The organism is Kitasatospora sp. NPDC001119 (assembly GCF_053598475.1).
Genome location: NZ_JBSFKI010000033.1, coordinates 57530 through 108486, shown reverse-complemented (window position 1 = coordinate 108486; position 50957 = coordinate 57530). Strand labels below are relative to the sequence as shown.

Here is a 50957-nt window from a genome sequence, read left to right as displayed (position 1 = left end):
CCCCTCAAACGCGTCCAACACCGCAACTGGCCACCACCAGTCCCCGCAGTCATCGCGATCACCAGAGCAGCCACAACCTAAGTCACTGGCATTGGTCCTAGCCGGGGAAGAGCCGCCCGAGGTGGTAGCGCAGGACGGTGGTGGCGGCCTCCGCCGTTCGCTGGCCGAGGAGGACGCTGAGGCCGAGGCCGGCGGAGACGGCGAGGAGGACGACGGCCTCCTGGCGGGGGTCCAGCTGCGGGTCGGCGGTTCCGGTCTGTTGGGCGGCGGTCAGCTGGGCGGTGAGGAAGGCCTCCATCTCGTTGGGCGCGGCGAGGAACCGGGGCCCGCCGAGGGCCGGATCGGTGACGGAGAGCACCGCGTACTCGGTGTGGATGAGGTGGAAGGCCCGGCTCTCCTCGTCGGTGGGGACGGCTTCGAGCAGGACGGCTTCGATGATGCCGCGCGAGTCGGTGGCCCCGCTCGCGCGGACGCGCCGCTGGACGCGTTCGCCCATGCGGGCCGTCAGCCGGGTCATGGCGGCGAGCAGCAACCGCTCCTTGGTGTCGAAGTAGTACTGCACGAGGCGGACCGAGACGCCGGCCTCGATGGCCACCGACCGCATGGTGACGGAGTGCAGGCCGCTGTTCGCCGCCGAGCGGAGCAGGGCGTCGATGATGTGGGCCCGCCGCTCCTCGTGATCCACCAGCTTCGGCATCGGGTTCCTTCCGGATCTTTTTGTGGTACAACCATACCATCAAACAGGGAGGGATCATGACCAGGACCAGCGTCGGACACTTCGTCAGCGAGCCGGCTCGGGCGAAGTTCCTTGAGGCGTACGACCGGGCGATGGAACTCTGGCCGGGCCCGCGCCGGGAACTCGACGTCGAGACCGCGTACGGAAGCGTCCACGTCCACCGCTACGGCGCGACGACCGGCGAGCCGATCGTGCTGCTGCACGGCCACGCCGGGCACCCGTCCAACTGGTACCCGCAGATCGCGGCGCTCGGCGAGCGGCACCCCGTCTACGCGATCGACACCCTGGACGACCCGGGCCGCAGCGTGCAACGCGCCGTCGCGGCCGGGTCGGAGGAGAACGCGGCCTGGCTCGGGGAGGTGCTGGCCGGCCTCGGGCTGGAGCGGGTCCACCTGGTGGGGGTGTCGTACGGCGGCTGGCTGGCGCTCAACCAGGCGATCCACGCGCCCGAGCGGCTGGCCTCGGTCACGCCGCTCGACCCGGGCGGGATCGAGAAGGTCCCCGCGCGGTTCTACGCCCACATGGTCGGCGGCCTGTTCGGCATGCTCGCCCCGCGCCCGCTCCGCCCGGCCGTCGGCCGGCTGCTGGCCAACCCGGCACTGAGCGCGCCGCGCGAGATGATCGCACCGCTGATGCTCGCCATGCGGAGCTACAAACCGGGCGGCCGCCCACCGGCCCGGCCGTTCACGGACGAGGAGTTGGCGTCGATCGAGCTGCCGGTGCTCGTCCTGGTGGGCAGGCGCAGTGCGCTGCTGCGGCCGCGCCAGGTGGTGGAGCGGGTCACCCGCCTGATCCCCGGCGTGCGGGCGGAGATCGTCGAGAAGGCCGGACATGGACTCAACCTGGAGCGGCCCGAGTTGGTCAACGAGCGCCTGCTGGCCTTTGTCGAGCGGGAGTAGGGGGAGGTTCAGGCCGCAGCGGCATGGCTCACGGTGGCGGCCTCCGGCGGGGAGAGCCAGATCAGTCGGGCGGTGATGCCCGGCCGTCCGGAGAAGTGGCGCACGGCCCGCTCGGGCGAGGGGAGGGTCATCCGCGTCCGCCCATCGATACTGATCACGTGGCTCCGGCCGTCCGAGTCGGCGAGCCCCCAGGCCGCGACCCACCCGTCAGCGTCGTTGCCGCACACCTGGACGACGGCGAACAGCCGGGGTGCGGTGTTGAGCACGAGCCCGCACAGCTCCTGCTCGAAGGTCGGTTCGACCGGCGGGCGGAGCGTGGCCGGGCGGGAGTTTGGCGAGGGCGTAGCGCTCATGGAAGTCTCCTACATGTAGGGGAGTTGGACGCCGCGCTGCTGTCACCGCCGGCAGCGGGCATCCATGACGCAGAGTCAAAAGTAGCCAGTCGGTAGTATGTAGTCCACCGCCTTTGAGGAATCTGTATCACTACCGCTCCCATGGGTGACGGGCGCCGACGATGGCGGTCGAGAGCGAGGAGACAGCGGATGCCGCCCAGCAAGACTCCGCCGAGCATCCGGCAGCGGCGACTCGGCGCGGAGCTGCGCCGGTTGCGCGAGCAGGCGGGACTCTCGGTCACACGAGCCGGGGAACTGCACGGCACCCCGCAGTCCCGCATCAGCAACATCGAATCCGGCGGGTACCCGGTGAGCGCGGATCGCGTACGGACCCTGGCGCGTCTCTACGGCTGCGCGGACGACGCCCTGATCGAGGCGCTGACGCACATGACCGGCGGCCGCACGCGCGGTTGGTGGGAGGAGTACCGCGAGATCCTCCCGGCCGGAGCGCTCGACCTGGCGGAACTCGAACATCACGCGCAAGCGATGCGGATCGCCTCCGCGATTCACATCCCCGGACTCCTCCAGACCCCGGAACACGCTCGCGCGCTCTTTCGGGACGTCGTTCCACCCCTCTCGCCACCGGAAGTGGAACACCTCGTCTCCCACCGAATCAAACGGCAGGCAGTGCTCCATGGCGAGCAGCCGGTCCCGCTGTCTGCGATCGTCCACGAGGCAGCTCTGCGCATAGGCTTCGGCGGTCCGAAGGTCGCTCGTCAGCAACTGGAGTATCTGCTGACCGTAAGCGAGCAACCTCACATCGACCTGCGGGTGATTCCGTTCGATACCGGAAGCTACCCCGGCTCTGGCGCCGGGATTGTGTACTTCGAGGCCGAGGTCGCACGATTGGACAGTGTCCAGGTTGATGGAGATCGATCCGAGTTCATCGACACTGAGCCGCAGTTGATCAAGTATCGGGCTGTGATGGACCGCTTGGAGACGATCGCGCTCCAGCCCGATCCATCCCGCGACCTCATCCGCCGTGTCGCGCAGCGTATCTGAGACAGGACTGAGTATGGCCTTCCACAACTGGCAGAAGTCCTCGTTCAGTGGCGACGCCGCCAACTGCATCTACGTCGCAGCGGTCGCCGACGGAGCTGTTCAGATCCGCGAGAGCGATGACCCCGGCATCGTCCTCTCCACTTCGCCCGGCGCGCTCGGCGCACTCCTGTGCGGCGTCAAGGCGGGGGAGTTCGACCACCTGACGACGTGACCTGTGCGGAGTGCACCCTTCCGGCCCGTGCCCCAGGCGTCCTGGGGCACGGGCCGACGTCATTCCCCCTGCGTGCGTGAGAAGTCGGCCAGGTCGACTTCTCACGCACACCATCGGGCGGGGCCGGCCGCCCGGGCCTCGTCGTAGCGCCGCAGTACGAGGCGGGCGAGGGTCGGGTGGGGGCGGTTGGGACCGGCTGGGGGAGGGCTGCGGACGGGGCGCTGGGCTGTTGGTATGACGTTCGGACGGTTGGGCGCGCGGGTGGATCTCCGGCCGATTAACGTCGGCCGCAATGCGTTCGTACGCCCATACGTCCTCAGACCGGAGGTTTCAGTGCAGCGGTGGATCATCCTGACGGTACTCACCTCGGCCCTCACCGGCCTCACCGGCGCCGCCGGGGCCGCCGTACCGGCCCGGGCCGACGAGCCGGTCCCCACCACCGTCACCCTCGGCGACGCCGTTATCGACGCCAAGCGCCCCGGCCGGGTCCGGGTACAGGTCGAGTACCTCTGCTCGATCGCGGACGAGGCCCGCTCGCTCACCGTCTCGGTCGAGCAGAGGGACCCGGAGGACAACACCGCCATCGCCTTCGGCTCCAGCCGGACCGCGGAGACGGACGTGATCTGCGACGGCACGCCGCAGACCCGGCAGGTCCTCGTCCAGTCCAAGACCACCAACTGGATCCCGGACGTCGACGCCGTCCTGACCACCACCGTCTCCAACATCGGCGCCACCCCCTCGGCCGCCGCCGACTCCAAGCGGGTCAAGCTGCTCGCCACCCCCGCCTGATGCGGACCCTCCTCCGGGCCTCGGCGCTCCTGCTCGCCGCGGGCCCCGTACTGACCGGCTGCGTCAGCTCGTTCATGGTGCCGGGCCCGGAGGAGACCAGCAGTACCGTCGCGCCGCCGTCGCCGTCCACGGCCCCGCCGTCGCCCAGCCCCTTCACGGGGACGGTGACGATCCGCGACTTCTCCTTCGAGCCGGCCGACTTCACCCTCAGCCCGGGCACAGCGGTCACCGTGACCAACACCGGCACCACCGCCCACACCCTCACCGCCCAGGACGGCACCTTCGACACCGGCCCGATCGCCCCGGGCGGCAGCGCGACGCTCACCGCTCCCACGCAGCCCGGTGCGTACTCGTACCTCTGTACGTTCCACCACTTCATGCGCGGGATTCTGACCGTGGCGTGAGGGGCTATTGCCCTACGCTCGTCCCCTGCACATGGGGACGGGGAGGGTACGAGGGATGGTCGACAGCACGTCGAACTCGGCGGACAGGGTGCACGGGACGGTCGTGCAGACCGGAAGCATCGGCGTTCTGAACATGGGCGGGAGTCAGCCCCCGGCCGTACCGGAAGGGGCCGACGAGTGGGTGCGGGCCGCTGCCGAGTCACGGGCCTGGAAGCACGTCCGGGAGGACCGGGACGCCGAGCCGTACCGGTGCGTCGCCCTGAAGGCGGTCGGTGAACTGGCCCGGCTGCGGGACGAGACGGTGCTCGCCGAAGACCCGTGGCAGGACCCCGGGATCGCGGTGCGTTTCGCTTCACGGGTCGACTGGCTGCTCGGTGACGATCGGCTCGACCTCTACCCGGCCGAGGCCGCACTGCTGGCCGTCCTGCCGTTCCTCTACCGGGTCCGCTCGCTGCGCCTGGCGACGGCGCGCGCCTCCGTGCGTCCGACCGAACTCTCCTCCTCACTCGACCCCGACGCTGACCGCGCGGCGTACGAGCAGTTCATCGAGTCCTACGACCTGCTCGTGGGCCGCACCCGGACCCGCCCCGCCTCTGCCGCCACGCTCGGCTGGTGGCTCTTCCACCGCTGGCTCGACCAGCACGAGGACCTCGCCGGCCCCGAGGGCGTCCAGGAGATCATCGACCAGTTGCCGATGCTCGCCGACCTCGGCGAGACCTTCGCTCTCAAGCGCGTCTGCGCCCTGCTGCACGGTCTCCGCCGGGGCCCCGACGTCGGCAACCGCGACTACCTGGCAGGCCTCAGCGCCGACGACCACCTGCGGGCCCCCGGCGAACAACACGTCCGGGAGCCCAGGTTGGCCCTGCTGCTCGCGCTGGCGTACGGGACTGCCATCGAGATGACGGCGCTACCCGAGATCGTGGCCGAACACCTCGGCATCCCGCACGAGGTCGACCTCGTCGGCCTGCGCCGAACGCTGGACGAGGCCGCGTGGGGCGGCTCCTACGACCTGCCGGTACTGCGCGCCGAGTGCCACCACGAGGCGGTAGTCGAAGGACTGCGCGAGTACACCGCCCGGGCCGACGAACTCCTCCACGCCGTCCGCCGTGTCCTCACCGACCATCCACTCCCCACTCGCCTCACCTCCGACGAAGCCGCCCCCGCCGCCGGCGCTTTCACCGGCTGGGCGCGCTTCCGCATGGACGAACGCCGGGTCCGCAGCCTGCTGATGGGCGTAGAGCTCTACCGTGACCGGGACCTGGCGGTTCGCGAGCTCTACCAGAACGCGCTCGACGCCTGCCGGTACGCGCGGGCCCGGGTGCAGTACCGGAAACAGTCCCGGACCTTCTTCATGGGCGAGTATTCCTACGAAGGCCTGATCGACTTTCGGCAGGGCGTGGACGAGGAGGGCCGCGCCTACCTGGAGTGCGTGGACAACGGCGTCGGCATGGGGGAGGAGGAGCTGAGGGGAGTCTTCTCCAAGGCCGGCGCCCGCTTCGCCGAGCAACTGGACTTCAAGCTAGAGCGTGCCGAGTGGCGGAAGGCCGACCCGCCCGTCGAGTTGCATCCCAATAGCCGTTTCGGCATCGGTGTGCTGAGCTACTTCATGCTCGCGGACGAGATCAGGGTCAGCACGTGCCGCATGAACGCTCGTTGCGAGTTGGGCCCGCAGCTGGAGGTCTCCATCTACGGTCCGAGCCATCTCTTCCGCATCGTCAGGCGATCGGATCAGGGCGAGAAGCCCGGTACCACGGTCCGTCTCTACCTGAGGGAGGACATCGACCTCGGGCAGTCCTGGTCGGCCGTCGACGTCCTCGAACGCCTCCTGGGGATCGCGGAGTTCCGGACGAAGGCGGTTCATGGCGAGCGAGATGTCGAGTGGGTGCCGAAGAAGCTGCGGACCAGGAAGGCGAGTCCGATGGAGGAGACCGGTCTCAACGCCTTTGGCACGATCGTCCCATGGGAGAACGCCCCCGATGGCGCACAGGTGATTTGGTGCGAGTACGGCGGGGCGCTGCTGGTGGACGGCCTTTTTGTTCAGCCCTCGACAGAAGGTGAAATCCTCGGGGCTGGAAGGAAGTTGAGCGGAGTGGTCGTGAACCTCTCCGGCACGTGGTCGCCGGGCAAGTTGTCCGTCGATCGCAGGCTCGTCATCGACGAGGTGTCCGACCGCGTTCGCCACCTGCTGGAGGGGGCGGCATCCGAACTGGCGGAAACCGACTCGACGTTGCTCAGTATGGAATGGCTGGACGGCGTGATGGAGAGCCATGTCGGCGTCGCCGACATCGTGGCCGCCCAGTGCATTCGGCGAGGTCGGACATTCGAATACTGCGGCTTCGAGTTCGACACTCGAAGCACAGGATGTCTTCCCCTGGATGTCGATCTCTTTCGGAGGTTGGGAATTCCGGCACCCGCAAGACGCCGTGGGCTGGTATCAGTGACCGGTACACCGGCCGACTCGGCGGTTCTCTGGAGACTGCTGGCGCACGACCGGCAGGATCAGCTGGGGCCACTTGCGGAGTTCTGGCCCGCGCTCGCGACTGCCGCTCGCGGACGGGTCGCCATGCCCTCGGATGAGCTTGCGATAGTGAACCACGAACGGAATAGGAGGGCTTGGAAGCACAATCACCACCGAGTGCCGGCTACGGTCACCGACTTGTTGGAGGAGGCGAGCCGGTCGGACCGCCCGGTGGTCGAGGTGGCCGCGAACTGGTCGGCAGAGGGAGCGGGCGTTCCCCAAGCGGTGCTTGACCTCGCGCTCGTCATCGAGTCCGATCCGGTGTTCCTCTGGGGCACCGAGGAAGGGCGAAGGCTTCGTGAGTGGCCGGAGCCAGGCGAGGCCATCGAACCCGGCTACTTGGCGAAGGCCAGTGCCGTACTGAGGGTGTCCGTCGCCGAGGTCGCCGCGGCGATGGCAGCGCACGGACTCGACGCCGACTGCACGGGACTCCCAGACCGGCCATCGGATGACCTGGCGGTCATACTCAGCCGCTACCTTGACGGCACCTCTCCCTGGCTGAGCCGGTCGTGCACTGTTGCTGTGGCGCACGTGTTGCGCGTGGCGAGAGAGACGGAGACCGGCATCGACGAGGTGCTCGGGTCCTTCGCGAGGTTGGGCTTCCGTACTCCCCGGATGCCGGGAGACGCCTCGGTGGAGGATCTGGCCGTCTTCTGCGAGGGGCCCGGTTGGGGAGAGCCGACGGAGGTTCTCTTCCAGGACATGTTCGGTCCTCTGAGATCCGGTGGACACACCCTGGAGGAGGTGATCGGCCGGTACCGGGCGTACGGATCGCCGTTGTTCCTTCCAGGCCCGGCCGATCGCCTTGATTGGGAGTTGTTCCAGAGCAACGATGCGATGAGGTGGGGAGAGCTGACCGTGGGTGATGCGGTCCCGTACTCCCGTTTGATCATGGCGGCAGAACGCCTGTACAGGAGTCCGGAGGAGCTGGCGCACCACCTGAGGTCTCGGGGAGTGGTTGTGTCCGGCAACGGCCTGCCTCCTGGCCTGACGCACCGGCAGGCCTTGGACCTGGTCGAAGCCATTGGCGATGATGTGGGTCTGGTAGCTACGGGCCGCTGGTTGGCGCCCCTCCTTCAAGTCTCGAACCGCACCGGCAGGCCGATCGCGCAACTCGTCGACTGGTACCGAGAGTGGGGCATCCCCGTACCCGACCTCGCCGAGCTGATCCGCGACGCTCTCGCCCGGGTGCCCATGGCCGACCCCTCCTGAGCACCGAATCCACCCGTGAACAGGGCTGCTGCAACGTGCCTCCTTGTTCTACAGTTCTGTAGAACATTACGCACGGCGATCGGGGACGAGCATGGACAGGCCGCTTCGGCTGCCGCAGCAGGATCGGGCGGACTTCGAGACGGAGCTCGGGCGGGCGCTCTCGGCGCCGGAGGTGCGGGCGGCGTTGAGGGCGAGTGGGGAGGAGGCCCGGGGGGTGGAGCGGTTGCGGCGGACGGCGCGGGAGAACGCGGAGTTCGTGCTGGCCGCGGCGGCGCCGGAGTACGAGCGGTACGCGGCGTTGCGGGCGGACGCCGATGCGGTGGCGCGGCTGCCGGTGGATGTGCCGGCCAGGGAGCGGGCGTCGGGGTGGTGGGGGGTGCTGGGGGTGGTGGTGCCGATCATCGCCGTGGGGGCGGCGGTGGTGTTCCTGCTGCTGGGTTCCGTGCTGGGGCTGGTCGAGGACATGGAGGTGCTGGCGCACGCGCTGGTGGACGCCGGGTGGGTGTCGGCCGGGGCGGGTGCGGTGAGTCTGCTGGTGGGCGGGCTGGGGTTGCTGGGGGCGGCCCGGGTGCGGGGGCCGGAGGCCGGGGAGGCGGCGGACGGGCCGGGGGAGCTGGTGCTGGCGCGGGATGCCTGGCGGTCGGCGCTGGCGGAGCGCGGGCTGGTGCCGTACCTGGTGGCGCAGGCGAGTGCGGCGCCTGGTCAGCGGCGCTGATCGAGTCTCGCCGTGCGGGCGGCGTCGACGAGGAGCTGGGCGGCGTCCGGCGGGATGGCCAGGCGGCGGGCGATCCAGGGGGCGGGGCGGCCGGCCCGGGCGAGCATCCAGGCGGAGTACAGGTGGCCGAGCTGGGGGGCGTTCTCGGCGAGCAGTATGGGGCGGACGGCCTCCATCGGGAAGCCTTCGAGGGCGCGGGCGCTGTACTCGCGGCCGTTGGGGCCGGGTGGGGGTAGCGGGAGTGGACGGCGGAGGTCGATCCAGCGGCTGAGCAGGACCGCGCCGACCACCAGGAGGCCGGTGCCGGAGGCGCCGATCAGGATGCCGCCGATGACGGGGCGGTCCTCCTCCTCGGCCATGCCGAGGGCGATCTCCTCCAGGACGAGCAGGCCGAGCACGGTGAGCAGCACCGCGGCTTCGGCGGGGCGCGGGTGGGTCCGGGACGTCGTCATGCGGAACCTCTTCCTCGGCGGGGCGGCCGGGGGTTTCGGGCGGGCGCGGCGATTCACCTTCCGTACAACGGGCGGTGGGCGGCCCGGGGCACGCGTCACGGTTCAGGCGGTGAAATCGCGGATGAGAATTGACGGACCGTCAAGAAGGCGATGTGGACGGCTTGTTGGCCGATCGGGAAGGGCCGGCCGGGTGGGCCGTCTGGCGGAGGCTGCGACCGCACCTCCTTCCGGTCGGGCGCACCTGGGCGGTGCGTGCGTCGACGGGGCGAGGGGCCCGACCAGGGGTGGGCTTCGGGTCAGCATAGCCTGGGCATGCCAACTTCGACAGGCTTGTCGAAGTTGCGGAACCCGGGCTCGCGGTGGCGTGCCCGGAGGTGTCCGACCGGCTACTTTGAGTACGGAGCTCCGCTTCCACGGCCGGCCTTCGCGGCAGGGTTCCACAGCGCCGGGTGCCACAGCCGGGTTCCGCGGCCGGGTTCCGTGGCCGGGATTCACGGCGGTAGGGGAGGTCGGGGCCGATGGGGCTCACCAACCACAAGCTGCTGGCGCTGATGGCGCTGCTCGCGGTGTTCACGGTGCTCGGCACGCTGTGGGTCTGGCCCCGGCTGGCCGTCCGGAGCTGGCCCGCGATGTTCCTGCGGCTCGGCACCATCGCCGTCACCCAGCTGGCCCTGCTGGTCACGCTGGGGCTCGCCGTCAACGACTACTTCGTGTTCTACAGCAGCTGGTCCGACCTGCTGGGACGCGAGCACGGCGCGGGGGTGATCCGGGGGACGGGCGGCGGTACGGGGACGGGCGGCGGTACGGCGGCGGGCGGCGGCACCGGTGCGGGCGCGGCCGGCGTGCAGGTGCTCGGTCCGGCGGAGATCACCGGCGCGGGGGCGGTCGGCAGCGATCCGGCCCGGATCGGGCGGCTCGACCGGGTGCGGCTGCCCGGGGCGACCACCGGGCTGAGCTCCGACGGCTACGTCTACCTGCCGCCGCAGTACTTCCAACCCGGCGGCGAGGCGCGGCACTTCCCGGCCGTGCTGGTGCTGACCGGCTTCCCCGGCGACGCCGCCAACCTGGTCACCAAGCTGCGCTACCCGGCGGCCGAACTCGACCTGCTGCGCAAGGGGTCGATGCAGCCGACCGTCCTGGTGCTGATGCGGCCCTCGCCGACCATGCCCCGGGACAGCGAGTGCGAGGACATCCCGAACGGGCCGCAGGCGCAGCGCTACTTCACCACCGACGTGCCCGCCGACCTGCGGGCCTCCTACCGGGTGCTGGACGGCACCGGCAGCCTGGGGATCGTCGGCGACTCGACCGGCGGCTACTGCGCGGTCAAGCTGGGCATGGAGCACCCGCGGACCTTCCCGGCGGCCGTCTCGCTCTCCGGCTACTTCAGGGCGGCGGAGGACGTCACGACGGGCGACCTCTTCGCGGGCGACCCGCAGCGCCGCGCCGAGGCCGACCTCGACTGGCGCCTGGCCCACCTGCCGATGCCGCCCCTGGCGGTGCTGCTCGCGGACAGCAAGGAGGACGGCAGCACCTACGCCGACTCCAGCGCCTTCGCGGCGGCGGCCCGTCCACCGCTGGTGGTCGACCAGGAGACGGTCGACACCGGCGGCCACAACTTCACCACCTGGGGCCGGCTCATCCCGCCCGCCCTCGGCTGGCTGAGCGCCCACCTGCGCGTCCCGGAGTAGCGCAAGTGGGCGTCAGCAGAAGGCCGGTGACGATCTGTCAGCGGGCCAGCAGGGGGAGTGGCGCGCCGGTGCGGGCCGGGAGTTCGAGGCGGGTGAGGAGGGCCGAGGGCGAGACCTCGACCACCCGGCAGCCGGCCCGGTGGCGGCAGTGGCGGGCGACCGATCCGTGCCGCAGGCGGTCCAGGCGGCGGCGGGTGGCGGCGCCGAGGACGAGCAGGTCCGCCGGGCCGGTGACGGCGCCGACCAGGGCGGGGCCGGGCTCGGCGTTGACCACCAGCGGGTGGATGACCAGGTCGGAGGGGTAGCCGCCGTAGGCCTGGTCGAAGGCGACGTCGAGGCGTCGCCGGGCGGCGTGCTCCAGTTCGGAGAGCGGCCGTAGGCCGTCCCGTTCGTTGGCGGCCCAGGCGGCCACGGGCACCAGCACCGCCTGGTGCCGGGCCGCCTCGCCGACGGCGTGGTAGAGGGCGGCCAGACTGCTCAGTGATCCGCTCAGGCCGACGATCACTCGGGTGGTCCCGGTCATGGCCGTTCGCCTCCGTCTCTCCGGCGGCTCTCTCCATCGGGCTCCGCCGGTTCGGAACTCCTTGCTTCGGATGTCTCCAGTGAACCCCGGAACGGAGCCGTCCGTACCGCCGCTGACACCACCATGACGCGGGTCGCCCACATTTTGACAGCGCTCTGACGGGCCGGTCGGGATCCCCCGGCCGATCGCTCAGCCCAGCCCCGGGACGAACTGGACGATCAGGTCGATCGCCTTGATGCCGAGGAACGGCAGCACCAGCCCGCCCAGTCCGTACACCCGCAGGTTGCGCCGGAGCAGGTCGGTCGCGGAGGCCGGCTGGTAGCGCACGCCGCGCAGGGCGAGCGGGATCAGGGCGACGATGATCAGCGCGTTGAAGATGATCGCGGAGGCGATCGCCGAGGTGGGGCTGTGCAGCTCCATGATGTTGAGGTGGTGCAGCCCGGGGTAGGCGTTCGCGAACATCGCGGGGATGATCGCGAAGAACTTGGCCACGTCGTTGGTGATCGAGAAGGTGGTCAACGCACCCCGGGTGATGAGGAGTTGCTTGCCCACCCGGACGATCTCGATCAGCTTCGCCGGATTGGAGTCGAGGTCGACCATGTTGCCGGCCTCCTTGGCGGCCGGGGTGCCGGAGTTCATCGCGACGCCGACGTCCGCCTGGGCGAGGGCGGGGGCGTCGTTGGTGCCGTCGCCGGTCATCGCGACCATGTTCCCGGCGGCCTGTTCGCGCCGCAGGTGGGCGAGCTTGTCCTCCGGGGTGGCCTCGGCGAGGAAGTCGTCCACCCCGGCCTCGGCGGCGATGGCGCGCGCGGTCAGCGGGTTGTCCCCGGTGACCATGACGGTACGGATGCCCATCCGCCGCAGCTCGGCGAAGCGTTCGGCGATGCCCTCCTTCACCACGTCCTTGAGCTCGACCACGCCCAACGCCCGTGCGCCGTGCCGGTCGTGGACGGCGACCAGCAGCGGGGTGCCGCCGGCCCCGGCGATCCGGTCCACCAGCGGTTCGGCCTCCGCCGGCAGTCGCCCGCCGGAGTCCGCGACCCAGCGGGCGACGGCGTTCGCCGCGCCCTTGCGGACCAGGCAGGTGGTGCCGTCCGGCCAGGTGAGGTCGACGCCGCTCATCCGGCTGTGGGCGGTGAACGGTACGGGCTGCTGCTCGCCGAGTTCGCCGGGGGAGCGCGGCGGCACCCAGTACTGACGGTTCGTCAGTTCGACCAGTGACCGCCCCTCCGGTGTCCCGTCCGCGACGGAGGCCAACTGGGCGGCCTCGGCGAGCTGTTCGGTGGTCGCCCCGGGCAGCGGGTGCAGGGCGACGGCCCGCCGGTTGCCGTGGGTGATGGTGCCGGTCTTGTCGAGCAGCAGCACGTCCACGTCCCCGGCGGCCTCCACCGCCCGGCCGGAGAGGGCGACCACGTTGCGCTGCACCAGCCGGTCCATCCCGGCGATGCCGATCGCGGAGAGCAGCGCGCCGATCGTGGTCGGGATCAGCGCGACCATCAACGCGACCAGCACGATGGTGGTTTGGGGCGCGTGCGCGTAGACGGCCATCGGCTGGAGCGAGACCACCGAGAGTAGGAAGACGATGGTCAGGGAGGCCAGCAGGATGTTGAGCGCGATCTCGTTCGGCGTCTTCTGCCGGTCGGCGCCCTCGACCAGGGCGATCATCCGGTCCACGAAGCTCTGCCCGGGGCGGGAGGTGACCCGGACGACCAGGTGGTCGGAGAGCACCCTGGTGCCGCCGGTGACGCCGGTGCGGTCGCCGCCGGACTCGCGGATGACGGGTGCCGACTCCCCGGTGATCGCCGACTCGTCGACCGTGGCGACGCCCTCGACCACCTCGCCGTCCCGCGGGACCACCTCGCCGGCCGGGACGAGCACGATGTCGTGCACCATCAACTGCTCGGCGGGGATGACCTCGTGGCGGTGGTCGCGGGTGCCGACCCGCCAGTGCAGCAGCCGCCGGGCGGTGGTGGCGGACTGGGCGCGGCGCAGCGACTCGGCCTGCGCCTTGCCGCGGCTCTCCGCGACGGCCTCGGCGAGGTTGGCGAACAGCACGGTCAGCCAGAGCCAGAAGGAGATCACCCAGGCGAAGACGCCCGGGTGGAGGACGGCGCTGATCGTGGTGAGCGCGGAGCCCGTCTCCACCACCAGCATCACCGGGTTGCGCATCATGGTGCGCGGGTGGAGCTTGCGGACGGCGGCGGGCAGCGCCTCGGCCAGCTGGCGGCGGGTGATCAGCCGGCGGCGGCCGCCCGGCGAGGTGGGCCGGTGGCTCGGCGGCGGCTCGGGCGCGGGGGCCGCGGTGCGCTCCGGGCGGCGGAACCAGTTCTGCTGGTCGGGGGTGTTGTCCGGGGTGGTGAGGGCCGAACGGCGCATCGTCTCGGGGGACCTTCCGGGCCGCCCCGGTTCGTCGGGGCGGCGGGTTCGGGTGGGGCTGCGGGGACGGCGGACAGCCCACCACCGGAGAACCGGGGGACATGCCGCTCTTGACACAGGATTGGCGGCGAAACCCCCGTCCTTGACGGAGCTCTGACACCGCCGCCGGCCGGCCGCCGGACGGCTGTCAGGAAGGCGTCAAGGACGGGCCCCGGGCCGTACGCCCTGCGTCAAGGGCGGGTGCGGTCGGTGTGCGGAGGGTCTCCACTGGAGGGGTGCGGCCGCCCGGGCCGTCGTCTGGAGGGACCCCGCCATGACCACTGTCACCGCCGTCATCGACGTCGACGAGCCGCTGGAGCGGACGGTCCGCCTCGTGCCCGCCGCCTGGCGCCGGGACCGCCCCGAGCCGCCGGAACCGTCCCCGGCCGCCGACCGGGACCGCACCCGCCCGGCGAACTGCCGCTTCGCGATGCACTACGAGGACTGACACCCGTCAGGGCGTCCGCCGCCCACGCGCCCACCCAGAGGAGCAGCCGCCATGACCCAGCTCATCGCCCCGCCCGTCCCCACCACCCCCGGGACCGCCCCTGGAGCCGTCTCCGCCGACGTGCTCGGCGGCCCCTGGCCGGCCACGGCGCGGCCCGGCCGGGGAGCCGATCTGCTGATCGGCGGGGTCGGGCTGGCCGAGGCCGCCGAGCGGTTCGGCACCCCGCTGTACGTGCTGGACGAGGCCGAGGTCCGGGGGCGGGCCCGGGCGTACCGGCGGGCGCTGCCGCACGCCGAGGTGCTGTACGCGGCCAAGGCCTTCCTCTGCAGCGCGATGGCCGACTGGGTGGAACAGGAGGGGCTGGGCCTGGACGTCTGCTCGTCGGGCGAGCTGTGGCTGGCGGTCTCGGCCGGCTTCCCGGCGCAGCGGATCCTGCTGCACGGCAACGCCAAGTCCCCGGAGGAACTGCGGCTGGCGCGGCGGCTGCGGGTCGGGCGGATCGTCATCGACGGCCCGGCTGAGATCGCGCGGCTGGCCGCCCTGGTGGCCGCCGACACGCCGCAGAAGGTGCTGGTCCGGATCGTCCCGGGGATCGCCGCCGGACACCACGCGGCGGTGCGGACCGGGGTCGGCGGGCAGAAGTTCGGCTTCCCCGTCGAGGGCGGCGACGCGGCCGACGCGATCGCCCGGGTGCTCGACCAGCCGGGGCTCGAACTGGCGGGCCTGCACTGCCACCTGGGCTCGCAGATCACCTCGGTCGAGCCGTACCTGGAGGCGGTGGACGCGGTGGTGCGGCTGCTCGCCGAGACCTGGGACCGGCACGGCGTCGAACTGCCCGAACTGGACCTCGGCGGCGGCCACGGCATCAGGTACCTGCCCGGGGACGAGGAGTTGGACCTCGCCGAGTTCGCCGTCCGGGTCACCGACCGGCTGGCGGTGCGCTGCGCCGAGGCCGACCTGGACGTGCCCCGGCTGATCGTCGAACCCGGCCGCGCGATCGCCGGACCGGCCGCCGTGGCGGTCTACCGGGTGCTGTCCGTCAAGCACACGGCGGACGGCCGCTGCTTCGTCGCGATGGACGGCGGCATGAGCGACAACCCGCGCCCGGCCCTGTACGGATCGCCGTACACGGTGCGGCTGGTCGGCCGCCGCTCGGAGGCGGGGGAGACACGGGTCGACGTGGTCGGCCGCCACTGCGAGGCCGGGGACGTGCTCGTCCGCGACGCCGCACTGCCCGCCGACCTGCGCCCCGGCGACCTGCTGGCGATGCCGGCGGCCGGCGCCTACCAGCTGTCCATGGCGTCCGGCTACAACCTGGTCGGCCGCCCGGCCGTGGTCGCGGTGAAGGACGGCCGGGCCCGCCTGCTGATCCGGCGCGAGACGGTCGAGGACTTCCGCCTGCGCGAGGTCGGCCGCTGACGGCGGACGGCGGCCGCGCGGGAAGTCGGCCCGGCCGACTTCCCACGCGGGACCGGGCGGGGGTTCGCCGTCAGTCGCTCGCGGAGGGCCCCGGGCCGGCGCCGCGCGGGACGCAGGGGGCGACGACGGTCAGGTGCAGGGTGTCCGGCGCCGTGCCGGAATCGCCCATCACGACCGAGGCGGTGAACCTGTTCGCGTCGTTGGACAGGTCCAGCCGCTTGTCGTCCCTGTGCTCGACGGACTCGATTTTATCGGAGTGATGATCCTTTTCGGGCGGGTGTGGATCGGATCCAACCGGTCGGGGCCTTGCCGGCGAGGGCGAAAATGCAGGTGGAAGGGCTCGGCGGCCGCCGGTAGGGTCCGCGCGTGACGAACTGGCGTGAGATCTACGAGAACGACTGCGCGCTTCCCCCGGGGCGTGGGCTGGACGAACTGACCGCGGAGTTGGCGGTGGCTCTGGGGGATCCGGACCCGGAGGTCAGGGACGGTTACCCGTACGCGGTGCTGGACGCCTGGATACGGGGCGGGGTGATCGACGGTGAGGGGTGTCTGGCGCTCGGGGACCTGATGGCGGAGCGCTTCAGCGATCCGCGGATCGAGGCCAGGACGTTCGCCCCGCTCGTCCTGAAGATGATCGTGGGTCAGGGGGTGCTCAGGCCGTCGTGGCTCGACGCGTTCGCCGGCTGGTACCGCGCGGAGGCCGACCTGCGGGGCCGTGACGACGCGCTCGGGTGGCTGCACGCGGTGGCGCACGGGGCGGACCTGCTGGGGGCCTTCGGGCTGCGGCCCGAGGTCGACCCCGAACCGCTGCTCGCGCTCGCCGCCGAGCGTCTGCTGGCCCCGACGGAGTACCTGTTCGCGGAGCGTGAGGACGACCGGCTCGCCAAGGCCGTGGCCCTCGTCCTCACCCGCCCCGACCTGACACCGGAGCGGTCGACCGCCTGGCTGTCGCCGATCGCCGAGGCCCTCGCCCCGTACGAGCGCGGGCCGATGCCGGTCTGGGCCTCCAACACGGTGCGCACCCTGCGCGCCCTGTACGTGCTGGCGGACCTCGGTGTTTCGGTTGAGCGCGGGGGCCGGCCCGTCCCGCTCGTCCACGGTGAGGTGGTCAAGGCCCGGGTGGCCGAGGTCCTGCGCCCGGTGCTCCCGTAGCGCCGCGCGGCCGGGAGCGCGAGAAGTCGGCCCGGCCGACTCCTCGCGTGGGCCCCGTTCGCGCCCGGCCCCGAGCGTCCCGGGGAGGCTAGTCCGCCTCCTGGTCCCGGGACGGCATGTCGGTGGCCGCGGGCAGTCCGAGGTGCTCGCGCAGTTCACGTCTGCCCAGATCCGTGACGGCGAGGGCGCGGGTGGTTCCGATCCGGGTCAGCCACCCCGTGGCCAGGGCGTGCCCGCAGACGGCGGCGCCGACGGCCCCGCCCAGGTGCGGGCGCCGTTCGGTCCAGTCCAGGCAGGCGCGTACCAGCGGCCTGCGGGAGGCGTCGGGCAGTGCGATGCCCAGGTCTCCGAGCCAGGCCGCCCCCTTGACGGTGAGCGACGGATCGGCGCCCCAGTCCAGCAGGCCGCGATCGGCCATCGAGTCGGTGACGGCCAGGCCCAGTTCCCCGGCCAGGTGGTCGTAGCACATCCGGGCCCGGGCCAGAGCCCGCTGCCGGCCCGAGCCCGACAGCGAACGCGGTCCGGGGGCGCGGTGCGGCGCGAGCGCGGCGAGGCTCTCGATCAGGGCCATCACGCGCGGATCGGCCATTCGCAGGTAGCGGTGGCGCCCGTGCCGTTCCTCGACGAGGAGTCCGCCGCGTACGAGCACGTTCAGATGCTCGGTCGCGGACGAGGCCGCGACACCGGCGTGGCGGGCCAGTTCCTTGGCCGTCCAGGCCCGGCCGTCCAGCAGGGCCAGACAGAAGTCCGCCCTGGTGCCGTCGGCCAGCAGCCTGGCCACGACGGCCAGGTCCACGCCGACGTCCCGGCTCTCGCGCTGATCGTCCATGCCTTCGATTGTCGTCGGTCTCGATTCGGGTCGGGCCGAAGCGTCCGCGCCCTATCGTCCCGTACGGGCCGAGGCCACCGCGTCCTCCGCCCGTACCTCTTCCGCCAACCGCCCTGGGAACCTCATGCCCGCCACCGACATCACCCCACCGAACCCCTGGCCCGGCATCGGCCTCACGGTCACCGATGCCCCGGAGCCCACCGACGTATCGCTCGTCTCCGATGCCCTGGACCGGTTCAACACCGACACGACCGCCATCGACGACCGCCGCCCGCTGGCCGTCCTGGTACGCGACTCCCGGACCGGCCGGGTGATCGGCGGTCTGACCGGTCGCACCTCACTCGGGCTGTTCTTCCTCGACCTGTTCTTCCTGCCGCGCGAGCTGCGCGGTGGCGGCCTGGGCAGCGAGATCCTGCGCCGGGCCGAGAACGAGGCCCGCGCACGCGGCTGCCGCACGGCGGTGCTGTACACGATCAGCTTCCAGGCGCCCGGGTTCTACGCGAAGCACGGCTGGCGACGCCTGGGCGACGGCCCGTGCGACCCGCCGGGCACCAGCAGGGTCTTCATGACGAAGGACCTCGCCCCGCCGGCGGCCCCCTGAATCGGCCGGGCCGCACCGGGGCGGGTCATGCCGGAGCAGGACCCGCCGGCTGTTGCTCTGGTCAGTCGTGCGGCGGGCGGCGTCCTGGCTGATCGGTTGCGCGAGAAGTCGGTTGGGTCGACTTCTCGCGCAGGTGTGCTCACGTGTTGGGAAGTTCGCCGGCCTTGATGGCGGTGAGGAAGGCGGACCACGCGTCGGCGGGGAAGACGAGCGCCGGGCCGTTGGGGTCCTTGGAGTCCCGGACGGGAACGGTGCCGGTAAAGCCGTCGGCGACCTCGATGCAGTTGCCCTGGTTGGCGCTGTACCTGCTCTTTCGCCAGGTGGCGCCAGCCAGGTTCACTTCGCTCCGATCGGTGATCATCACTCAAGTTCCTTTGCGATCTGCGCGATAAGTCGCCGTGACGGCGCGACGTCGAGGGCAGCTGCCCGAAGCCGGTCAAAGGCCTGGTCGTAGGCTGCGACGTCGTCATCTCGTTCGAGATAGAGACTACTGGTCAAGGCCTCGGTGTACACCACGTCGAGATCTCCTCGAACAGGGAAACTCAGAATTGCGAACGACCCATGCACGCCCGCGTGGGCGCCGGCTGAGAAGGGCACCACCTGTACGGTGACGTGCGGTTCTCTGGAGACGGCGACGAGCTGCTGCAACTGCCTCGCCATGATGTTCTGGTTGCCGATCAGGCGGCGAAGCGCTGCCTCATCCACGATCGCCCATAGCTTCAGAGGTTCCTCTCTCCGGAGCGTCGCGTTCTGGCGCGCCAAGCGAACGTCGACCAGTGCGTTGATCTCGTCGGGTGTGGCCTCGGGCTCAAGCTGTCGGATCAGTGCACGCGCGTAGTCGGCAGTTTGGAACAGCCCCGGCACGAGCGATGATTCGAAGTTCCGGATCGATACAGCCTCCGCCTCGAAGCTGATGAACGAGGCGTAGTGCTTCGAGATCACATCCGAGTACGGCTGCCACCACACCCGACGTTTGCCCTCGCGCGCCAGCGTCTCAAGTGCCTCCCGCATCTCCGGGTCGGTGACTTCGTAGACGTCGAGCAGTATCCCGACCTCGTTCGCGCGCACTCCGTGGCGGCCGTTCTCCAACCGGCTGACCTTGGATTGATGCCAGCCGAGCCGGACTGCTACGTCATCAACCTTGAGGTTGAGTCCCTCGCGGATCTTTCGGAGTTCCCCGCCCAGCATCCGTCGGCGGACCGTCGGTGTTGCGGCCACGCTCCGACCTCCCCTCGTCGCACTCTGTCGTCGGCCCACAGTCTGACGTGATGGCAGTGGGTTCGTCACATCGAATCTCAAAAGACATATGCACATTCTTGAGTTCCGTTGCACTGACTGGCCAACACAGGGCATGCTACGTCCCGTAGCTCGATGCACCACACAGCGTGATCTCGGTGCCGATGGACCGGGCATTCCCATGCCTCTTACCGGCCCTCGATTGCGATCGTCCCTCCCCAAGCCGGAAGAGGCCCTGTCATGCCCGGAACATTGGAGAAGTACTCCTGTCGGCTGCCCCGTAACCGCAAGCCCCTCGCCATCGCCAGAAAGCTGCCCCGCGACTTCCCCTCCGACCCGGTGGCGGGAATCGGGTCGGCCGGGTGCGGGCTCCCCCTCGTCTCCCGCCTCGCCGTCGGGTGGGGCTGCTGTCCGCGCGAGGGTGGCATCGGCGAGGTCCAGAACGGAGGTTCGCGATGAGTGACGGGTTCCCCTTCTCCGTGATTGTCGAGATCGTGGGCCTCACCAAGCCCACCGTCTTCGACAGCCTCTTCGACGCCCTCGACGTCCTCCGGGCCGGACTCGCCCTGCTCGCGTTGGACGCCGACCAGGCCGCCGACCTCAACAGCCGGTTCGGCCCTCGGTCCGCCGGGGGGATCGGCCACCGGTTGTACCACTTCGGCGCGGTGGGGGCCGTCGCGTTCGTCGGGCCCGACCCGTTCCCGGTCTACGTGCGTCGAGTGGCCTTCGATTGACCGGATATGAATGATTCTGTCGGCGTATCGGTCATATCGCATGAGGCAGTTGGTGCGAACGTGACCATTTGTGGTGAGCCGCTGTTAGGCTGCGCGCCTGAATACGAACTCTCCACGATGTAAAAGGACTTGGAAGAGCGCGTGAAGCTCTCTTCCTCGCCGTCGCCGCCGACACCCGAGGAGCCACGTGAGACCCGAAGACGTCCCCCTGCTGTTCCAGGAGTTGGCCCGTGAGTTCGCCGACGTCACCGGCATGTCGGTGGCGGCGACGGGTTCACTCGCCCGCGGCGACCACCGCACCGGGCCGGACGGAGACGTCGTCTCCAACCTCGACCTGATCCACCTCGTGGCCGAGGACGCGCCCGTGCCGGAGGTCCGGGCCGTGGTGGGGCGGCGGATGCGGCGGATCTCCGACGCCTTCGGGATCGAGACGACGTCCGTCATCGCCCGGCTTCCGGCGTTCCGGCTGGCCGGCCACGCCCACTACCGGATCAGCATGCGGCCCGAGTGGTTCTGCGACGGCCTCGGGCTCGGGCCGGAGGCCTTCGACCTGCCCGGCCACGAGGACGACCCGCGCGCGGCGCTGGCCTGGATGATGCAGCCCGTCCCCTACTACCTGGCGAAGGCGACCGTCCAGGATCCGCCGACCAACCTGGCCAAGGCCCGCAGGGCCGCGACGCGGCTGGCCGACCGGTTCGACCTGGCCGGGATACGCGACGACCTCGACAACCTCCCGCGGGCCCTGCGCACCCTGATCGCCGAACGGGGCCTGACCCCGCTCGAATCCACCGCCCGCTACCTCGACGCCCCCACCCACCCCGCCGTCGCGCAGCGCGTCCGCGACGCTGTCTTCGTCGAGAGCATGGGCCTGCCGTCCGCCGACTCGATGGTCGTCCTGCTGCCGTCCGCCTCGAACTGACCCCCACCGGAGAGCACCCCATGTCCACTCGGCAGCACGTGGAGATCCTGCCCCCGCACCCGTTGCGGGCCGGCTACGACCGGGCCCTGGAGCGCGGGTCCATAGCCGACGACTTCCAACGGCGCCTGGAGCCGGCCCACTTCAACCCCGGCTACCTCGGCGCCCTGACCTCGCGGGTCGAACAGGCCCTGCTCCGGGACCCGGCCGACGAGGCCATGCGGTGGCGCCTGGCGTTCCTGCTGCTCCAGAACAACGCCACCGCGGCCGCCGTCGAACGGGCCGAGGAGCTGCTCGCGGACGCCACCCTCCCGCAGGCCCGGCGCCTGGCCCAGCTGGTGGCCGGGATCCGCGGCCGGGCCGACCGGCCGCGTACGGGCCGGCGCGTGCGGCGGGTCAACTGGTCGATCAACAACCGCTGTCCGATGTCCTGCCAGGGCTGCTACAACCCGTTCGCCGCCGAGCAGATCGACCTCGCCCAGGCGGACCGGATCATCGGGAAGCTGGCCGCGCACGGGACGACCGACCTGGTCCTGGCCGGCGGTGACCCGCTGCTGTGGCCGCCGATCTTCGACGTCGTCGACCATGCCATCGCCGCCGGGCTCAAGGTCGGCCTCGACACCACCGGCTACACGCTCACCGCCGAGAAGCTCGCCCGGCTCCGGGGGCTGTCCTCGCTGCGGCTGCCGCTGGACGCCGTCACCGCGGACGTGCAGCGGGCGTTCCGTCGCAGTCCGGACAGCAAGCTGCTGGACGCGCTGCTGGAATCCCTCGCGCTGTGCGACGCCGAGGGCTTCGACCGGGTGCGGGTGCACACCGTGGCGAGTGCCGAGAACCTCCACCAACTGCCGGAGCTCGCGGCCGAGATCATGTCGCACCCCTCGGTCGCCCAGTGGGTGATCTTCCAGTGGTGGGGCCGACGGGCGTCGCCGGACACGGTCCGCCGGCTCGGAGTGGCGGTCGAGGACGTCCGCGAGGTCGTGGACGGCATCCGGCGCGACCACCCCGGCCGGGAGATCCACCTCGCGGAGAGCAGCGAGCGGGAGCTGCTCAACTGGATGATCCAGTCGAGCGGACAGGTCGTCACCTTCGGGTCGGGGGCCGAGGAGGAGTTCATCCTGGGCAATCTCCTGACCGACGAGGTCGAGGAGATCCTGACCCACCCGATCCTGGACTTCGAAGCCATGTCGCGCGGGATCCCGGTCACCCCGGGGACGCGGTTCCCCGGCGCCGACGGGGAGCCGCGGTCGGCGGAAGGCTGAGTCCGGGTGAGCGGCTGACGGGCGGCTGGGACGCGGGACGGTCGGACTCCCCGGCGGGCACCGGGCGTTCGGCGCTGCGCGGTGCCCGCCGGGGACGGTCGGATCAGGCGGCGAGCAGGTACCAGCCCCCGAGGCCGCTGCACATGCTCGCGTTGTAGGTGCCGGCGCGGAAGCCGGCCGGAACGGGCTGGTAGGGGCACATGTACTCGCCGACGCGGGCCAGTTGCTGGTACCACGAGCCGATGTTGCCGCAGCCGGAGTTCATGTGGCCGGTGAGCACGTACCCGGGCGGGATCGGTGAGCCCGCGCAGGTGTACTGGCCGTCGCGGGGCACTTCCAGGTACCAGTAGTCGATGCCGCTGCAGCCGGTGGCGTTGTGGAGGGTGATCACGTAGCCGGGGGGAATCGGCGAGGTGGCGCAGGTCCAGATGCCGTTCTGCACGGGCTGGATGTACCAGGCGCCGGCCTTGTTGCACCCGCTCGGCTGGCGCTGGGTGATCACGTAGCCGTCCGGTATGGGTGTGCCGGGACAGACCCAGCCGGGGGAGGCCTGGGCGGCGGCGACCGGTGCCGCCGCCGGTGCCGCGGTGGCCGTGCCGGCGGCCGTGCCGGTGAGGACGGCCACCAGCAGGGTGACCACCCCCACCGCGGCGGCGAGCCGGCCCCGGACCGTCGCCGTCCATGAACGACCGGGCACGTGGCGATGCTTGATGTTCACTACTCACCAGTCCAATCGACGGGTCCGCGGAGCGCCGCGCGATGGCCGTACGGCGCCGTGCCGCGAAGCTGGAGCGACCCTAGTCGGAGGGGTGGCGGGGCCGGTCGAAAGTGGATGGATGCATGACAAATCTGGCCGGAAACCGATCCGGGGCCAGCCCGCCGGGTCGGGCCACCGGCTGATAACGGAACGGTTGCGGAGCCCGTCGTTCCCCTCTCCAGGTCTTGACGGCACGGGGAGGGCGGGCGTTTGCTGTGTCCGCTCGTTGGAACCTGTTTGGTTCTGGTTTGTTTTGTGTGTTTGAACGTTCAAAACAGCAGAGCAACCCCCGCCTGCGCCCAGCACCCCCTCGCACCACCCTTCGCGCCACCCCCTTCGCACCACAGCCTTCCGGCGCCACCCCACCGAGAGGAATGCAATGTCACACCTTTCCCGACGCGACCTTCTCCGCGCCTCCGGAGCCGGCCTGCTGGCCGTCGCGGCCGGCGGCTCCCTCGCGGCCTGCGGCGGCGGCTCCGGCTCGGGAGGCGCCGCCGGCGGGGACGCCGACACCGGCACGATCACCGTCTGGTCCTGGGCCACCGCCGCCGACGCCCTGCGCGGCATCGTCCCGGCCTTCGAGAAGGACAACCCGGGGATCAAGGTCGACGTCCAGGACATCGGCGAGCCCGCCATCTGGGACAAGATCACCGTCGGCCTGGCGGCCGGCGGCCAGGGCCTCGGCGACGTCCTGCACATCGGCTGTGACTACCTGCCCGGCTACCAGGAGAAGTTCCCCGGCGGCCTGGCCGACCTCTCCGCGCTCGGCGCCGACGCGTACAAGGACAGGTTCGCCAAGGGCCTGTGGCCGGTCGTCACCGGCAAGGACGGCCACGCCTACGCGCTGCCCTGGGAGGTCAACGCGCTCGGCTTCTTCTACCGCAAGGACTACTTCGACAAGGCGGGCATCGACCCCGAGACCTTCGCCACCTGGGACGACCTGCTCGCCGTCGCCGACCGCTTCAAGGCCGCCAACCCCGGCATCGCCCTGATCGGTGTCAACCGGGCCGCCAACCCCACCCCCGACCTGGACTTCCTCCAGGGCCTGATGCAGCTCCAGGGCGCCTTCTACTTCGACCTCCAGGGCAAGATCACCGTCGCCTCGGAGCCGGCCGTGCGCGCCCTGACGATCATCAAGCGGCTGGACGAGGCCGGGCTGATCGGCGACACCCCCGGTGTCCAGAGCTGGCCGCCGGTGATGAAGACCGGCAAGCTCGGGGCGGCCGCGATGCCCACCTGGGTCGCGCACTACCTGGAGAAGAAGTTCCCCGACCAGAGCGGCAACTGGCGCCTCACCAAGCCCCCGGCGGTCACCCCCGGCGGCAAGCGCACCGCCCTGGTCAACTCCACCCACCTGGCCGTCGCCGCCTCCAGCCCGCGCCGCCGCGCCGCCTGGAAGTTCGTCGAGTACGCGCTCACCCGCGCCGCCTCGGTCAACACGATGTTCAACGCGGGCGGCGTCTTCCCGGCCCTCACCGAGGCCTACACCGACCCGATGTACGCCGCCCCCAGTGCCTTCTACGGCGGCCAGCCGGTGCTCAAGACCTTCACCGACCTCGCCGTCGAGGGCGGGGACCCGACCAACTACTCCGGCGACTACGCCCGCGCCCTCAAGCTCGTCAGCGACGCCCAGACCAAGGTCTTCCTCAAGGGCGCCGACCCGGCCGCCGTCCTCCAGGACGCCGCCAAGCAGCTCGCCCAGCAGACGGGACGCGGTATCGCATGAGTGCCGCCAGCCCGCCCGCCGCCCTCACCAAGGGGTCCGAGGGATCGAAGGGGTCCAAGGGAACCGCGGGGCCCGGCCGCTCCGGCCGGCTCCGCCGCGCCCGCTGGCGCCGCGGCGCCGTGCCGTACCTGCTGCTCGCCCCCGCCCTGCTCACCTTCGGCGTGTTCAAGGCCTACCCGGTCATCGACTCGCTGCTGCTCTCCTTCACCACCGGCTCCGGCGCCGCCACCCGCGACGCCGGACTCGCCAACTACCAGCGCCTGCTGGACGATCCGCTGTTCTGGACGGCCCTGCGCAACACCGGCGAGATCCTCGTCGTCCAGGTCCCGCTGATGCTCGGCCTGGCCCTGCTGATGGCCGTCGGCATCAACTCCGCGCTGGTGCGCTGGCGTACGGTGTGGCGGCTCGGCGTCTTCATGCCCTCGGTCACCGGCCTGGTCGCCACCGGCGTGATGTTCGCCTACCTGCTCAAGGCCGACGACGGCGCCGTCAACTGGCTGCTGAACGCCGTCGGCCTGCCCTCCGTCGACTGGCTGGGCCAGCCCGTCTGGGCCCGGATGGCCGTCGTCGTGGTGCTCACCTGGCACTACACCGGCTACAACGCCGTCATCTACCTCGCCGGACTCCAGTCCATACCAAGGGAGTTGTACGAGGCCGCGATGGTCGACGGGGCCGGCCCGATCCGCCGCTTCACCTCGATCACCGTCCCCGCGCTGCGCCCGGTGCTGCTGTTCACCGTCGTGCTCTCGACCATCGGCACGCTCCAGCTCTTCGACGAGCCGTACGTGCTGACCGGCGGCGGGCCGGACAACGCCACCCTGACCGTCTCCATGTACCTGTACCAGAACGGCTTCCGGTACTTCGACTTCGGCTACGCCTCCGCCATCGCCTACGCGCTCACCCTGCTCGTGTCGGTGCTCGGTGCCGTCCAGATGCGCCTGATGGGGGAGAAGGACAAGTGAACCTCAAGAAACTGCGCGGCTGGCCGCTGACCTTCTTCCTGGCCGGCGTCACCGGGCTGTCGATCGCCCCCTTCTACTGGCTGGTGGTCTCCGCCACCCGCAAGGACACCGAGGTCTTCGACTGGCCGCCGAAGCTGCTGCCCGGCGGGAGCCTCGGCGAGAACCTGAGCCACCTGGAACAGAAGATCGGCCTGCTCCGGGTGGTCGGCAACTCCCTGCTGGTGGCGGGGGTCCAGACCCTGGGCGCCCTAGTCGTGGCGCTGCTCGCGGGCTACGCCTTCGCCAAGTTCCGCTTCCGCGGCCGCACCCTGCTCTTCGCGCTGCTGCTCTCCACCCTCGTGGTGCCCGAACAGGTCGTGCTGGTACCGCTGTTCAAGATGATGACGGACTTCGGTCTGCTGGACACCTACCAGGCGCTGATCCTGCCGGGCCTGTGCGTGCCGTTCGCCATCTTCCTGATGCGGCAGTCGCTGAGCAGCCTGCCGGACGAGCTCCTGGACGCCGCCCGGGTCGACGGCGCGGGCGAACTCCGGGTGCTGTTCAGCGTGGTGGTGCCGGTCATGCGGCCGGTGCTGGCGGCCCTGTCGATCTTCCTCTTCCTGGGCTCCTGGAACCAGTTCGTCTGGCCGCTGATCGCCCTGCGCAGCCCCGAGATGCACACCCTGCCGGTCGCCCTGGCGACGCTGCACGGCAACAAGTCCAACACCGACTACGGCGCGATCCTCTCCGGCACCGCGCTGTCCACCCTGCCGATGATGGTCCTCTTCCTGGTCCTGCAGCGGCAGTTCATATCCGGCCTGCTGGCCGGCGCCACGAAGGGCTGACCATGACCGAGACGAACGACACCGGCACGACCGTGAGCACGGCCGGCGCCACGGCCGGTACGAGCGGGACGACGGCCGGCGCGGCCGCAGCCGACGTCTGGGAGCCGCACGCCCCCACCGCCGCCGGCGGCCTGCGTCCGCTGTACGCCGACGGGCTGGACCTGCGGGTGAGCGGCACGGGCACGGCCCGGGGCGTCGCCGACGGCGTGGTGGAGGTGACGGCCGAGGGCCCGGGCGAGGTCCGGATCGAGTGGCGGGTGCCCTGCGTCGACGCCACCGCCCTCTGGACCCCCGAGCCGCGCGGCACCGGCTGGCTGCCCGCCGCCTGGAGCGCCCCGCGCCGCACCTCGCTGGCCAACGGCGCGCCGATCGCCGCGCTGGTCGGCACCGGCGACGTCGCCCTGAGCGCCTTCGCGGCCGACCGCCCGGACGTGCTGGCCGGGGCCGGAGTGGTCGAGGAGACCGGCGAGTTCCGGTTCTGGGCCCAGGCCACCGACCGGCTCACCGTCCGGATCGACACCTCGCGCCGGCACTTCGGGCGCGCCCTGGCCGACCTGGCCGCCTGGTGGGGCGAGGGCCGTACGGCCGACATCCCGGAGGCCGCCCGCCGTCCCGCGTACTCCACCTGGTACTCGATGCACCAGGACATCACCCCCAAGGGCGTCGAGACCCAGGCCGCGCTCGGCAAGGAGCTGGGCCTGGACGTGATCATCGTGGACGACGGCTGGATGACCGCCGACCGCACCCGCGGCTACGCCCACTGCGGCGACTGGGAGCCGGTCTCGCTGCCCGACACCGCCGCCCACGTCCGGCGGGTGCACGAGCTCGGGGTGCGCTACATGCTCTGGTACGCGCTGCCGTTCATCGGCAAGGACAGCGCCGCGTACCGGGAGATCGGCCACCTCGCGCTGGCCGACGCCGCCCACATGGGCGCGATCGTCGCCGACCCGCGCCACCCCGAGGTCCGGGCCTTCCTCACCGACCGGCTCGTCCGGGCCGTCGAGGAGTGGGGCATGGACGGCCTCAAGGTGGACTTCGTCGACTGGTTCGCCCGGGCCGCGGAGCGCGACGACGCCCCGCCGGCCCGCCCCGGCGCGGACTGCGCGAGCGTGGACGAGGGCGTGGAGCGGCTGCTCGCCGCGATCCGCGGCCGGATCACCGCCGCGAACCCGGAGGCGATGATCGAGCACCGCCAGCCGTACGTCAGCCCCGGCCTGTGGCCGTACGCCACCATGATCCGCGCCACCGACTGCCCGCTCAGCCCGCAGGAGAACCGGCAGCGGACCATCGACGTGCGGCTGGCCGCCGGGCCCGTCCCGGTCCACGCCGACATGCTGATGTGGCACCGGGAGGAACCGGCCGAGCAGGTCGCCTGCCACCTGATCAACGTGCTGTTCTCGGTGCCGCAGATCTCCGTCGACCTCGCCGCCCAGAGCGAGGAGCAGCGCGAGGCGATCGCCTTCTGGCTCGGCGTCTTCCGCGAGCACGCCGACACCCTCCAGCTCGGCGAACTGCTCCCGGCCCGCCCGGACCTCGGCTACCCGATGGTCACCGCGCGCGGCACCGGCGGCGGGACCGGCGCCGGTACCGACACCGGCACGGTGGCCGTGGCCCGGTACGCCGCGCTGCCGGTGGACGCCTCCGGCGACGACTGGCGCACCCTGCTGGTGGCGAACGCCGACGCCGACCCGGACGTCCGGCTCACCGGCGGCCGCGGGCAGGTGGCGGTGACGGTGCAGGACGCCCGGGGGCGTATCGTCCGGCAGGGCGAAGTCGAGCTGGACCGGGCGGACGTGATCCCGGTGCCGCGCGGCGGGATGCTGACCCTGCGTCGCTGACCGCCTCCGGGGCCGCCGGCCGGCCCCCGGGCCCCGGCCCGCTCCGCGCACCCGACCACGTCTGGAGAACCGCATGCCCGAGGGACCGCACCGGCCGCGCCGCGGCGCCACCACGATCGAGGAGGTCGCCCGGGCGGCCGGGGTCTCCCGGCAGACCGTCTCCAACGCGCTCAACGCGCCGCGGCGGGTCCGCCCGGAGACGCTGGACCGGGTGAACGCGGCGATCCGCGAACTCGGGTACCAGCCCGACCAGTCGGCCCGCTCGCTGCGCAGCGGCGCCCGGCGCACCCTCGGCTACCTCGCCCCGGTGGACGACCCGCTCGACCCCAACCCGCTGATGGCCGGCTTCCTGGAGGCCCTGGTCGATGCGGCCGGGGCGGCGGGGCAGCGGGTGCTGCTGTTCCGGCCGGGGCAGGGCGCGGCCGACCCGGTGGCCGCCATCGACGAACTGGTGGCGGCCCGTCAGGTGGACGGACTGGTGCTGGCGGACGTCCTGCACGAGGACGTCCGGATCGCCCACGCGGCCCGGCTCGGCGTCCCGTTCGCCAGCTTCGGCCGGACCGGCCCCGGCGAGCCCCAGCGCTGGGTGGACATCGGCAACGAGGCGGCGATGGCCGAGGTGGTGCGGCACCTCGCGGCGCTCGGCCACCGCCGGATCGGCTACCTCGGGGCCGCCGAGGAGCTGCCCTGGATGGCGGCGCGGCGGGCCGGGTTCCTGGCCGAGGCACGCCGGTTGGGCCTGTCCGCGGTGGCGGTGGGGGCTTCCGGGGCGGGGAGTTCCGGTACGGCGGCCGCGGGGTCCGTGGTGGCCTCCGTGCGGGCGCTGCTGCGCGGGCCCGACCGGCCCACCGCCTTCGCGGCCGGCAGCGACCTGCTGGCGCTGGACGTGTACGAGGCGGTCCGGGCGGAGGGGCTGGTGGTCGGGCCCGGCGGGGTGGCCGTCACCGGGTTCCACGACACGCCGCTCTGCCGCCACCTCCACCCCGCGCTGACCTCGGTCCGGCTGCCGCTGCGGGCGATCGCCACGGCGCTGGTCGGCCGGCTGCTGGACCAGGTGCGCGGGGAGACGGCGGCGGGGGAGGGGCTGGAACTGCCCACCGAGCTGGTGGTGCGGGGGAGTTCGGGCCGGCCCGGCTGAATCCTTCGGATCCGTCAGCCGGTTCGGCCCGTGTGGTCCGCCGTCGCGGCCACGATCAGCTCGCCGACCAGTCCGGCGGCGGCCGCCCGCTGCTCGGCGGGCAGGGCGTCGTCGGTGACCAGGACGTCCAGCTGGTCCAGGTCGGCGAAGGAGGCCAGGCCGACCGCGTTCCACTTGGTGTGGTCGGCCACCACGACCACCCGGCGGGCCGAGCGGAGGAAGGCGCGGTTGGTCTCCGCCTCGGCCAGGTTCGGGGTGGTCAGCCCGGCCTCGGGGGAGAGGCCGTGGCAGCCCAGGACCAGCAGGTTGACGTGCAGGGAGCGGATCGCCTGGTCGGCCACCGGCCCGACCAGCGCGTCCGAGGGGGTCCGCACGCCGCCGGTGCGGATTACCGTGGCGGTGGACGGGGTGCCGTCCTCGGCGGGCTGTTCCAGCAGCTCGGCGATCCGCAGCGAGTTGGTCACCACGGTGAGGCCCTCGACCGAGCGCAGCCGCCGGGCGACCGCGTAGGTGGTCGTCCCGCCGGCCAGCCCGACCGCCGAGCCCGGCGGTACGAGCGCGGCGGCGGCCCGGGCGATCGCCTCCTTGGCGGGCAGCTCCCAGTGCGCCTTGGCCTCGAACCCGGGCTCGCCGGTGGCCGGCGCCTCGACCCGGACCGCGCCGCCGTGCACCTTGTGCACCAGGCCGCGGCGGGCCAGCGCGTCCAGGTCGCGCCGGACCGTCATGTCCGAGACCCCGAGGTCGCGGACCAGTTCGGTGACCCGGACCCCGCCGCGCGCGCGGATCCGCTCCAGGATCAGCACGCGGCGCTGTCCGGCGAGCGGTTGGGCGCTGTCAGCCATCGGGAGGCCTCCTTCGACCACGTCCGGTGCGTGGTCCTGGTGGATAATGTTTGAGATTGTAGCTTTCTGTTGATTCCGGTGTTCCACTCAGAGCTCAGAGGAAGAAGGGCCATGCCCGGGACGTCCCTGACCCAGCCCACCGTCAGGACCGTGACCACCCTCGCGGACGGTCGGCAACTGATCTACTACGACAGCGGCGCGGCCTGCGACGCCGCCTGTGACGGCGGTACGGCCTGCGGTGGTGGCACGGCCTGCGACGGCGGCACGGCCGCCCGCCGCGACGCCGTGGACGAACGGCCGCTCGACCCGCAGGCCCCCGGCTCCGAGGTCCGGCTCGACCCGGCCACCGGCGACTGGGTCACCATCGCGGCCCACCGCCAGGCGCGCACCTACCAGCCGCCGCCCGAGGAGTGCCCGCTCTGCCCGTCCCGGGACGGGCGGCACAGCGAGATCCCGGCCGCGGACTACCAGGTGGCCGTCTTCGAGAACCGCTTCCCCTCGCTGGCCGGCCCGCCCGCGGAGCCCGTCCGGGCCGCCGAGGGCCTGTGGACCAGCGGCCCCGGCGCCGGGCGCTGCGAGGTGGTCTGCTTCACCGCCGACCACGAGGCCTCCTTCGCCGACCTCACCCCCGAGCGGGCCCGGCTGGTCCTGGACGCCTGGACCGACCGCACCGCCGAACTCTCCGCCCTGCCCGGCGTGCGGCAGGTCTACTGCTTCGAGAACCGGGGCGCCGAGATCGGCGTCACCCTCGCCCACCCGCACGGCCAGATCTACGCCCTGCCCTTCACCGCGCCGCGCACCGCCCGGATGGCCGCCCGCGCCGCCGAGCACCGCGCCACCGCCGGCCGCAACCTCTTCGACGACCTGCTCGCCGCCGAACGCGCCCACGGCGAGCGCGTCGTCCTCGCCGGGACGCACTGGACGGCCTTCGTCCCCTTCGCCGCCCGCTGGCCGTACGAGGTGCACCTGTACCCGCACCGCAGGGTGCCAGACCTGACCGCGCTGGACGCCGACCAGCGGGAAGAATTCCCCACCCTCTACCTGGAGTTGCTGCGCCGCTTCGACCGGCTCTTCGGCACCGGCCGCACCCCGTACATCTCCGCCTGGCACCAGGCCCCCGCCGATCAGCGGGACGAACTCGCCCTGCACCTGGAGCTGTTCACCATCCGCCGCACCGCCGACAAGCTCAAGTACCTGGCCGGGGTGGAATCCGGCATGGACGCCTTCGTCAACGACGTCACCCCCGAGCACGCGGCCCGCCGGCTGCGGGAGGCCACCGCATGAACGACTTCGCGCAGCTGTACGGCCGTCCGCCCGAGGGGGAGTGGGCCGCCCCCGGCCGGGTGAACCTGATCGGCGAACACACCGACTACAACCTCGGGTTCGTCCTCCCGATCGCCCTGCCGCAGACCGTCCGCGCCCAGGCCGCCCGCAGCGGGGACGGACAGCTGCGGCTCTGGTCCGCGCAGGGCCGGGAACTCGTCGCGCTCCCGGTCGACGACCTCGCGCCGGGCTCCGTGCCCGGCTGGGCCGGCTACCCGGCCGGGGTGGTCTGGGCGTTGCGCGAGGCCGGGTACCCGGTCGGCGGGGCGGACCTCCGGCTGGACAGCGACGTGCCCAGCGGCGCCGGGCTGTCCTCCTCCGCCGCACTGGAGTGCGTCGTCGCCGCCGCCTACAACGACCTGTACGGGCTGGGCCTTTCGGCCGCCGAACTGGCGGTGCTCGCACAGCGGGCCGAGAACGCCTTCGTCGGCGTGCCCTGCGGGATCATGGACCAGATGGCCTCGATGTGCTGCCGCCCCGGGGCCGCGCTGTTCCTGGACAGCCGGCACCTGACGATGCGTCAGGTGCCCGTCGACCTGGCCGGCGCGGGCCTGGCCCTGCTGGTCCTGGACACCCGGGTGAAGCACGACCTCGGCGACGGCGCCTACGCCGCGCTGCGGGCCGGCTGCGAACGGGCCGCCGCCCTGCTCGCGTTGCCCGCGCTGCGCTCGCTCCAGCCGTCCGGGCTGGCCGACGCGCTCGCCCAACTCCCCTCGGAGCTGGTCCCGTTGGTGCGGCACGTGGTCACCGAGAACGCCCGGGTGGAGGCCGCCGTCGCCCGTCTGGACGCCGGCGACCCCGCCGCGCTTGGCCCGATCCTCACCGCCGGACACGCCTCGCTGCGCGACGACTACCGGGTCTCCTGCCCGGAGACCGACCTCGCCGTCGAGGCCGCCGTGGCCGCCGGCGCCCACGGTGCGCGGATGACCGGCGGCGGCTTCGGTGGCTCGGTCATCGCCCTGGTGGACGCGGACGCGGCCGGACACGTCGCCGCCGAGGTCACCGCCGCGTTCCGCGCGGCCGGGTACGCGGAGCCGCGCACCCTCACCGCCGTCCCGGCGGAGGGGGCGCGCCGGCTCCGCTGAGCTGCCGGCTCCGCCTCCTGCGGCGGGGTCAGGCCTTGTGGGCCGCCGGGCGCTCCGGGGACGCCTCCGCGAGCGCCCGGGTGACCGCCTCGACACCGGCGCGCAGCCCGTACACCGGGGTGGCCGGCTGCTGGCGCCAGGACTCGTCGATGCCGCCCGCGTCCACGGTGTCGAAGCCCAACTCGTCGACCAGCGCCCGGACCACCCGCTTGGCCGCCTCGTCGTCCGAGGCGACCGGCACGGCCAGCCGCTCCGGGTCGCCCGCCGGGCGCGGACGCTCCAGCAGGTCCTGGGCGTAGGTGCCGTTGAACACCTTCACCACCCGGTGCCCGATGTGCTGCTCCGTCCACCGGCTCTCGGTGAGCCCGCCGTCCTCGATCGCGTCGATCCGGCCGTCGCGCTCCTTCGGGTAGTAGTTGCCGGTGTCGATCACCGCGACGCCCTCGGCGGCGCCGTCCAGCAGCCCGGCGGGCAGGTCCGGCACGTTCTTCAGCGGCACCGTCACCACCACCACCTGTGCCCCGCGGGCGGCCTCGGGGACCGTCACCGCCGTCGCCCCGGTCTCGTCGACCAGCGCCTTGAGCGTCTCCGGGCCGCGGGAGTTCGCCACCGCCACCTCATGCCCCAGCGCGGTCAGCCGCCGCGTCAGGTTGCCGCCGATGTTGCCCGCGCCGATGATGCCGATCTTCATGGGAAGTCCTTCTTCGCGAGTGCCGTAGTGGACCGTCGCCTTGGCCCAACCACCCGGTGATCGCTCCGATTCCCGGTCGGGAGGGCGGTTTTCCGGAGCCGTTCTCCAGAGGTGTCTTTCGGAGGGTGGTCCTCCGGGACCCACGGTCGGACCGGGCCTGGTGCCGGCCCGGCGCCGGTCCCGAGGGTGGACGCCATGAACAACATCTCCTCCGACGCCACCACCCCCGCCGTCCTCGTCACCGGCGGCACCAGCGGCATGGGCTTCGCCACCGCCCGCCACCTCCTCGGCACCGGCGCCCGGGTCGTCGTCACCGGCCGCGACGAGGACCGGCTCGCCCGCGCCGCGGCCCGCCTCGACGCCGGCGACCGGCTGCTCACCGTCCGCGCCGACGCTTCCGTACCCGCCGACCTCGCCCGGCTGGCCGACACCGTGGGTGAGCGGTACGGCCGCCTCGACGGGGTCTTCGCCAACGCGGGCGTGGCCGGCTTCCAACCGGTCGGCGAGGTCGTGGAGGCCGAGTTCGACCGGATCGTCGCCACCAACCTCAAGGGCGTGTTCTTCACCGTCCAGCACGCCCTGCCGCTGCTGGACGCCGCCGGCGGCGGATCGGTCGTCCTCAACGCCTCCTGGACCCCGCACCGCGGCCTGCCCGGCGCCGCCGTCTACGCCGCCAGCAAGGCCGCCGTCCTCAGCCTCGCCCGCACCCTCGCGAGCGAACTCGCCGGGCGCGGCATCCGGGTCAACGCGGTCAGCCCCGGCTACATCGTCACCGAGATGTTCCACGCGGCCGTCCCCGACCCGGCCGACCACGAGCCGATCCGCCGCCACGTCCCGCTCGGCCGGCTGGGCACCGCCGAGGACGTCGCGGAGACGGTCGCCTTCCTGCTCTCCGAGCGCTCCTCGTACATCACCGGTCAGGACGTCGTGATCGACGGCGGGCTCGTCCCGGCCTTCCCGTCGCTAACCGGCTGAGTGCCTCTTCGTGCCTGGTCCTGGCAGGACCAGGCACGGCGGCACCCGTCCGGGTGAGAATCCATGACGTGAACCCGAGCAGCGCCCTGAGTGAATTCCTCCGCACCCGCCGCGCCGGCCTGCGCCCCGAGGACGTCGACCTCCCCGACTACGGCGGCCGCCGCCGCGTCGCCGGACTGCGCCGCGAGGAACTCGCCCACCTCGCCGGCGTCAGCGTCGACTACTACACCCGCCTCGAACAGGGCCGCGTCGGCAACCCGTCCGACGCCGTCCTCGACGCCGTCGCCCGCGCCCTGCGCCTCGCCCCCGACGAGTCCGGCCACCTCCACCGCCTCGCCCGTCCCACGCCCAGGCCGCGCCGCCGCCCCGCCGTCCGCCAGCAGCCGCGCCCCTCCCTGCTGCACCTGCTGGAACAGCTCCACCACACCCCCGCCGTGGTGATGGGCCACCGGATGGACATCCTGGCCTGGAACCGCGCCGCCGTCGCCCTGTTCGGCGACTACGGCGCCCTGCCCGTCGAGGACCGCAACATCGCCCGCATCACCTTCCTCGACCCGGCCTCCCGCGAGCTCTACGCCGACTGGGCGGGCTGCGCACGCGAGAACGTCGCCTTCCTCCACCTCGAAGCCGGCCGCCGCCCCGACGACCCCCTGCTCGCCGAACTGGTCGGTCAACTCTGCCTCGGCAGCGAGGAGTTCCGCCAGATGTGGGCCGACCACCCGGTCGCCGACAAGACCTCCGGCCGGAAGTCCTTCCGCCACCCCCTCGCCGGCACGCTCGACCTCGCCTACGACACGCTGCGGCCCGCCGACGACTCCGGACAGGCGCTGGTCACCTACACCGCCGACCCGGGCTCGGCCTCGGACGACGGGTTGCGGGTGCTGCTGTCGTGGGCGGCGTCGGGCTGACTGGGCGAGCTCGGAACAATTCGTGCGGAGCCAAGAGCCAGCCCTTGGGGTCGCATACAGATGCCGGGTCTGATGGTTGGCGCCGCGGCCTATGCTTGGACCTGTCGCCGCTATCGATGGTGTCCGAATTAGGCGTGGTCGGAAATTTCTTCATTCGTCAAGTCGATACCTGCATGTGTCGCGGACCCATGCTGCTTCAGAAAAGCCATGACGTGCCTGGTGGTGATGGCATCCGGATGGTTGGGCCCGAGGAGACGCTCCTGGTCGGCGAGCGTCGTCATGAGCACTGGTTCGGCTTCCCGCCTGCGCCCGCTGCGCCAGAGGGAACTGGCAAGGTTGACCCGAGTGGTCATGGCCTTTGGGTGACGGTCGCCGAGAATGCGTTCGGCATCGAAGAGGGCTCGCTCGAACAGGCGGATCGCATCGTTTGTACGCCCTGCTGCCTGATAGGAAGCGGCAAGATTATTTCGAGCGGTAATGGTGTGAGGATGGTCTGCGGGAAGGGTCCGCTCGGTGTCAGCGAGCAGGCCTTCCAGTAGTGTGATGGCGTCGCTGGTGTGGCCTGCCTGCTGGTAGCTCGCGGCGAGGTTGTTTCGGGTGGTGAGCGTCTTGGGATGGTCGCTGCCAAGAGTGCGTTCCGCATTGGCGAGCACATGCTCCTGGAGAGATATGGCGTCCTTGATGCGGCCAGCGCTCCGATAGGCGTCGGCGAGGTTGTTCCCTGTGGCGAGGGTATCGGGGTGTTCGGCCCCGAGGATGCGTTCGGCATCGATGAGTACACGCTCTTGGAGTGTGATTGCATCGTCGGTGCGCCCCGCGGATTTGTAGGCGTTGGCGAGGTTGTTTCGGGTGGCCAGGGTGTGCGGGTGCTCCAGGCCACGGATGCGTTCGATCTCGAACAGTGATTTCTCGAACATGCTTACGGCGTCCTCGAAGAGTCCCGCCTGGTGATAGACGCTGGCGAGGTTGTGGCGGACCGTGAGGGTGTTGGGATGGTCCGGTCCGAGGGTGCCATGTACGCCAGTGAGGAGGCGTTCCAGCAATTCGAGGGCCTTCTGAGTGTGCCCCGCCTGCATATAACTGGCGGCAAGGTTGTTGCAGGCCCTGAGCGCGTTGGGGTGATTGGTGCCGAGGGCTTGTTCTGCTTCGGCAAGGAGGCGCTCTTGGATCTCGATGGCGTCGCTGGTCAGTCCAGCCTCCCAGTATGCGGCGGCGAGGTGGGCGAGACTGTCACGCGTGTGGGGATGCTCTGTGCCGCAGATGTGTTGGAGCATGGTCGCGAGCTGGCTCCAATGCTGAACGGCACTGGCGTAGAGGCCTGCACTGATCAGACTTTGGCCGGCGCGGCGAAGGAGTTGGTGGAACCCGTCGAATATGTCTCGAAGCTGGTTACGAGACCGCTCAGTCAGGGCGTCGGTGTTCACACGCAGGACGGCAGCAAGTTCACGGTCGGTGTGGTCCTCTGCTGGCCACAGGGCGATCAGGGCAGCGACCGCCGCTCGGAACGGGCCTTGAAGGTCGGTGGCTGTGTCCGAAGTCGCGCGGGAAGTAAGGGCATGAAGGGCGATCTCCCGCTTCGGGGTCTCGGTGAGGGTGATGAGGCTGTAGTTGTGCAGTACGGCGAGCGCGTCCAGCGCGTCGTCGGCCGCGACGGGAGTGCCGCGAGCGCTGCTGAGGTAGTCGAGTACCGCCTCAGTGCTCCATAGCTCCTGAGGGTGCCCGGCCGGGTCGAGGAGCGCGGCCAGGTGGAGGACGGGCTTGGCGAGGCCGATCGGCTGCTCGAGCATGGCCGCGTCGAGGGCCAGGAGCAGTGCCGCTGCGACTGGGCCCCGGTAGCCGTCGGCGCCGGTGCGGGCGGGGAGGACGGCGTCGAGGCTGCGGGTGCGGTCGCGGAAGAGTTCGAGGTAACGGCCGCAGTTTCGGCGGGTGTTGACCATGTAGGCGGCGGCGTGGGCGAGCGCGAGCGGAAGGTGGCCCAGTTCTTCGGCGAGCTCGGCCGCGTGCTCGTCGAGGAAGCGGGCGCACTTCGCCCGCTCCAGCCGTTCGCTCAGGTAGCTGATGGATTCGGCGGGGGAGTAGGTGCTGACGTCGATGAGCGTCCGGTCGCCGCCCGTGCTGGCGGCGCCCCGGTGGCGGGTGGTCGCGATGACCCGCCCCCGGCCACCCCGGCTGGTGACGGGCCACAGCTGTTCGGGGGTGTGCTCGGTGGTGTTGTCGAGGACGATCAGCCAGCTGCGCTCGGTGGCGGCGAGCCAGGCCAGGAAGCGCTCGGCGTCCTGCTCGGCCTCGCCGTTCGCTCCGGGTACGCGGAGTTCCACGGCGGCTCGGGCGTACTGCTCCGTCACGGCGGAGGGTTCGGCGGCGTCGGCCCACAGGACCAGGTCCGTGCCCGTCTCGACGGCCTCGCGTGCGTAGTGCGCCGCGAGTTGGGACTTGCCGACGCCTCCGCCACCCGCCAGCACCTGGCTGAGCACGACCGTCCCGTACTGCCCGCGCGCCGCGTCGATCTCCTCCCGCAGCTGCTCCCGGGGCTGGAAGGCCGTCGCCTTCGGCGGGATCCGCCCGATCACCACCGGCCACTCCACCGGGGCGGTCGGTGCCGCGTACTGGTGGAAGGTCATCTGCCGGGCCTGCTGCACGCTGCCGTGCACGGTGGCGCTGCCGTAGATGCCGTTCCTGACCTGCCCGTCCTGCACGTGCCCGCCCCCGCCGCCCGACCCGCTGAACCGGCCTCCATTATGGGAGCCGGAAACGGCGCTGCCGTGCCGCCCGGGGATCGGGCGGCACGGCAGCGTTCGTGACGGGCGGGACGGGGTCAGGCCGTGAAGTAGCCGCTCAGGTCGGCGATCACGTGGGTGTCACCCCAGTTGTTGAAGAACGTCACCCGGCCGTCCACGACCGGGACGACGACCAGGTTGGCCCTGGTCTGCCCGGCCGTGAAGTTGAGGTTCGACACGCCGGGGCGGTCGGTGCCGTGCGGGTAGACGATCAGGTGGCCGTCCGCCGTCGGCTCGGTGACCGTGACGTTGAGGACCACGGCGGTGACGCCGCTGACCGGCACGCCCTCCAGGCCCGTCACCCGCATGCTGACGACGCCGCCGCCGCTCACCGCTCCGGCTCGGGCGCCGACACCGTTGCGGGTGTCCAGCAGCCGGACGGGGGTGGTGGGGGAGTAGGTCGAGCCGGAGTCGCCGTAGTAGCCGGTGACGTCGGCGATCAGGTCGACGTCGCCCGCGCTGTTGCGCAGGTCGACCTTGCCGTTGACGACGGGGACCGTCACCAGGTTGGCGACGATCTTTCCGGCTTCGTAGTTGAGGTTGGAGACGTTCGGTACGGGCCGGCCGTCGGGGTAGACGATGATGTGGCCGGAGCCGGTCGGGTTGACGGCGGTGACGTTCATGACGACGGCGGTGACGCCGGTCGCCGGGACGCCCTTGATGCCGGCCACCTGGAGGCCGACCACGCCGCCCGCGCCGACCCGCTGGGCGGGGGCACCGGTGCCGTCCCGGGTGTCCAGGAAGCGGGCCGGGGTGATCGGGGAGAAGGCCGACCCGGCGGCCCCGTCGGTGTAGTAGCCGGTGACGTCGGCGATCAGGTCGACGTCGCCCGCGCTGTTGCGCAGGTCGACCTTGCCGTTGACGACGGGGACCGTCACCAGGTTCGGGACGATCTTTCCGGCTTCGTAGTTGAGGTTGGAGACGTTCGGCAGCGGCTGGCCGTCGGGGTAGACGATGATGTGGCCGGAGCCGGTCGGGTTGACGGCGGTGACGTTCATGACGACGGCGGTGACGCCGGTCGCCGGGACGCCCTTGATGCCGGCCACCTGGAGGCCGACCACGCCGCCCGCGCCGACCCGCTGGGCGGGGGCGCCGGTGCCGTCCCGGGTGTCCAGGAAGCGGGCCGGGTCGATCGGGACGAACCGGCTCTTGGACGGGGTGGTGGCGGCGGTGACGGTGAAGGCATCGGGGAGCGAGACCCCGTAGACGCCGTCGAGTTCGATGTTGTACTTACCCGGCGCCAGGCTGCTGGTGTCGAGCAGCACGTCGAGCGCTGTGCCGTCGGCGCTCACCGAGACCGTCTCCAGGAACTGCGTGCCGGAGGCGCCGCTGCCCGCCAGCTTGGCCTTGCTGCCCAGGGTCAGTCCCGAGCCCCGGATGACGGCCTGGACCCTCGTCCCGGCGGCGCCGGTGGAGGGGCTGACGGAGGCCAGGACGGGCCGCGGCTGCGGTCGCGGGCAGGAGGAGTCGCAGGTGCCCTGCAAGCTGTACTCGACCGGCAGGTCCGAGGTACCGGGGGTGACGATCAGGACGGCCTGGCCGCCGTCGGCGGAGCTCAACGTCTGGCACCGGGCGCTGAACCCGCTGGAGTTGACGCACTGGTGGTCGTAGTAGTCACGGTTCCAGTGGGTGCCGCTCAGCAGGGTGACGGCGGGCTGCTGGCTGAAGGGGGCGCTGCTGGTGCCGGCGACGTTGAAGGACTGCGAGGGCTTCATGTCGACCACCGCGCAGTAGCCGGTCGAGTCCTCGGTGAACACCCCGCTGCGCTGCGGGAAGCCGTCGATCGAGACCGGGTGGGCGGTGCACTCCGGTGCCCAGCCGTCGGCGGTGCCGACCTTCCAGGTGTCCACGCTGGTGTGCAGGGGCTTGTCCTTGTAGCCGGCCGCGAACAGGACCATGGTGTACGAGGTAGTGCCGGTGACCAGGCAGCTGGTGCCCCACTGGGTGCAGACGTTCTTCCCTCCGGCGTCGAGCACGGCGGCGAGCACCCCCGGGCCGTACGCGTTCCTGCCCGGCCGCGAGCCGATCCAGAGCTTGTCCGCGGCTGCGGCGTCGACGCGGACGCACCGGGCGTCCAGGGCGGAGGTGAGGTCGAATCGGAGCGAGGGGCCGCCGACCGTCGTCGAGGACGGGGTGAGGCACTGTGCGCTCGGGGACGCGTCGCGCCGGGTGAGCTTGTAGCTGTCGGCCTCCCAGGTCCGGATCGGGATCAGCAGCGCGGTGTACGGGACGCCGTAGGTCAGGGCACAGGACTTGGCCGAGTTGCCGTAGGCGATGAACGAGCACGCCGGGCTGCCCGTACCGTCCACGACCGTGATCTCGGCGTTCAGCTGGTTCTTGAGGTTGCCGTAGTCGATCACCTCGGTGGTGGAGTGCTGGTCGGCGGGCAGGCTCAGGCAGACGGCCTCCTGTGAGCCCTGGGGCATCGGGACCTCGACGCCCCAGGAGCCGTCGAACCCGCTCTGCGGCCAGGCGGTGCAGCCGGCGGTCTCCTCGGTCCGGTGGACCACCAGTCCGTAGGCCTTGGACGGGGTTCCGGTCAGCACGACGCGGAACGGGGCGGTGCCGGTCAGCTTGCAGGTGGTCGAGCCGCCGATGTCGCACTGCTTGGCGCCCGAGGCGTCGACGACCCGCCCGCCGGCCGTGGTGCCGTCGGCGGGCGGCCGGTTGATCAGGTAGACGCCCTTGCCGGAGGCGGTCGGCAGGGTCAGGCAGAGCTGCTGGCCCGGCCCGCCGAAGGTGCCGGTGGCCGGGCCGGCCGTCAGACCGCTGTCGTTGGCCGCGACGCAGCCCCGGGTCTCCTTGGCCGAGTGGAAGGCCATGCCGAACGCGCCGACGGAGACCGCGTACGGGTCGACGGCCCAGGTGTAGTCACCCGGCGTCAGCTCGCAGGATCCCTGGGAGCAGAGCCCGCCCTGCGGGGCCCCGTCGGCGGTGTACAGCCCGCCGGCGACGGAGCCGTCGGCCTGGAGGACCGTCCCGAACTCGTACTGTGCGGACTCCGGGACGCGCAGCGTGCGGCAGCGGGTGACCGGGGTCGGGTCCGGGGAGACGCCGAACGCCTGCGGCTCGACCAGCGTGCAGCCCTCCGGGCGGGAGAGCCGCGCCGCGAAGAAGTCGTACGTCAGGGCGGTGGCGTTGTAGCGCTGGGCGGTGATCCGGTACGGGGCGGTGCCGGTGAGGCGGCAGTCGGGGGAGGCCCACTTGTCGCAGACCGGGGTGCCCGTGGCGTCGTAGACGACGGTGGTGGCGCCCCGGACGGTGGCTCCGGTGCGGAGCATGTCGCCGGCGGCGAGGCCGTTCACCTGGTAGCAGTCACCGGCCGAGCCGAGCGCCAGGTCGCCCTGGTACACGGTCGGGGCGCCGAGGGTGAGGTCGGCGGGGCCGATCGTGCGGCAGGCGGTGGTGGACCGCAGCGGCAGGTACGAGAGCGCGAGCGCGGTCGGCGAGCTGCTGACGGTGCCGACCTTCAGTGTGTACGTGCCGGCCCGGGTGGTGGCGCAGCGCAGGGACTGGCTGCTGCCCCAGCTCGGGCCGACCGGGTCGTCGCAGGTCACGGCGGTGCCGTCGGGGGCGACCACGGACGGGATCAGGGATCCCTGGGCGGCGGCGATCTGTACGAGCAGCAGGTCCTTCTGCTGCGGCAGGTCGATGCCGAAGGTGACGGTCCCGCTCTGGTCGACGGTGCAGCTCGCCACGGTGTTGGGCTGCAGCGCCGCCGGGCACGGGCCGCTCGGGTCGGCCTGCCGCAGCTGCTGGGCGAGGGCCTCCTGGTCGGCCTTCCGGTCCGGTGCGGCGGCGGCTGCGCTGCCCTCGCCCGCGGCCGGGTTCGGAGCCGCGGCCGGAGTCGAGGTCGGGTCCGGCTTGACGCCCGGGTCCGCCGGGGCGCCCGCCTGCGGCGAGGCGGTGGCGGCCGTCGGTGCGGCTCCCACGGCCTGGGCCGGGGCGGCCTGGCCCATCAGCGAGGCCAGGACGGTCAACAGGAGGGCTCCGGAGGCGGCTGCGCGGCCTCCTCCCCCTCGCTTTCGTCGTACTTGTCTGCCGATCGGCAGCACGTTCATCTACTCCCCCCACCTTGGACAGGTCGTGCGCACGGAAAGCGCACATGTGATCGAGCGGGCGGAGTCTAGCGGGGCGTTCACAGCCGGTGCCACGGGATAGATGGTCGTGACCAGTCCCTTCCGCGCCCCTCGCCGGAGCCGTTCCGGGAACCGGTGGCGTGACGTACCGTCCGTCGGTATGGCCCTCGATCAGGCGCACGTGAACCAGCTCTTCCTCCCGGACACCTACGCCCACGGCGTTCCGTACGAACTCCTGCGGGAACTCCGCGAGTTCGCCCCCGTCTGCTGGGTCGAGGAGCCTCCCGTCGGCGGGTGGCCGGGCGGGCCGGGGTACTGGGCGGTGCTGCGGCACGCGGATGTGAAGCATGTGCTGCGCAGTCCCGAGCTGTTCTCCTCGCACCTGGGGGCCACGCAGATCCGTGACCCCGACTCCCCGGCGGACCTGGCGTTCGCGCGGGCGATGATGCTCAACCAGGACCCGCCCGACCACTCCCGGCTGCGTCGGATCGTCGCCGGGGCGTTCACCCCGCGCGCCCTGGCGGAGCTGGCCGGGGCGGTGGACGGGCGGGTGCGGGAGCTGGTGGAGGAGGTGCGTCCGGCCGGTCGCGCGGACTTCGTGCGGCTCGCCGCCGACCTGCCGGTGTGGACGCTGGCCCGGGTGATGGGCGTGCCGGAGCAGGACCGGGGGTTGCTGCTGGACTGGGCGAACCGGGTGATCGGCTACCAGGACGCCGACTACGCCCACTCCGGCACCGCCGATCCGGCCGCGCTCACCGAACTCGGCCGTGTCGCGCTCGCCCGCCGTCCGACCAGCCGGACCGGTCCGGACGGCCGCCCGGTCAACCCCCGTTCCCGCGCCGCCCTGGCGGACATGTTCGCCTACGCCCACGGCCTGGCCCGGCGGCCCGCGCCGGGCGGCCTGCTCTCCCGGACGCTCGAAGCGGGGCTGACGGTCGAGGAGTTCGAGACGATGTTCTTCCTCTTCGCCGTCGCCGGGAACGAGACCGTCCGCAACGGCCTGCCCGGCGGCCTGTACGCCCTGCTGAGCCATCCGGAGCAGTACGAACTGCTATGCGAGAGACCGGAGTTGGTCCCCACCGCCGTCGAGGAGATGCTGCGCTGGTGGCCGCCCGTCATGGACTTCCGCCGCACCGCGACGCGGGACGTGGAGCTGGGCGGCCGGGCGATCCGGCGGGGCGACAAGGTGGTGGTCTACCACGCCTCCGCGAACCGGGACGGGGTGGTGTTCCCCGACCCGGACCGGTTCGACGTCACCCGTAGCCCGAACGACCATGTGAGCTTCGGGTACGGTCCGCACTTCTGCCTCGGTGCCCAACTCGCCCGCCTGCAGCTGAGGTCGGCGCTGCGCTGCCTGGTCGAGCGGCTGCCGGGGCTCCGGCTCGTGCCGGGGCGGCCGCCGCGGCGGCTGGTCTCCAACTTCCAGAACGGGCTCAAGTCACTGTGGGTCCAGTGGGGTTGAGACCGCCCTCCGGATGCGTCCGGTGTGCCCGGTGCGCCCGGTGCGTCACTCGAAGCGCTCGGGGTCGCCGGCCCCGCGCCGGGTGATCTCCGCCTCGCCGCTGGAGAAGTCGACGACCGTCGTCGGCACGGTGCCGCAGTCGCCGGAGTCCAGCACGGCGTCCAGTTGGTGGTCGAGCCGCTCCTTGATCTCCCAGCCCTGGGTCATCGGCTCGTCCTCGCCGGGGAGGAGCAGGGTGCTGGAGACCAGGGGCTCGCCGAGCTCGGCGAGCAGGGCCCTGGTGACGACGTGGTCGGGGATCCTGACGCCGACCGTCTTCTTCTTCGGGTGCAGCAGGCGGCGCGGCACCTCCTTGGTGGCGGGGAGGATGAAGGTGTAGCTGCCCGGCGTCGCGGCCTTGATCGCGCGGAAGACGTTGTTGTCGATGTGGACGAACTGGCCCAGTTGGGCGAAGTCCATGCACATGAGGGTGAAGTGGTGGCGGTCGTCGAGGCGCCGGATCGACCGGATCCGTTCGAGGCCGTCGCGGTTGTCCAGCTGGCAGCCCAGGGCGAAACAGGAGTCGGTCGGGTACGCGATGAGGTCCCCGGAACGGAGGCCGGCGGCCACGGAGCCGATGGTGCGCGGCTGGGGGGACTCTGGATGCACGTCGAAGTACTTCGCCATTGGTCGACCCTAAGGGATCCCGGCCCCCGATCGGCGCACGGCGGGCCAGCGGGTACGGCCAGCGGGTACGGGCAGGGCGGACGGCCGGCCGCCGGAGCGGTCAGCCCGCGCAGTCCGGGCACAGCCCCCGGTAGGTGACCTCCGCCTGCGCCACGACGAACCCGAAGCGCTGCTCGGCCGGCAGGTCGGCCAGCGGGTCGCCCTGCGGGTGGACGTCGCGGATGGCGCCGCAGCCCGTGCAGACCAGGTGCTGGTGCGGGTGGTGCGCGTTCGGGTCGTAGCGCTTGGCGCGCCCGTCGGTGGCGACCTCGACGACCTCACCCAGGGTGACCAGTTCGCCGAGCGTGTTGTAGACCGTCGCCCGGGAGATCTCCGGGAGGCGCTCGGCGGCCCGGGCGTGCACCTCGTCGGCGGTCAGGTGCACGTGCTCGCCGTCCAGGACCTCGGCCACGACACGCCGCTGGGAGGTGAGGCGCCAGCCGCGCCCGCGCAGCCGCTCCAGGAGGTCACTCATATCGGTTCACCTATTCAGGTAATGGGGAGGACCGGAGTTTACCAATGCGCTTCCGGTGCCCTCCGGATCCCGATCGGATATGGGCTTGGTGTCTTTCTTGACTTGGATTCCGTCCACCGTAGGATCGGCTCCGGCGCTAGCCTGGACAGCAGCAGCACGTGACTCCCGTCACCACTCCCGTCACCGCCGTGCGCGGTGCCGAGCGGGAACACCACGGGGCGCACCAGGCCAGACCGCAGCAGTAGGTGCCGTAGGTAGCAGATGAAGACACCGTGATCCGCCTTGTGAGGGAAGGATTCCCATGTCTGACAACCACGATGCAACCGGCGTAGAGGCGAACGCGGAGGGCTGCCCGGTGAACCACGGGCGCGCGCCGCACCCCACCCAGGGCGGCGGGAACCGCCAGTGGTGGCCGGAACGGCTCAATCTGAAGATCCTCGCGAAGAATCCCGCCGTGGCCAATCCGCTCGGCGCGGAGTTCGACTACGCCGAGGCCTTCAAGACCCTCGACCTCCCGGCCGTCAAGCGGGACATCCAGGAGGCCCTCACCACGTCGCGGGACTGGTGGCCGGCCGACTTCGGCTACTACGGCCCCTTCATCATCCGGATGGCCTGGCACAGCGCCGGCACCTACCGGATCAGCGACGGCCGCGGCGGCGCCGGCGGCGGCCAGCAGCGCTTCGCCCCGCTGAACAGCTGGCCGGACAACGCCAGCCTGGACAAGGCCCGCCGCCTGCTGTGGCCGGTGAAGAAGAAGTACGGGCGCGCCCTGTCCTGGGCCGACCTGATCATCCTGTCCGGCAACGTGGCCCTGGAGGGCATGGGCTTCCGGACCTTCGGATTCGGTGGCGGCCGGGTCGACGAGTGGGAGCCGGACGAGGACGTCTACTGGGGCCCCGAGACCACCTGGCTCGGCGACGAGCGCTACACCGGCGACCGCCAGCTGGAGAACCCGCTGGCCGCCGTCCAGATGGGCCTGATCTACGTCAACCCCGAGGGCCCCAACGGCAACCCCGACCCGCTCGCCGCCGCCCGCGACATCCGCGAGACCTTCTACCGGATGGCGATGAACGACGAGGAGACCGTCGCGCTGATCGCCGGCGGCCACACCTTCGGCAAGACCCACGGCGCCGGCCCGGCCGACAACGTCGGCCCGGACCCCGAGGCCGCCCCCATGGAGCAGCAGGGCCTCGGCTGGAAGAGCAGCTTCCGCACCGGCGTGGGCGCCGACGCGATCACCAGCGGTCTGGAGGTCACCTGGACGGCCACCCCGATCACCTGGGACAACAGCTTCTTCGAGACGCTGTTCGGCTACGAGTGGGAGCTCACCAAGAGCCCGGCCGCCGCCTGGCAGTACAAGCCCAAGGACGGCGGCGGCGAGGGCACCGTGCCGGACGCGCACGTCCCGGGCAAGCGGCACGCCCCGAACATGCTCACCACCGACCTCTCGCTGCGCTTCGACCCGGTATACGAGCCGATCTCCCGGCGCTTCCTGGAGAACCCGGAGGAGTTCGCCGACGCCTTCGCCCGCGCCTGGTACAAGCTGACCCACCGCGACATGGGCCCGGTCGTCCGCTACCTCGGCCCGGAGGTCCCCGCCGAGCACCTGCTCTGGCAGGACCCGCTGCCGGAGGTCACGTACCAGCGGATCGGCGCGGCCGACGTCGCCGACCTCAAGCGGCGGATCACCGCCACCGGCCTGTCGGTGTCCGAGCTGGTCTCCACCGCCTGGGCGGCCGCCTCCTCGTTCCGCTCCAGCGACAAGCGCGGCGGCGCCAACGGCGGCCGCATCCGGCTCCAGCCGCAGATCGGCTGGGAGGTCAACGAGCCCGACAAGCTGGCCGCGGTGCTGCGCGCCCTGGAGGGCGTCCAGCGGGAGTTCAACGCGCAGGCCGGCGGGAAGCAGGTCTCGCTCGCGGACCTGGTGGTGCTGGCCGGCGGCGTCGGCGTCGAGCAGGCCGCGAAGGCGGCCGGCCTGGCCGTCGAGGTGCCGTTCGAGCCCGGCCGGGTGGACGCGCCGCAGGAGCTGACCGACACCGAGTCCTTCGCCGCGCTGGAGCCCAAGGCGGACGGCTTCCGCAACTGGGTCGGCAAGGGCAACCGGCTGCCGGCCGAGTACCTGCTGCTCGACAAGGCCAACCTGCTGGGCGTCAGCGCGCCCGAGCTGACCGTGCTGGTCGGTGGCCTGCGCGTGCTGGGCGCCAACCACGGCGGGTCCGCGCACGGGGTGCTCACCGGGACGCCGGGCGTGCTGACGAACGACTACTTCGTCAACCTGCTGGACCTGGGCACCAGTTGGAAGGCCACCTCGGAGGACGCGCACACCTTCGAGGGCCGGGACGAGTCCGGCCGGGTGAAGTGGACCGGCACCCGCGCGGACCTGGTCTTCGGCTCGAACGCCGAACTGCGGGCCGTCGCCGAGGTGTACGCGAGCGACGACGCCAAGGAGAAGTTCGTCGAGGACTTCGTCGCGGCCTGGGCCAAGGTCATGAACGCGGACCGCTTCGACCTGGCGTGATCCGCACCCGCGGCTGACGCGGCCGGCACGGCGGGAGCCCGGGGGCGTCAACCCCCGGGCTCCCGCTGCGCGTTACCGCCCCTCGGCCGCGGAGCCCACGCTGACCAGCCCGGTCTCGTACGCCGCGACCACCACCTGGGCCCGGTCCCGCAGGCCCAGCTTGCCGAGGATCCGGGCCACGTGCGTCTTCACCGTCGCCTCGGACAGCCCCAGCCGGGCGGCGAGTTCGGCGTTGCTGAGGCCGCGGGCGAGCAGTGCCATCACCTCCAGCTCGCGCGGGGTGAGCGTGCCCAGCTCCCGGTGCGGGGCGACGGCGGCGGCGCCCGGGTCGTCCGGGCGGGCGAAGCGCTCGACCAGGCGGCGGGTGATCGCCGGGGCGAGCAGCGCGTCCCCGGTGCGGACCAGCCGGACGGCGGCCGCCAGGTGCTCCGGGGTGACGTCCTTCAGCAGGAAGCCGCTGGCCCCGGCGGCCATCGCCGCGTAGACGTAGTGGTCGAGGTCGAAGGTGGTCAGCATGATGATCCGGGGCGGCTGTCGCGCCCCGTCCGCCAGGATCCGGCGGGCGGCCTCCAGCCCGTCCAGGCCGGGCATCCGGATGTCCATCAGCACCACGTCCGGCCTGGTACGCCGGACGGCGGCGACGGCCTGTTCGCCGTCCTCGGCCTCGGCCACCACGTCGATGCCCTCCGACTCCAGGATCAGCCGGAACCCGGTGCGGACCAGGGCCTGGTCGTCGGCGACCACCACCCGCAGCGGCTGCTCGTTCATGAACTCTCCAGGGGGACGAGGGCCTTGACGCGGTAGCCGCCGCGCGGCCGGGGGCCGGTGTGCAGGGTGCCGCCGTAGACGGCGAGGCGTTCGCGCAGGCCGAGCAGGCCGCGTCCGTTGCCGGTGGTGGCGGCGCCGGTGGGGCGGCCGCCGGTGTCGGTGACCTCGACCAGCAGCCGGTCGGGGGCGTACTCGACGGTCACCGCGGCGTCGGCGCCGGACGCGTGCTTGACGGTGTTGGTCAGCGCCTCCTGGACCACCCGGTAGGCGGCCAGCTCGACCCCGGGCGGGACGGGCCGGCGCTCGCCGCGGACGGTCAGCTCGACCGGCAGCCCGGCCTGCCGGACGCCGTGGACCAGCGCCTCCAGGCGGCCGAGGCCCGGCTGCGGGCTGAGGTCGGCCCCGGCGGCCGGGTCGTCGGCACTCTCCGAATCGATGGTCAACAGGCCCATCACGTGCCGAAGTTCGGTCATCGCCGCGCGCCCGCCGGACTCCACCGCGGCCATCGCCTCGCGGGCCTTGTCCGGGGCGGTGTCCAGGATCTTGCGGGCCGCCCCGGCCTGGATCGTCATCATGCTCACGTTGTGGGTGACGACGTCGTGCAACTCCCGGGCGATCCGGGCCCGTTCGAGCTCCACCGCGCGCTCCAGCGCGGCCAGCTGCCCGCGCTCCAGGGCGGAGAGCCGCTCCCGCCCCTCGTCCACCCGGCGGCGCCACATCCGCAGTTCGTAGGCGACCGCGAACACCGGCACCAGGACCAGGACGGCCATCACCCCGTTGGGGAAGTGCGGCAGTTTGGCCGCGGCGAAGAGCACCACGAGGGCGGCGGTCGCGGCCGGCAGGCTCAGCAGCAGGGCCGTCGCGCGGCGCCCGTACGCGGCGGCGCTGTACGCGGCGACGATCACCGCCACGCCCGCCGCGTACGCGATGTCCTCCGACTCGTGCCGGACCAGCAGCGCGGTGGGCAGGACCACCCAGAGGACCGCCAGCGGGTGGCGCCGACGCAGCACCAGCGGCAGCGGGACGAGCGGCACCACCAGCAGCAACAGGCTGTGCCGGTCCGGATGGCCGGGGTTCTGCGCGATGGTCGCGTAGCGCCCGCCGGTGAGCGCGAGGAAGAGGGCCAGGGCCAGGTCGAAGGCCAGGCCGCGCCTGGTCGGCCGGGGCGGCGGCGGTCCGCCCGGGCCGCCGGCCAGCCGGACCGCCGCGCGCAGCCGCCGCACCGTCGGATGGTTGATCACCGGGACATTGTGGGGGCCGCGGGCGCCGGGGGACAGCCCCGCGGGTGGCGGGCGGCGGGTACACCCGGCGACTACGTCGGAAGGATGACGTCGCGCCCGGGTCCGCCGGACGCGGTAGCGATGGTGCGGCGGACGGCTGACGCGGGCGCGGGCCGCCCGTTCGTACCTTCGTCCTCGTCAGCAGGCGGGCAGCGAGGAGGAGCGGGGACATGAGCGGCGATCCGGTGATCGAACTGAACGGGGTGAGCCGTCACTACGAGGGCGCCCGGGCGGCCCTGGACGGGGTCACGCTGAGCGTGCGGGCGGGGGAGTCGGTGGCCGTGCTCGGCCCGTCCGGCAGCGGGAAGTCCACCCTGCTGAACCTGGTCGCCGGGCTGGACCGGCCGAGCGCCGGGACGGTCACCGTGGCCGGGGTGCGGGTGGACCGGCTGGGCGAGGCGGCCTCGGCCCGCTACCGGCGCGGCACGATCGGCATGGTGTTCCAGTTCTTCAACCTGCTGGACGACCTCACCGTGGCCGACAACGTGGTGCTGGCCGGCGAACTGGCCGGCGTCCCGCGCGCCGAGGCCCGGCGCCGGGCCGCCGAACTGCTGGAGAGCCTCGGCATCGACCGGCACGCCCGCGCCCACCCGGGCCGGCTCTCCGGCGGTGAGCGCCAACGCGTCGCGGTGGCACGGGCGTTGATGAACCGGCCGACACTGCTGCTGGCGGACGAGCCGACCGGGGCGCTGGACTCGGCCTCGGGCGAGGACGTCAAGGAGCTGTTCCGGGAACTGCACGAGGACGGGCAGACCGTCCTGCTCGTCACCCACGACCTGACCCTGGCCGAGGACTGCGCCACCCGCACCGTGCGGATGCGGGACGGCCGGGTCGAGGCGGACTCGGCCGCGGCTTCGACTTCGGGTACGGCTCCGGGCCCGGCGGTGACGGCATGAGCGCGCTCGGCAGGGTCGTCCGGGCCGGTGTGCGCAGGCGCCGGACGCAGTCCGTCGCGGTCGGGCTGGCCGCCCTGGTGGCCACCACCTGCTCCGTCCTCGGCGGCTCGCTGCTGGTCGCCTCCCAGGACCCCTTCGACCAGGCCTTCGACCACCAGCGCGGCGCCCACCTCACCGCGCGCTTCGACGGCGCCCGGGCGAGCGCCGACCAGCTCGCCGCCACCGCGCACGCCCCCGGGGTGGCGGCCGCCGCCGGGCCGTACCGCACCGTCACCGTCGACCCCGAGCCGGGGCCCGGCCTGGGCATGCCGCCCGGGGTGACGATGGGGCCGATGACCGTCGCCGGGCGTGCCTCGGCCGCCGTCGGCGTCGACA

45 protein-coding genes (1 of these 45 cut by a window edge) are annotated in these 50957 nt (G+C 72.1%); 28 read left to right on the top strand and 17 right to left on the bottom strand.

Going from position 1 to position 50957, the window contains the following annotated elements:
* Positions 1 to 97: 97 nt before the first annotated feature.
* A complete protein-coding gene (locus ACWDD9_RS33095; RefSeq protein ID WP_449813637.1) occupies positions 98 to 697 on the bottom strand; it encodes a TetR/AcrR family transcriptional regulator in 600 nt (199 codons plus the stop codon).
* Positions 698 to 753: 56 nt separating this feature from the next.
* On the opposite strand from ACWDD9_RS33095, the gene ACWDD9_RS33090 reads away from it, so the two are divergent.
* Entirely contained in the window at positions 754 to 1635 is an 882-nt protein-coding gene (locus tag ACWDD9_RS33090; RefSeq protein WP_449813636.1) for an alpha/beta fold hydrolase, read from the top strand.
* A gap of 8 nt (positions 1636 to 1643) precedes the next feature.
* Here the strand turns inward: ACWDD9_RS33090 and ACWDD9_RS33085 are convergent, their stop codons facing one another.
* On the bottom strand, positions 1644 to 1988 hold the full coding sequence (locus ACWDD9_RS33085; RefSeq protein ID WP_449813635.1) for a hypothetical protein: 345 nt from the start codon (positions 1986 to 1988) through the stop codon (positions 1644 to 1646).
* Positions 1989 to 2177: 189 nt separating this feature from the next.
* Here ACWDD9_RS33085 and ACWDD9_RS33080 point away from each other — a divergent pair, with 189 nt between their 5' ends.
* The 6 genes from ACWDD9_RS33080 to ACWDD9_RS33055 all read left to right on the top strand — a co-directional run bounded on the left by ACWDD9_RS33080 (position 2178) and on the right by ACWDD9_RS33055 (position 8878).
* Positions 2178 to 3029, top strand: a complete 852-nt coding sequence (locus tag ACWDD9_RS33080) for a helix-turn-helix domain-containing protein (RefSeq protein WP_416874266.1) — start codon at positions 2178 to 2180, stop codon at positions 3027 to 3029.
* Positions 3030 to 3042: 13 nt separating this feature from the next.
* The gene (locus ACWDD9_RS33075) at positions 3043 to 3240 is read left to right on the top strand and encodes a DUF397 domain-containing protein (protein WP_375874809.1); all 198 of its coding nucleotides are present in this window, start codon (positions 3043 to 3045) and stop codon (positions 3238 to 3240) included.
* 333 nt (positions 3241 to 3573) lie between these two features.
* On the top strand, positions 3574 to 4029 hold the full coding sequence (locus tag ACWDD9_RS33070; protein ID WP_449813634.1) for a hypothetical protein: 456 nt from the start codon (positions 3574 to 3576) through the stop codon (positions 4027 to 4029).
* A complete protein-coding gene (locus tag ACWDD9_RS33065) occupies positions 4029 to 4433 on the top strand; it encodes a cupredoxin domain-containing protein (RefSeq protein ID WP_387966882.1) in 405 nt (134 codons plus the stop codon). Before ACWDD9_RS33070 ends, ACWDD9_RS33065 begins: the two co-directional genes overlap by 1 nt.
* Before the next feature lie 55 nt (positions 4434 to 4488).
* Entirely contained in the window at positions 4489 to 8163 is a 3675-nt protein-coding gene (locus ACWDD9_RS33060) for an HD domain-containing protein (protein WP_449813633.1), read from the top strand.
* 91 nt (positions 8164 to 8254) lie between these two features.
* Positions 8255 to 8878, top strand: a complete 624-nt coding sequence (locus tag ACWDD9_RS33055; protein WP_449813632.1) for a hypothetical protein — start codon at positions 8255 to 8257, stop codon at positions 8876 to 8878.
* Here ACWDD9_RS33055 and ACWDD9_RS33050 read toward each other — a convergent pair.
* Positions 8866 to 9330 carry a hypothetical protein gene (locus ACWDD9_RS33050; RefSeq protein WP_117487037.1) on the bottom strand — a complete coding sequence of 155 codons (465 nt, stop codon included), beginning with the start codon at positions 9328 to 9330 and terminating at the stop codon, positions 8866 to 8868. The two genes, ACWDD9_RS33055 and ACWDD9_RS33050, sit on opposite strands and share 13 nt — an antisense overlap.
* A gap of 518 nt (positions 9331 to 9848) precedes the next feature.
* Here ACWDD9_RS33050 and ACWDD9_RS33045 point away from each other — a divergent pair.
* Positions 9849 to 11018, top strand: coding sequence for an alpha/beta hydrolase (locus ACWDD9_RS33045; RefSeq protein WP_449813631.1), 1170 nt, complete (start codon positions 9849 to 9851; stop codon positions 11016 to 11018).
* A 37-nt stretch (positions 11019 to 11055) separates the two neighbouring features.
* Here the strand turns inward: ACWDD9_RS33045 and ACWDD9_RS33040 are convergent, their stop codons facing one another.
* Both ACWDD9_RS33040 and kdpB read right to left on the bottom strand, forming a co-directional pair.
* Complete coding sequence (locus ACWDD9_RS33040) at positions 11056 to 11541, bottom strand: universal stress protein (protein WP_049650056.1); 486 nt, start codon at positions 11539 to 11541, stop codon at positions 11056 to 11058.
* Positions 11542 to 11730: 189 nt separating this feature from the next.
* On the bottom strand, positions 11731 to 13917 hold the full coding sequence (kdpB, locus tag ACWDD9_RS33035) for a potassium-transporting ATPase subunit KdpB (protein ID WP_079272120.1): 2187 nt from the start codon (positions 13915 to 13917) through the stop codon (positions 11731 to 11733).
* A gap of 313 nt (positions 13918 to 14230) precedes the next feature.
* Between kdpB and ACWDD9_RS33030 the strand changes: the two genes are divergently transcribed.
* The 3 genes from ACWDD9_RS33030 (at position 14231) to ACWDD9_RS33020 (ending at position 16975) form a co-directional block, all read left to right on the top strand.
* A complete protein-coding gene (locus ACWDD9_RS33030) occupies positions 14231 to 14404 on the top strand; it encodes a hypothetical protein (protein WP_375874815.1) in 174 nt (57 codons plus the stop codon).
* A 51-nt stretch (positions 14405 to 14455) separates the two neighbouring features.
* Positions 14456 to 15823 carry a diaminopimelate decarboxylase gene (gene lysA / locus ACWDD9_RS33025; RefSeq protein WP_449813630.1) on the top strand — a complete coding sequence of 456 codons (1368 nt, stop codon included), beginning with the start codon at positions 14456 to 14458 and terminating at the stop codon, positions 15821 to 15823.
* Between the two features lie 366 nt (positions 15824 to 16189).
* Positions 16190 to 16975: a DUF2785 domain-containing protein gene (locus ACWDD9_RS33020; protein WP_449813629.1), complete on the top strand. Its 786-nt coding sequence runs from the start codon at positions 16190 to 16192 to the stop codon at positions 16973 to 16975.
* Between the two features lie 88 nt (positions 16976 to 17063).
* Here ACWDD9_RS33020 and ACWDD9_RS33015 read toward each other — a convergent pair whose 3' ends face one another.
* Complete coding sequence (locus ACWDD9_RS33015; RefSeq protein ID WP_449813628.1) at positions 17064 to 17804, bottom strand: ArsR/SmtB family transcription factor; 741 nt, start codon at positions 17802 to 17804, stop codon at positions 17064 to 17066.
* A gap of 124 nt (positions 17805 to 17928) precedes the next feature.
* Between ACWDD9_RS33015 and ACWDD9_RS33010 the strand changes: the two genes are divergently transcribed.
* Entirely contained in the window at positions 17929 to 18405 is a 477-nt protein-coding gene (locus tag ACWDD9_RS33010; protein WP_449813627.1) for a GNAT family N-acetyltransferase, read from the top strand.
* 139 nt (positions 18406 to 18544) lie between these two features.
* On the opposite strand, the gene ACWDD9_RS33005 is transcribed toward ACWDD9_RS33010, so the two are convergent.
* Together ACWDD9_RS33005 and ACWDD9_RS33000 are read right to left on the bottom strand one after the other, a co-directional pair.
* Positions 18545 to 18766 (bottom strand): DUF397 domain-containing protein, encoded by a 222-nt coding sequence (locus ACWDD9_RS33005; protein ID WP_449813626.1) that lies wholly within the window; start codon positions 18764 to 18766, stop codon positions 18545 to 18547.
* Entirely contained in the window at positions 18766 to 19623 is an 858-nt protein-coding gene (locus tag ACWDD9_RS33000) for a helix-turn-helix domain-containing protein (RefSeq protein WP_380662667.1), read from the bottom strand. The genes ACWDD9_RS33005 and ACWDD9_RS33000 overlap by 1 nt, the downstream gene beginning before the upstream one ends.
* Positions 19624 to 20096: 473 nt before the next feature.
* Here ACWDD9_RS33000 and ACWDD9_RS32995 point away from each other — a divergent pair, with 473 nt between their 5' ends.
* The 3 genes from ACWDD9_RS32995 to ACWDD9_RS32985 all read left to right on the top strand — a co-directional run bounded on the left by ACWDD9_RS32995 (position 20097) and on the right by ACWDD9_RS32985 (position 22553).
* Positions 20097 to 20375, top strand: a complete 279-nt coding sequence (locus tag ACWDD9_RS32995; protein WP_449813625.1) for a hypothetical protein — start codon at positions 20097 to 20099, stop codon at positions 20373 to 20375.
* A gap of 187 nt (positions 20376 to 20562) precedes the next feature.
* On the top strand, positions 20563 to 21294 hold the full coding sequence (locus tag ACWDD9_RS32990; protein WP_375874822.1) for a hypothetical protein: 732 nt from the start codon (positions 20563 to 20565) through the stop codon (positions 21292 to 21294).
* Between the two features lie 20 nt (positions 21295 to 21314).
* Positions 21315 to 22553, top strand: coding sequence for a radical SAM protein (locus tag ACWDD9_RS32985; RefSeq protein WP_449813624.1), 1239 nt, complete (start codon positions 21315 to 21317; stop codon positions 22551 to 22553).
* A gap of 103 nt (positions 22554 to 22656) precedes the next feature.
* Here the strand turns inward: ACWDD9_RS32985 and ACWDD9_RS32980 are convergent, their stop codons facing one another.
* Entirely contained in the window at positions 22657 to 23250 is a 594-nt protein-coding gene (locus ACWDD9_RS32980) for a hypothetical protein (RefSeq protein WP_049650074.1), read from the bottom strand.
* Positions 23251 to 23689: 439 nt separating this feature from the next.
* Between ACWDD9_RS32980 and ACWDD9_RS32975 the strand changes: the two genes are divergently transcribed.
* The 5 genes from ACWDD9_RS32975 to ACWDD9_RS32955 all read left to right on the top strand — a co-directional run bounded on the left by ACWDD9_RS32975 (position 23690) and on the right by ACWDD9_RS32955 (position 29798).
* Positions 23690 to 25036 carry an extracellular solute-binding protein gene (locus ACWDD9_RS32975; RefSeq protein WP_074002528.1) on the top strand — a complete coding sequence of 449 codons (1347 nt, stop codon included), beginning with the start codon at positions 23690 to 23692 and terminating at the stop codon, positions 25034 to 25036.
* A complete protein-coding gene (locus tag ACWDD9_RS32970; protein ID WP_449813623.1) occupies positions 25033 to 25998 on the top strand; it encodes a carbohydrate ABC transporter permease in 966 nt (321 codons plus the stop codon). Before ACWDD9_RS32975 ends, ACWDD9_RS32970 begins: the two co-directional genes overlap by 4 nt.
* On the top strand, positions 25995 to 26822 hold the full coding sequence (locus tag ACWDD9_RS32965; RefSeq protein WP_053111977.1) for a carbohydrate ABC transporter permease: 828 nt from the start codon (positions 25995 to 25997) through the stop codon (positions 26820 to 26822). The genes ACWDD9_RS32970 and ACWDD9_RS32965 overlap by 4 nt, the downstream gene beginning before the upstream one ends.
* A 2-nt stretch (positions 26823 to 26824) precedes the next feature.
* Positions 26825 to 28660: a glycoside hydrolase family 36 protein gene (locus ACWDD9_RS32960; RefSeq protein WP_449813622.1), complete on the top strand. Its 1836-nt coding sequence runs from the start codon at positions 26825 to 26827 to the stop codon at positions 28658 to 28660.
* Positions 28661 to 28733: 73 nt separating this feature from the next.
* Positions 28734 to 29798: a LacI family DNA-binding transcriptional regulator gene (locus tag ACWDD9_RS32955; protein ID WP_117487024.1), complete on the top strand. Its 1065-nt coding sequence runs from the start codon at positions 28734 to 28736 to the stop codon at positions 29796 to 29798.
* Between the two features lie 14 nt (positions 29799 to 29812).
* On the opposite strand, the gene ACWDD9_RS32950 is transcribed toward ACWDD9_RS32955, so the two are convergent.
* Positions 29813 to 30640: a DeoR/GlpR family DNA-binding transcription regulator gene (locus tag ACWDD9_RS32950; protein ID WP_449813621.1), complete on the bottom strand. Its 828-nt coding sequence runs from the start codon at positions 30638 to 30640 to the stop codon at positions 29813 to 29815.
* Positions 30641 to 30751: 111 nt separating this feature from the next.
* Between ACWDD9_RS32950 and galT the strand changes: the two genes are divergently transcribed.
* Positions 30752 to 31924, top strand: coding sequence for a galactose-1-phosphate uridylyltransferase (galT, locus tag ACWDD9_RS32945; RefSeq protein ID WP_449813620.1), 1173 nt, complete (start codon positions 30752 to 30754; stop codon positions 31922 to 31924).
* Positions 31921 to 33048, top strand: a complete 1128-nt coding sequence (gene galK, locus ACWDD9_RS32940; protein WP_449813619.1) for a galactokinase — start codon at positions 31921 to 31923, stop codon at positions 33046 to 33048. The genes galT and galK overlap by 4 nt, the downstream gene beginning before the upstream one ends.
* Positions 33049 to 33076: 28 nt before the next feature.
* Here galK and ACWDD9_RS32935 read toward each other — a convergent pair whose 3' ends face one another.
* Positions 33077 to 33739, bottom strand: coding sequence for an NADPH-dependent F420 reductase (locus ACWDD9_RS32935; RefSeq protein ID WP_049650753.1), 663 nt, complete (start codon positions 33737 to 33739; stop codon positions 33077 to 33079).
* A gap of 195 nt (positions 33740 to 33934) precedes the next feature.
* Here ACWDD9_RS32935 and ACWDD9_RS32930 point away from each other — a divergent pair, with 195 nt between their 5' ends.
* Both ACWDD9_RS32930 and ACWDD9_RS32925 read left to right on the top strand, forming a co-directional pair.
* Positions 33935 to 34714, top strand: coding sequence for an SDR family NAD(P)-dependent oxidoreductase (locus ACWDD9_RS32930; protein ID WP_449813618.1), 780 nt, complete (start codon positions 33935 to 33937; stop codon positions 34712 to 34714).
* 68 nt (positions 34715 to 34782) lie between these two features.
* The gene (locus ACWDD9_RS32925; RefSeq protein WP_234348310.1) at positions 34783 to 35622 is read left to right on the top strand and encodes a helix-turn-helix domain-containing protein; all 840 of its coding nucleotides are present in this window, start codon (positions 34783 to 34785) and stop codon (positions 35620 to 35622) included.
* 128 nt (positions 35623 to 35750) lie between these two features.
* On the opposite strand, the gene fxsT is transcribed toward ACWDD9_RS32925, so the two are convergent.
* Together fxsT and ACWDD9_RS32915 are read right to left on the bottom strand one after the other, a co-directional pair.
* Positions 35751 to 38318: an FxSxx-COOH system tetratricopeptide repeat protein gene (fxsT, locus tag ACWDD9_RS32920; RefSeq protein ID WP_449813617.1), complete on the bottom strand. Its 2568-nt coding sequence runs from the start codon at positions 38316 to 38318 to the stop codon at positions 35751 to 35753.
* Between the two features lie 119 nt (positions 38319 to 38437).
* The gene (locus ACWDD9_RS32915) at positions 38438 to 42379 is read right to left on the bottom strand and encodes a hypothetical protein (RefSeq protein WP_449813616.1); all 3942 of its coding nucleotides are present in this window, start codon (positions 42377 to 42379) and stop codon (positions 38438 to 38440) included.
* A gap of 259 nt (positions 42380 to 42638) precedes the next feature.
* Here ACWDD9_RS32915 and ACWDD9_RS32910 point away from each other — a divergent pair, with 259 nt between their 5' ends.
* Complete coding sequence (locus ACWDD9_RS32910) at positions 42639 to 43940, top strand: cytochrome P450 (protein WP_449813615.1); 1302 nt, start codon at positions 42639 to 42641, stop codon at positions 43938 to 43940.
* Between the two features lie 45 nt (positions 43941 to 43985).
* Here the strand turns inward: ACWDD9_RS32910 and ACWDD9_RS32905 are convergent, their stop codons facing one another.
* Both ACWDD9_RS32905 and ACWDD9_RS32900 read right to left on the bottom strand, forming a co-directional pair.
* The gene (locus ACWDD9_RS32905; protein WP_049650747.1) at positions 43986 to 44606 is read right to left on the bottom strand and encodes an L-threonylcarbamoyladenylate synthase; all 621 of its coding nucleotides are present in this window, start codon (positions 44604 to 44606) and stop codon (positions 43986 to 43988) included.
* A 100-nt stretch (positions 44607 to 44706) separates the two neighbouring features.
* Complete coding sequence (locus ACWDD9_RS32900; protein WP_049650746.1) at positions 44707 to 45120, bottom strand: Fur family transcriptional regulator; 414 nt, start codon at positions 45118 to 45120, stop codon at positions 44707 to 44709.
* 301 nt (positions 45121 to 45421) lie between these two features.
* Here ACWDD9_RS32900 and katG point away from each other — a divergent pair, with 301 nt between their 5' ends.
* The gene (gene katG / locus ACWDD9_RS32895) at positions 45422 to 47638 is read left to right on the top strand and encodes a catalase/peroxidase HPI (protein WP_449813614.1); all 2217 of its coding nucleotides are present in this window, start codon (positions 45422 to 45424) and stop codon (positions 47636 to 47638) included.
* Positions 47639 to 47710: 72 nt separating this feature from the next.
* Here katG and ACWDD9_RS32890 read toward each other — a convergent pair whose 3' ends face one another.
* A complete protein-coding gene (locus tag ACWDD9_RS32890) occupies positions 47711 to 48406 on the bottom strand; it encodes a response regulator (protein WP_449813613.1) in 696 nt (231 codons plus the stop codon).
* A complete protein-coding gene (locus tag ACWDD9_RS32885; protein WP_449813612.1) occupies positions 48403 to 49647 on the bottom strand; it encodes a sensor histidine kinase in 1245 nt (414 codons plus the stop codon). The genes ACWDD9_RS32890 and ACWDD9_RS32885 overlap by 4 nt, the downstream gene beginning before the upstream one ends.
* Positions 49648 to 49856: 209 nt before the next feature.
* On the opposite strand from ACWDD9_RS32885, the gene ACWDD9_RS32880 reads away from it, so the two are divergent.
* Complete coding sequence (locus ACWDD9_RS32880; RefSeq protein ID WP_449813611.1) at positions 49857 to 50582, top strand: ABC transporter ATP-binding protein; 726 nt, start codon at positions 49857 to 49859, stop codon at positions 50580 to 50582.
* Positions 50579 to 50957 carry the beginning of an FtsX-like permease family protein gene (locus ACWDD9_RS32875; protein ID WP_449813610.1) on the top strand. 1997 nt of this gene lie beyond the right edge of the window, so the window shows 379 of its 2376 coding nt (coding positions 1–379); the start codon lies at positions 50579 to 50581; its stop codon lies beyond the right edge, outside the window. Before ACWDD9_RS32880 ends, ACWDD9_RS32875 begins: the two co-directional genes overlap by 4 nt.

Bases quoted from the DNA above. Each gene is read 5' to 3' on its own strand.
- galT (WP_449813620.1), top strand. From the start codon at position 30,752: ATGCCCGGGACGTCCCTGACCCAGCCCACCGTCAGGACCGTGACCACC.
- ACWDD9_RS32900 (WP_049650746.1), bottom strand. From the start codon at position 45,120: ATGAGTGACCTCCTGGAGCGGCTGCGCGGGCGCGGCTGGCGCCTCACC.
- ACWDD9_RS32955 (WP_117487024.1), top strand. From the start codon at position 28,734: ATGCCCGAGGGACCGCACCGGCCGCGCCGCGGCGCCACCACGATCGAG.
- ACWDD9_RS32985 (WP_449813624.1), top strand. From the start codon at position 21,315: ATGTCCACTCGGCAGCACGTGGAGATCCTGCCCCCGCACCCGTTGCGG.
- ACWDD9_RS32905 (WP_049650747.1), bottom strand. From the start codon at position 44,606: ATGGCGAAGTACTTCGACGTGCATCCAGAGTCCCCCCAGCCGCGCACC.
- ACWDD9_RS33040 (WP_049650056.1), bottom strand. From the start codon at position 11,541: ATGACCGGGACCACCCGAGTGATCGTCGGCCTGAGCGGATCACTGAGC.
- ACWDD9_RS33080 (WP_416874266.1), top strand. From the start codon at position 2,178: ATGCCGCCCAGCAAGACTCCGCCGAGCATCCGGCAGCGGCGACTCGGC.
- ACWDD9_RS32930 (WP_449813618.1), top strand. From the start codon at position 33,935: ATGAACAACATCTCCTCCGACGCCACCACCCCCGCCGTCCTCGTCACC.
- ACWDD9_RS33010 (WP_449813627.1), top strand. From the start codon at position 17,929: ATGCCCGCCACCGACATCACCCCACCGAACCCCTGGCCCGGCATCGGC.
- ACWDD9_RS32950 (WP_449813621.1), bottom strand. From the start codon at position 30,640: ATGGCTGACAGCGCCCAACCGCTCGCCGGACAGCGCCGCGTGCTGATC.
- galK (WP_449813619.1), top strand. From the start codon at position 31,921: ATGAACGACTTCGCGCAGCTGTACGGCCGTCCGCCCGAGGGGGAGTGG.
- ACWDD9_RS33005 (WP_449813626.1), bottom strand. From the start codon at position 18,766: ATGATCACCGATCGGAGCGAAGTGAACCTGGCTGGCGCCACCTGGCGA.
- ACWDD9_RS33090 (WP_449813636.1), top strand. From the start codon at position 754: ATGACCAGGACCAGCGTCGGACACTTCGTCAGCGAGCCGGCTCGGGCG.
- ACWDD9_RS33095 (WP_449813637.1), bottom strand. From the start codon at position 697: ATGCCGAAGCTGGTGGATCACGAGGAGCGGCGGGCCCACATCATCGAC.
- lysA (WP_449813630.1), top strand. From the start codon at position 14,456: ATGACCCAGCTCATCGCCCCGCCCGTCCCCACCACCCCCGGGACCGCC.
- ACWDD9_RS33045 (WP_449813631.1), top strand. From the start codon at position 9,849: ATGGGGCTCACCAACCACAAGCTGCTGGCGCTGATGGCGCTGCTCGCG.
- ACWDD9_RS32880 (WP_449813611.1), top strand. From the start codon at position 49,857: ATGAGCGGCGATCCGGTGATCGAACTGAACGGGGTGAGCCGTCACTAC.
- katG (WP_449813614.1), top strand. From the start codon at position 45,422: ATGTCTGACAACCACGATGCAACCGGCGTAGAGGCGAACGCGGAGGGC.
- ACWDD9_RS33055 (WP_449813632.1), top strand. From the start codon at position 8,255: ATGGACAGGCCGCTTCGGCTGCCGCAGCAGGATCGGGCGGACTTCGAG.
- ACWDD9_RS32910 (WP_449813615.1), top strand. From the start codon at position 42,639: ATGGCCCTCGATCAGGCGCACGTGAACCAGCTCTTCCTCCCGGACACC.
- ACWDD9_RS33085 (WP_449813635.1), bottom strand. From the start codon at position 1,988: ATGAGCGCTACGCCCTCGCCAAACTCCCGCCCGGCCACGCTCCGCCCG.
- ACWDD9_RS32970 (WP_449813623.1), top strand. From the start codon at position 25,033: ATGAGTGCCGCCAGCCCGCCCGCCGCCCTCACCAAGGGGTCCGAGGGA.
- ACWDD9_RS33030 (WP_375874815.1), top strand. From the start codon at position 14,231: ATGACCACTGTCACCGCCGTCATCGACGTCGACGAGCCGCTGGAGCGG.
- ACWDD9_RS32995 (WP_449813625.1), top strand. From the start codon at position 20,097: ATGAGTGACGGGTTCCCCTTCTCCGTGATTGTCGAGATCGTGGGCCTC.
- ACWDD9_RS32960 (WP_449813622.1), top strand. From the start codon at position 26,825: ATGACCGAGACGAACGACACCGGCACGACCGTGAGCACGGCCGGCGCC.
- ACWDD9_RS33075 (WP_375874809.1), top strand. From the start codon at position 3,043: ATGGCCTTCCACAACTGGCAGAAGTCCTCGTTCAGTGGCGACGCCGCC.
- ACWDD9_RS33015 (WP_449813628.1), bottom strand. From the start codon at position 17,804: ATGGACGATCAGCGCGAGAGCCGGGACGTCGGCGTGGACCTGGCCGTC.
- ACWDD9_RS32890 (WP_449813613.1), bottom strand. From the start codon at position 48,406: ATGAACGAGCAGCCGCTGCGGGTGGTGGTCGCCGACGACCAGGCCCTG.
- ACWDD9_RS33060 (WP_449813633.1), top strand. From the start codon at position 4,489: ATGGTCGACAGCACGTCGAACTCGGCGGACAGGGTGCACGGGACGGTC.
- ACWDD9_RS33065 (WP_387966882.1), top strand. From the start codon at position 4,029: ATGCGGACCCTCCTCCGGGCCTCGGCGCTCCTGCTCGCCGCGGGCCCC.
- ACWDD9_RS32975 (WP_074002528.1), top strand. From the start codon at position 23,690: ATGTCACACCTTTCCCGACGCGACCTTCTCCGCGCCTCCGGAGCCGGC.
- ACWDD9_RS33050 (WP_117487037.1), bottom strand. From the start codon at position 9,330: ATGACGACGTCCCGGACCCACCCGCGCCCCGCCGAAGCCGCGGTGCTG.
- kdpB (WP_079272120.1), bottom strand. From the start codon at position 13,917: ATGCGCCGTTCGGCCCTCACCACCCCGGACAACACCCCCGACCAGCAG.
- ACWDD9_RS32935 (WP_049650753.1), bottom strand. From the start codon at position 33,739: ATGAAGATCGGCATCATCGGCGCGGGCAACATCGGCGGCAACCTGACG.